A 55897-nucleotide genomic window follows, 5' to 3' on the forward strand; every position below is an offset into this window, starting at 1 on the left:
TGCCTGCGCTCACGAATGCCGCCGTCCGAGCGCAGCGCAGGTATCCTGCCCCCGATAGACCCGCCGCAAGGCAGCGTTGCGTGCGCATGCGCAACGCTCGACGCACGCCGAATGAACCTACCCGCCATCCGAAACGACATCGCCGTGACTCAAGATTTCTGGTCCTTCTGCCTGTCGCGCCTTGAACAGGAGCTGCCCCAGCAGCAGTTCAACACCTGGATCAAGACCTTGCGGGCCGAAGCCGGCGAAACCGGCGCGTGGGTGCTGCTCGCGCCCAACCGTTTCGTGCTGCAGTGGGTGCGCGAGCGCTACCTGCGCCGCATCCTCGAACTGGGAGAAGAATTCGCCGGTGTGCCGCTGCCGGTCGACCTGCAGCTGCCCGCCGCCGGCACGGCACGGAGCGCGCGCCCCGCAGCTGCGGCCGGGCCGGCGCCCTCGCAGGCGTCGTCACCGTCGTCCTCGCCCGCCCCCCGGCCGGCGCCGGCCGACCCGATTCAGGCCGTGCCCGCCCGCAGCGACGAGGCCAGCATGGCCGCGGGGGCGGCGCTCGATGGCCCCGCGGCCGCGCGCAGCCGGCGCAGCGCCGCACCGATGGCCGGCGGCAAGGACGCCGAACCGTCGACCGGCCTCGAACTGGCCTACGAGAAAACCCGCCTCAACCCCGACTTCACCTTCGACACCCTGGTCACCGGCCGCGCCAACGACCTCGCCCGCGCCGCGGCGATGCAGGTGGCGCAGAATCCCGGCACCTCCTACAACCCGTTGTTCGTCTATGGCGGCGTCGGCCTGGGCAAGACCCACCTCGTGCACGCCATCGGCAACGCGGTGTTCCGCCACAACCCGCGCGCAGTGATCCGCTACGTGCACGTCGAGGACTACTACGCCGACGTCGTGCGCGCCTATCAGCAGAAGAGCTTCGATGCGTTCAAGCGCTACTACCGCTCGCTCGACATGCTGATCATCGACGACATCCAGTTCTTCAACAACAAGAACCGGACCCAGGAAGAGTTCTTCCACGCCTTCAACGCGCTCACCGAGGCGCGCAAGCAGATCGTCATCACCTGCGACACCTACCCGAAGGACATCCAGGGCCTCGAAGACCGCCTCATTTCCCGCTTCGACTGGGGCCTCACGGTGCAGATCGAGCCGCCCGAGCTCGAGATGCGCGTCGCCATCCTCAAGAAAAAAGCCGAAGCGCTGCGCGTGCTGGTCGACGACGACGTCGCCTTCCTCATCGCCAAGAACCTGCGCTCGAACGTGCGCGAGCTCGAAGGCGCGCTCAACAAGGTGGTCGCCTACGCCCGCTTCCACGGCCGCCAGATCGGCCTCGAGGTCGCCAAGGAAGCGCTCAAGGATCTGCTCCACGCGCACAACCGCCAGCTCTCGATCGAGCACATCCAGAAGACCGTCGCCGACTACTACAAGATCAAGGTCGCCGACATGCACTCCAAGAAGCGCACCCGGGTGATCGCGCGCCCGCGCCAGGTGGCGATGTGGCTGGCCAAGGAACTCACCCCGATGTCGCTGCCGGCGATCGGCGAAGCCTTCGGCGGGCGCGACCACACCACCGTGCTCCACGCCTGCCGCACGATCACCGAACTGCGCCTCGGCGACCACCAGTTGAACCACGACGTTCACGTGCTCACCCAGGTCCTGCGCGGCTGAACCCACAGCGATGTTCCGTCCTTCACGCTTTCCCGATCAACCTACTGACCCGGTCTGACGCCATGCTCCTGCTCACCACCACCCGCGATGCGCTCCTCGCTCCGCTGCAGTCGGTTGCCGGCATCGTCGAAAAACGCCACACCCTGCCGATCCTGTCCAACGTGCTGATCGAAAAGCACGGCGACCAGCTGACGATGCTCGCCACCGACATCGAGATCCAGATCCGCACCACCACCGGCGGCCACATCGGCGGCGAGGACGTGGCGATCACCGTCGGTGCGCGCAAGCTGCAGGACATCCTGCGTGCGCTGCCCGACAGCGCCGACGTCAGCCTCGCCCTCGACGACAAGCGCCTCACGGTGAAGGCCGGCCGCAGCCGCTTCCAGCTCCAGACCCTGCCCGCCGCAGATTACCCGCAGCTGTCCCCACCCGACAGCGACGCCGCCCGCCTCACCATCGGCCAGCGCGCGTTCAAGCGCCAGCTCGCCCAGGTGTCCTACGCGATGGCGCAGCAGGACATCCGCTACTACCTCAACGGCCTGCTGCTGATCGCCGACGGCGGCGAGCTGCGCATGGTCGCCACCGACGGCCACCGCCTGGCCTACGCCGCCGCCGCGCTCGAAGCGCCCTTCGACGCGCAGGCCGGCACGCGCACCGAAGCGATCCTGCCGCGCAAGACCGTGCTCGAACTCGCCCGCCAGCTCGCCGACAGCGACGACCCGCTCGAAATCCTGCTCGCCGGCAACCAGGCGGTGTTCCGCTTCGGCCCGATCGAACTGGTCACCAAGCTCATCGACGGCAAGTTCCCCGACTACGAGCGCGTGATCCCGCAGGCCCATCCCAATCTGGTCAGCTTCGCCCGCCAGCCGCTCCTGGCCGCGCTGCAGCGCGCCGCGATCCTGACCACCGACAAGTTCCGCGGCGTGCGCATGGTGCTCGAAGACGGCGTGCTGAAGATCGTCAGCACCAACGCCGAGCAGGAAGAAGCCCATGACGAACTGGAAATCGACTACCACGGCGACAAGCTCGACATCGGCTTCAACGTCACCTACCTGCTCGACGTGCTCAACAACCTCAGCTCCGACACCATCGACTGGCACTTCAACGACGGCAACTCGAGCGTGCTGATCACGCTGCCGGGCAACGACCAGTTCAAGTACGTCGTGATGCCGATGCGGATCTGAGTAGCAGCCTCAGCGCAGCACCCGTTCTTTACGAATCACCGAGATGACCATGTCCGAACCGCAAGACCAGCCCACCGCGTCCGCCAAGGCCCACGAAGACTACGACGAAACCAGCATCCAGCAGCTCGAAGGGCTGGAAGCGGTACGCAAGCGTCCCGGCATGTACATCGGCGACACCTCCGACGGCACCGGCCTCCACCACATGGTGTTCGAGGTCGTGGACAACTCCATCGACGAAGCCCTGGCCGGCCACTGCGACGACATCGTCATCACCATCCACGCCGACAACTCGATCTCGGTGGCCGACAACGGTCGCGGCATCCCGGTCGGGGTGAAGATGGACGACAAGCACGAACCGAAGCGCAGCGCCGCCGAAATCGTCATGTGCGTGCTCCACGCCGGCGGCAAGTTCAACCAGAACAGCTACAAGGTGTCGGGCGGCCTGCACGGCGTCGGCGTGTCCTGCGTCAATGCGCTGTCGAAGTGGATGCACGTCACCGTCGCCCGCGACGGCAAGCGCCACCTGCTCGAATTCGAGCGCGGCAAGCCGCAGAACCGCGTCATCGACGTGGTCGACGGCGTCGAGGTCAGCCCGGCGCGCGTCATCGGCGACACCACCAAGCGCGGCACCAAGGTGCACTACCTCGCCGACGACGACATCTTCGGCACCGTCGAATACCACTACGACATCCTCGCCAAGCGCCTGCGCGAACTCTCCTTCCTCAACAACGGGGTCAAGATCCGCCTCGTCGACCAGCGCACCGGCAAGGAAGAGGACTTCGCCTTCGCCGGCGGCGTCAAAGGCTTCGTCGAATACATCAACCGCACCAAGACCGTGCTCCACCCCACCGTCTTCTACGCCACCGGCACCACCCGCATCCCCACCGGCCACGGCCACGACGCCGAACTGGCGGTCGAAGTGGCGATGCAGTGGAACGACTCCTACGCCGAGCAGGTGCTGTGCTACACCAACAACATCCCCCAGGCCGACGGCGGCACCCACCTCACCGGCCTGCGCGCGGCGATGACGCGCGTCATCAACAAGTACATCGAAGAAAACGAGATCGCCAAGAAGGCCAAGGTCGACATCACCGGTGACGACATGCGCGAAGGCCTCGCCTGCGTGCTGTCGGTGAAGATGCCCGACCCCAAGTTCGCCAGCCAGACCAAGATGAAGCTGGTGTCCTCGGAAGCCCGCCCGGCGGTGGAAGAAGTCGTCGCCAGCAAGCTCGGCGACTTCCTCCTCGAAAATCCGCTCGACGCCCGCACCATCTGCAACAAGATCGTCGAGGCCGCGCGCGCCCGCGACGCCGCGCGCAAGGCGCGCGAGATGACCCGCCGCAAGGGCGTGCTCGACGGCGTCGGCCTGCCCGGCAAGCTCGCCGACTGCCAGGAGAAGGACCCCGCGCTGTGCGAGCTCTACCTCGTCGAGGGCGACTCCGCCGGCGGCTCCGCCAAGCAGGGCCGCGACCGCAAGTTCCAGGCCATCCTGCCCTTGAAGGGCAAGATCCTCAACGTCGAGAAGGCGCGCTTCGACAAGCTGCTGCAGAGCCAGGAGATCGCCACCCTGATCACCGCGCTGGGAACGAGCATCGGCAAGGACGACTACAAGCCCGAGAAGCTGCGCTACCACCGCATCATCCTGATGACCGACGCCGACGTCGACGGCGCCCACATCCGCACCCTGCTGCTCACCTTCTTCTACCGTCAGATGCCCGAGCTCGTCGAGCGCGGCCACATCTACATCGCCCAGCCGCCGCTGTACAAGATCAAGCACGGCAAGACCGAGCTCTACATCAAGGACGACCACGAGCTCAACGGCCACCTCCTCAAGCTCGCCCTCGACGGCGCCAGCCTGACTCCGCGCGAAGGCGTCGAAGCGATCGCCGACGAAGCCCTCGGCGGGCTGGCGCGCAGCTACCTGCTCGCCGAGGCCGTTGTCCGCCGCCTGGCCAGCTACATCGACCCCGAAGTGCTCCAGGTCATGCTCGCCCACGACCTCGAAGTCAGCCTCGACGACGAAGCCGCCGCCCGCGCCTCGGCCGAGCGCATCCGCCCCCACCTCCCCGACGGCCTGCAGATCTACGCCGAATACCACGACGAATCCGAAGCCTGGCGCCTCACCATCGAGCGCCTGCACCACGGCAACCGCAAGTTCGGCTGGGTCGAGCACGACTTCCTCGTCTCCGGCGACTACCGCAGCATCCGCAACGCCGCCGAAGCCATCTCCGGCCTGATCGGCCCCGGCGCCGAAATCCGCCGCGGCGAAAAGCGCCAGCCGGTCACCCGCTTCGCCGACGCCATCAAGTGGCTGCTGGCCGAAGTCGAACGCGGCCTCACCAAGCAGCGCTACAAGGGCCTCGGCGAGATGAACCCCGAGCAGCTGTGGGAAACCACCATGGACCCCGCCGTGCGCCGCCTGCTGCGCGTGCAGATCGACGACGCCATCGCCGCGGACGAGATCTTCACCACGCTGATGGGGGATAACGTGGAACCGCGGAGGGCGTTCATCGAAGGCAATGCGCTGTATGCGCAGAACATCGATGTGTGAGTGAGTTGACACCCCTGGACATTGACCTACAACTCAACCAAGCCTAGACTTCGCTCCAACACGGCCCCTCTCGGTGACTCCGCTTCGGCGGGTTGCTGCTGAGGGGTTTTTTACGTCCTGCGCTCACCACTCCGCCTCCCAATCCGGCGGCGCTCCCATGCCAGCCAGGTTCAGTTCCAGATGAGCGAGGTCCGGAAAGGCCAATAGGTGCGCCTTCATGCGCTCCGGCCAACTCGAGCGCGGATTGACCACAGCCAGCAGATGACGGGCGATCTTCAGCAGCAGGAAGCAACGCGCCCTGGCATGCGCGTCGGCTTCGAACGGTGCCACCCAAGGCACCTCCGACACCGGCGGTAGCTTGGGTTGATCGATGATGTTGCGGTTCCACAACCGGCTATGGTGGGCGCAGACATTGCGCAGGTAATTCAGACTGCGCAACCACCCTGCAAAGATCCGCCCATTGCTCACGCCGTACTGTCCGGCAATCGCATCCTGTTCCTCCACGCGCATGCCGCTGAACAAGGTCGACAAGGTGCCGAAGTCCCACACCTCACACGCCACCCAGATCGCCAGCGGCAAGCCGTATCTCGTCCGGTTGTGGCGGACGAACTCCTCCTTCGAGCGTCCGATCAACTGCGCATGTTTCGTCAGCCACTCATGATGCCCACTCAGACCGCTACCCTTGTCCAGCCGCCTGCTGAACTTTTCGTCAAACAGCTCGGGTGTCAGATAGGCGAAAGGATCAAGCTTCCCCAGCGCGTGGGACACATCCACCCGTAACGCGACCTCGATTCGTTCCAGTGCATCCATCGCGAGCAGACGCAGCTTCTTGTCGAACACATAGAGATCCACGGCGTTCTGGAAGGTCGCTCCGCGGCGGAAGGCATCCAATGCCATCCGCTCCACACGCACCTTCTCCGGCTTCTTCCCCTCCGTGTCCAGCATGCACGCCGGCTCGCTGCGCTCACGAAATGCAAACCAGTAACCGCTCAAGCGGTAGTAACCAATGCGTTCCAGGTAGTCGAGCGCCAGCTCCCGATCGGTAACGAACATGCCGCGTGCCATCAACTGATCGAGTTGATCGGCGTAACTCTTCCAGGGCTTGGGATAACTCATTCAGCGTTTGATCGGACCAGAACACAGACACCGGCGCGCTCCAAAGGGAAAACACCCTGGGAGGCGCGGACCCGCTTGCAGATGAATGCTCCTCCGGTCAGGAGGGGCGCCGGAATCCTAGCACGTCAATCCCTTATGCATACTCCTAAAGCATGCACACACCACTTCCAGCCCCCTGCAGGTCGTTGCACAGAACCATCAGCCCGCCGCCCTTGGCGACGGCACTGTGTCATTCAGCGAGGAATGGATCAGACCCCTTCCAGAGCGCATCCGGGCAATGACAAGTGCCTTCCGGCAGAGCCAGTACAATTGCCGCATCAATCCAAACTCTCAGCAGAAATGTCCCTCGACCTCAACCAGCTCGAAACCCGCCTGTGGGCGGCAGCAGACCAGCTCTGGGCCAACACCGGCCTGAAGCCCTCGGAGTTCTCCAACCCGGTCCTCGGCCTGATCTTCCTGCGCTACGCGGAGAAGCGGTTCCACGAGGCCGAGGCGCGGATGATCGACAGCGGGCTCGATGCCGCCGAGATCGAGAAGATCGACTACCAGGCCGAAGGCGCGCTTTTTCTGCCCGACAACGCCCGCTTCTCCTACCTGCTCGACCTCGCCGAAGGCCAGGATCTGGGCAAGGCGGTCAACGAAGCCATGGCGGCGGTCGAGGCCGAGAACGAGGAGCTCAAGGGCGTGCTGCCGCGCTCCTACGGGCGGCTCCCCAACACCGTGCTGGTCGAGCTGCTGCGGGTGCTGAACGGGCTGGGCGAAGTCGAGGGCGACGCCTTCGGCAAGATCTACGAATACTTCCTCGGCAAGTTCGCCCTGGCCGAAGGCCAGAAGGGCGGCGTGTTCTACACCCCGACCAGCATCGTCAAGCTCATCGTCGAGATCATCGAGCCCTTCCACGGCAAGATCTTCGACCCCGCCTGCGGCTCGGGCGGCATGTTCGTGCAGAGCGCCCAGTTCGTCACCCGCCACCAGAAACGGGCCGCCGAGGAGCTGACCGTGTTCGGCACCGAGAAGGCCAACGACACCGTCAAGCTCGCCAAGATGAACCTCGCGGTGCATGGCCTCTCGGGCGACATCCGCGAATCGAACACCTACTACGAAGACCCGCACAAGGCCGTCGTCGGCAACACCGGCAGGTTCGACTTCGTGATGGCGAATCCGCCGTTCAACGTCTCGGGCGTGGACAAGGAGCGGGTGAAGGACGACCCCCGCTTCCCCTTCGGCATCCCGACCACCGACAACGCCAACTACCTGTGGATCCAGCACTTCTACACCGCGCTGAACGAGCGCGGCCGTGCCGGTTTCGTGATGGCCAACTCGGCGGGCGATGCGCGGGGCACCGAGCTGGAGATCCGCAAGAAGCTGATCCAGACCGGTGGCGTGGATGTGATCGTGTCGGTCGGCTCCAACTTCTTCTACACCGTCACCCTGCCGTGCACCCTGTGGTTCTTCGACAGGGCGAAGGCCAAGGGCAAGCGCAAGGATGAGGTGCTGTTCATCGATGCGCGCGGCACCTACCGGCAGGTCAGCCGGGCGATCCGCGACTTCCTCCCCGAGCAGGTCGAGTTTCTGGCCAACATCGTGCGGCTTTGGCGCGGGGAGACGGTCGAGCTTGATGCGGGAAGCCAGGAGATGCTCCGGCAGCAGTTTCCGGAAGGGGGGTATCGGGACATCGCAGGTGTATGCAAGGTAGCGACGCTGGCCGAAATCGAGACGCAGGGGTGGAGTCTGAATCCGGGGCGGTATGTGGGGGTTGCAGATCGGGAAGCAGATGACTTCGATTTCAAGGAGCGGATGACGGCTCTCAGCGAGGAACTGGAATTACTGACCTTGGAAGCTCGAGAGCTTGAGGACTCCATTGCTGTAGGGATCTCGGCGATGTTGGAGGCGAGATGACTTGGAGGGAGCTGACGTTAGGTGATTGCGTGACTCTGCAATCCGGCGGTACCCCATCAAAGGCTAACGCTGCGTACTGGTCAGGTCCGGTGGCGTGGGTGTCTGCCAAGGACATGACCACTCTCCGTTTGCAGGACACCGAGGACCATGTGTCGGTCGAAGCCATCGGCAACGGTACTCGACTTGTTCAGAAAGGGACGCTGCTGGCAGTCGTCAGAGGTATGAGCCTCGCCAAAGAGTTTCGGATTGTCGAGGTGCAGCGGCCAATGGCATTCAATCAGGACGTCAAAGCCATCATTCCCCGGGATGGCGTTGACTCCAGATTCATTCTGTACTCGTTACTTGCTCGAAGGGAGTATGTCCTCGGTATTGCGGACGAAGCGGCTCACGGGACCAAGCGACTGCAAACGGATCGGTTTTTGGCTGTTCCCGTTTCTTTGCCCAATCTCCCCATGCAGCGCCGCATCGCCTCCATCCTGTCCGCCTACGACGACCTGATCGAAAACAACACGCGACGGATCGCCATCCTTGAGGAAATGGCGCGACGAATCTTTGAGGAGTGGTTCGTCCGATTCCGTTTTCCGGGGCATGAGCAGGTGAAGATGGTGGAGTCGGAGCTGGGGTTGATCCCGGAGGGGTGGAAAGTCCAGACGGTAGAGCAGGCCTTCCAGATCCTCGGTGGCGGCACTCCCTCGAAGGCCGAGCCCGCTTACTGGGAGGGAGGCACGATCAACTGGTATTCGCCCACCGATCTAACAAGAGCGGGAACGTCCTTCATGGAGCAATCGGCTGACAGGATCACGGCGCTTGGACTGGCGAAAAGCTCGGCGAAGCTCTTCCCTCCGATGTCGGTGATGCTGACAAGCAGGGCGACTATCGGTGTAGTAGCGGTAAATACGAACGAGGCCTGTACAAACCAAGGTTTCATCACCTGTCTTCCGAACAGCGATTACCCCCTGTGGTTGCTCTATCACTGGTTGAAAGCCAACGTCGAGACGTTCATCGGCTTGGGCACAGGCGCAACCTTCAAGGAGATCACGAAGGGCACGTTCAAGGGGATCAGACTGCTTGTGCCGCCACAAGACCTAGTCGGCGCGTTCTCTTCGACTGCCGAACAGTTGATGCTGCTGTCGCTGAACCTGCAAAGAAAGAACCGGAACCTCCGCGCCACCCGCGACCTCCTGCTCCCCAAGCTGATCTCCGGCGAGCTCGACGTCTCCAAGCTCCCCGAACCGACCGTGTGAGGAGGTATCGACATGCCCGTCATCTCGATGTTTTTCGGCCTGATCATCCGCATGTACTTCTTCGATACCGATCGTCACCACGAGCCGCATTTCCATGTCGAGTATGGTGAATTCGAGGCGGTGTTTGCGATCCAAAGTGGTGAGTTGCTTGTCGGAGACCTCCCGACCGCGAAACGCCGGCTGGTGCAGGCCTGGATCGAAATACACCGCGAAGACCTCCTGGCCGACTGGAGGCTCGCAGTCGAGGGCAAGGAGTTGTTCAGAATCGACCCGTTGAAGTGAGGAGTCTGTCCATGTCACCGCGCATCGCCACCGTCAAACCCCTTCCCCAGGCCAGGTTGCTGCTCGGCTTCAGCAACGGCGAGCAGCGGCTCTTCGACGCTTCCGCCTATCTGGACAAAGGCATTTTCACCCAGCTTCGCGACCCCGATTACTTCGACCGGGTTCGCGTCGTGGGCGGTCATGTGGAATGGCCGGGAGGCCAGGACTTCAGCCCGGATACCCTGTATCTTCGCAGCGACCCGACCGCGACACCGTGCGATCCTGCCCGGGACATGCAGGGCACAGCATGATCAAGCTCGTTCACATCGAACCCGCGAGCGACTTCCAGCTCCGGCTGCGCTTCTCCGACGGCCGCCGGGGCGTGTTCGAGGGCCGGACGCTACTGCAGCGCACCGGCCCCTTGCTGGATGTGCTGCGCGATCCGGCGTATTTTGGCCGTGCCTTCATCGACGCCGGCGCCCTGTGCTGGCCCAATGGCCTGAGCCTGTCGCCGGCGCGGGTACGCGAACAGTGCAGCATCGAAGCAGCAGAGACTTTTCGCTGACCTTCCTGCAAGGAATGCCCACTCATGAATACCGACCTCGAGCAACGCATCACCTTCAACTCCAGACAGTGCGGTGCTCAGCCCTGCATTCGTGGCATGAGAGTCCGCGTGGCGGATGTGCTCGAAATGTTGGCTCAGGGCGTCGAGGAGGAAGAGATGCTGGCCGACTTTCCTGACCTGGAGCCTGCAGACATCCGGGCGTGCCTGCACTTTGCGGCCAGACTTGCCGACAAGGCGTCGAATCACGCGCTCCGGCAAGCAAGCTGAGAGGATCTCCCCATGCCGATTATCAGTCGCTTTCTCGGCATCCTGATCTCCATGTACTGGAACGATCATGCGCCGCCTCATTTCCATGCGCGCTACGGTGAATACGAGATCACCGTCGATATCCTGACCGGAGTCGTCAGCGGGGCTTTCCCGAAGCGTGCCCTTCGGCTTGTATTGGAGTGGTATGACCAGCACCAAACCGAACTGATGGAGAACTGGGAACTCTGCCGCCGTGCCGAGATGCCAAAACCCATAGAACCGCTGGAGTGATGACGATGTTCCTGCACATTACCGATGCCCATCCGCTTCACGACTACGTCGTGGCGGTCCGTTTCGACAACGGTGAGAGCGGTCAGGCAGACTTGCTGCCTGCGCTGCAGGGGCCGATGTTCGCGCCCTTGCTCGATCAGGCGCTCTTCAAGGCGCTGTGCGTCGATCCGGAGTTGAAAACCATCGTCTGGCCGAATGGCGCGGATCTGGCGCCGGAGTATGTCTACTTCCTTGCCTTCCGCGATCGCCCGGAGTTGCAGCGGACGTTTGCGAACTGGGGTTATCTGGCGGAATCCGTGTCCCACTGAAGGGACGCCTGGCCACCCATGACCACCCTCCTCACCGCCCGCGAAGTCACCGCCACCTACGGCGAACTCGTTCTCGTCGAGTTGCCCGCGATGGACTGTTTCGCTTCCCTGGGGTGGGAGGTCGCCAACCTCTACGACGAAACTTTCGGCGTCGACGGCACCGAAGGCCGCAAGTCCTCCGCCGAGGTCATCCTGGTGCCGCGCTTGCGACGGGCACTGGAGCGCATCAACCCCGGCTACCCGGCCACCGCCTACGAACAGGCCATAGAGCAGCTCACCGAGGACCGCTCCAAGCAGATCCCGGTGAACGCCAACCAGGTTTTCTACACGCTGCTGCGCGAGCGGGTGAAGGTGGAGATCGCCGACGAGGACGGCAACCCGCAGACGGTCGAACTGTCGGTCATCGACTGGAACACCCCGGACAACAACGACTTCTTCCTCGCCCAGCAGATGTGGGTGTCGGGGGAGATGTACAAGCGTCGCTGTGACCTGCTCGGCTTCGTCAATGGCATCCCGCTGGTCTTCGTCGAGCTGAAGGGGCCGCATGTGCCGCTGAAGTCGGCCTACGACGACAACCTGAAGGACTACAAGGGCCAGAGCATCCCGCAGCTCTTCCACCCCAACGCCTTCATCCTGCTGTCGAACGGCTCGCAGACCCGCGTCGGCACGCTGACCAGCCCGTGGGAACACTTCTTCGAGTGGCGGCGGATCGACGACGAGACCGAGGCGGGTTCGACCTCGCTGGAGACCGCGATCCGGGGCCTGTGCGACAAGCGGCGGCTGCTCGACCTCGTCGAGAACTTTACCGTGTTCGAGACGGCGCGGGGCGGGCTGATCAAGAAGGTGGCCAAGAACCACCAGTACCTCGGGGTGAACAAGGCCATCGCCCAGATGGTGAAGCTGCGTGAGTCCGGCGACCGCGAGGCGGCGAAGAAGCTCGGCGTGTTCTGGCACACCCAGGGCAGCGGCAAGAGCCTGTCGATGGTGTTCTTCACCCAGAAGGTGCTGCGCAAGCTCCCCGGCAAGTGGACCTTCGTGATGGTCACCGACCGGGCCGAACTCGACGACCAGATCTACAAGACCTTCACCGCCACCGGGGCGATCACCGGGGCCGAGGTGCAGGCGACCAGCGCCGAGAACCTCAAGGCATTGCTGCGCGAGGACCACCGCTACGTCTTCAGCCTGATCCAGAAATTCCGCACCGACAAGGGCGAGGCCTACCCGAAGATTTCTGAGCGGGACGACATCATCGTCATCACCGACGAGGCGCACCGCAGCCAGTACGACGTGTTCGCGCTCAACATGCGCAACGCCCTGCCCAATGCCGCCTTCCTCGGCTTCACCGGCACCCCGCTGATTGCCGGGGAGGAAGAGCGCACCCGCGAGGTGTTCGGCGACTATGTGTCGGTGTATGACTTCGCCCGCTCCATCGAGGACGGCGCCACGGTGCCGCTGTACTACGAGAACCGCAGCCCCGAGCTGCAGATCATCAACGACCACCTCAACCGCGACATCGAGCGCCTGCTGGAAGAGGCGGAACTCGACGAGGCGCAGGAGAAGAAGCTGGAGCGGGAGTTTGCCCGCGAATACCACCTGATCACCCGCGACGACCGCCTGGAGACCATCGCCGCCGATCTGGTGAAGCACTTCCTCGGTCGCGGCTACCGGGGCAAGGCCATGATGGTCTGCATCGACAAGGCCACGGCGGTGCGGATGTACGACAAGGTGCAGACGCACTGGAAGAAGCACCTGGCCGAGCTGGAAGCGCAACGCAAGACCGCCAGCGGAGACGCCCGGGAGACGCTCGCCGACAAGATCATGGTGATGCAAACCACCGACATGGCCGTGGTGGTGTCGCAGTCGCAGAACGAGATCGAGGAGCTGAAGGAAAAGGGCCTCGACATCGTCCCGCACCGCCAGCGCATGGTCGGCGAGAACCTGGACGAGCAGTTCAAGGACCCCGATGGCCAACTGCGGCTGGTCTTCGTCTGCGCGATGTGGATCACCGGCTTCGACGTGCCGACCTGCTCCACGCTCTATCTCGACAAACCGATGCGCAACCACACCCTGATGCAGACCATCGCCAGGGCGAACCGGGTCGCACCGGGCAAGACCGCCGGCCTCATCGTCGATTACGTGGGCATCTTCCGTAACCTCCAGGACGCCCTGCGCATCTACGCCAAGCCCAACCAGCCGGGGCAGCTGCCGATCAAGGACAAGGCGGCGCTGGTCGAGCAACTCGAAGGGCTGCTGCGCGACGCGCAATCGTTGTGCACCGGCCTCGGCATCGACCTGACGGGCATCGTGAGCACCCCTCCCGCACAGCGCCTGGAAGCCCTGCAGAAGGCCATGGACGTGATCCTCGAAGCCGGGGAAGACAAGACCAAGGCCTACCTGCTGCTCGCCGGTCAGGTGGCGCGCACCTTCAAGGCCATCCTCCCCGACGCGGAAGCCAACGCCCATGCGCCGACCTCGGTGCTGGTCGCCTATCTCGGGGCGATGATCAAGGCCCTGCGTCCGCCACCGGACATCGCCGGGGTGATGAACGACCTCGATGCCCTGCTCGACGACTCCATCGCCACCGAGGGCTACCGCATCGGCGCGCGACCGGAAGCCGAGGCCCTGATCGACCTGTCGCAGATCGACTTCGCCGCCCTGCAGCAGAAGTTCGAGGAAGGCAGGAAGGCCACCGAGACCGAGAAGCTGAAGGGGCAGATCGAGAAGAAGCTCGACACGATGGTCCGCGAGAACAAGGGCCGGATCGACTTCCTGGAGAAGTTCCAGAAGCTCATCGAGTCCTACAACTCATCCAGCCACAACCTGGAGGCCTTCTTCAAGGAGCTGATGCACTTCGCCCAGAACCTCACCCAGGAGGAACAGCGGGCCACCCGCGAGAACCTGAGCGAGGAAGAGCTGGCCATCTTCGATCTCCTGACCCAGCCCGAACCCGAGCTGACCGAGAAGGAGAAGGACGAGGTGAAGAAGGTGGCGAAGGATATGCTCGCCAAGCTGAAGGCCGAGAAGCTGGTGCTGGACTGGAAGCTGAAGACCCGGACCAAGGCGGATGTCGAGCGGACGATTCGGGATTTTTACATCAGGCTGCCCGGGGCTTACACGCCAGAGCTGAAGAAGGAGAAGCGGGCGAAGACCTACGCGCACATTTACGAGAATTACTTTGGGGCGGGGCTGAGTGTGTATCAGGGGGTGGGGGTTGCGGCGCATTAAGGTGCATCTGTGCTTCGGGTTTCGTTGATCGCGGATGCTCGGCCTGACCTGACGCTCACCATCTGCCTCGACTCGCGATCAACGACAGCTATGCGGATGTGGTTTCCAATAGCGGCATGCGGCCACGAGCAGCCACTGGAACGGAGCGCCGGTAAGCGAAGGTGATGACTGGCCCTTGGCGTGCCGGGCGATTGCGTCAGGCGAGAGCGTCAGGGTCCTGCATCCAGGCTGGAATGTCGCGCTGGCCGTGCAGTACGCGCCAGACATCAATGTAGTCCGCTCGTTCGACGTAGAAGACGAGGTAGGGGTAGGGCGACAGCGTCCAGGCGCGTAGGCCGGGAAGATCCAACTCATGCCCATAGCGCGGCGAACCCGTGCCAGGCTGGCGGGCGATGTGGGCATAACTCTTTTCCAGTGCATCGATGAAGGCGAGCGCAACAGATGATGAAGCCTCTTCAAGATAGTAGGCTATCGCGTCGTCGACGTCCTGGTTGGCCTGCTCACGCGGAACGACGGGTTTGACCTTCACCCCTGAGAAACCGACTTGACAGCCCTGCGTACTCGGTCACGCAGACCTTCGAAGTAAGCGGAATCAGCAGGCGATGCCGGCGTAGTGGCTGCGCCGGCCAGCAGCACGCTACGCAAACGCTGACGATCCTGATCCTTCCGGATCAGTTCGCGCACGTACTCGCTACTGGTACTGTAGCCCCGTTCGCCCACCTGCTCATCCACGAAAGATTTCAGACTGTCGGGCAAGGAAATATTCATCGTGCTCATGGACGCAGATTAGGTTTTTTGACAAACTTTGGCAAGATCGTACCCCCGGTCCGCGTCCCGCCAGTCACGCTGAACGACCGCTTTCCAGCACTGCCGATGACCGCAATGGGTCGTCAGCACTCAGCGACGAATGGCTGTTTCCGGGAAGTGAAACGTTAACAACCGCTTTCCGTCGATGAACTCGATGAGACGTCAGTCGCACCCCGACACAGTGCCACCCGATGCAGCCCAAGCAACCAGATGACAGTTGTGAGCGCCTCTGCGGCCGGTGCTCGTCGAACTCGTCAGGCCGCAGCGGCCATGTGCATGTCGACATGGATGTCGACGAACGGACAGCGCAGCGCACCGGCTTCGTTTCGCTCGACAAGGCCCAACGCCACCAGCTCGGTCGCGTCTTCATGTACACGCTTCACATCGCGTCCGAGACGGCGCGCGAGTTCGCGCAGGCCGACGGTTCCTCCGTCCTGCTGCAGGGCCTGGACAATCGCCCAGCGACGCTCCGTGAGGCGGCCAAAAAAGGCGCCGGACGTCTCGAAATTCAGGGTTTCGCCCTGATACGTCGTGGCGGTCGCGGACCTGCCGGCTTTGCGCAATGCGCTGCGCCAATCCGGCCCCAGGGTAATGGTCAGGCAACGTGTATTCATGGCGCCCTCCGTTTCTCCACTTCGGCGATGAAATCTTCAATGAGTTGGTCAACAGTCGAAAAAGAATAGGGACGCTCTTCACCGTGCAACTGCCCGGCAGGGATAGGTCGCCATCGGCCGCTTTGGATCGTCCGCGCCACCAACGCCCCCACGATCCCGCTGGTATGCTCACGCGCTCGGACTAGCATGCCCCCAAGCCACCGGGACCGGAGCGACCTGCATGAAAAAATTCATCCGCGACAACCCGACCATCGTCTTCGGGCTCGGCCTGCCGCTGCTGCTCGTCGCGGTATTCCTCGCCATCTCGGGCATTCCCACGTTGCTGGTCGCACCGCCGCAGTACGAGGTGTTGTACGCGACCAACTACAACTTCTACAACAACGCGCACAACGCGATCCAGATCGCGGTCGTCGGCGATCGCGTGCAGGTCAGCTACGTCGGCAACACGCAGCCCTACCAGACCCCGCGGCTGTGGCGCTTCAACCCGAAAACCGGCGCGGTCAGGGAGATCGCGCTGCCGTTGCCGCCCGGCCTCGCCCCCAACAGCGGGCGCCCGGTCGAGGCGGAAAAGACTCCGAGCGTGACCCCCATCGACGTCCCCGACCTCACCGGGCTCGAGGTCGATTCGTCGAGCCTGGCGCCGGACGGCTACACGTTCCGCAGCGGCGCCGACAGCTACCGCGGCAACGTCTTCGACGGCCTGTTCTTCGGTTCTTCGCGCTACCGGATCCAGGCCGAGCTCGTCAAGGACGGGCGCAGCATCCGGCTGCCCAACACCGACGGCGCCTACTACGGCAACACGGTCCGCTTCGTCGGCTGGGTGCTGCCGTGATCTGGCTCCTGCTGCTGATCGTGCTGATCGTCCTCGCCGGCGGCTGGTGGGGCTGGCCGCTGGCCGCGGCGCTGTTCGGCAGCCGCGCGATCCATGACAAGACCAGCGCGCTCGGCAAGATCACCGAGTTGATGCGTGCCCATGACATCTCGCCGGCTGAAGTCGCTGCGGTATACCGCGATCCGACCCTGATCTCGACCGCGGCCCCCAAACGCAGCAGCGGCGAGATTGCACGGACGCTCTTCATCTACCTCGGCGCGATCTTCATCCTCGCCGGCATCGGCACCTACATCGGCATGTTCTGGAACCGCATGGGCAGCGTCATGCGCATCGTCGTCACCCTCGGCGTCGCTTATGCGCTGCTGGTCGTGCTGGTCTCGGCGCTGCACGAGAAGAAGTTTCCCAGGCTCGTCCTGCCGCTGACGCTGGCGACGGCGTTCATGCTGACGAGCGGCTGGTTCGTCTTCATCCACGAGGTCTTTCCGCGCGGCGACGACTGGCGGCTGGCTGCGCTCGCCGTCTTCGGCACGATGGCGATTCATCAGGGCCTGCTGTTTCGCCAGTACGCGCTGAGCGTGCTCGCCTTCACCGCCCTGTGCTTCGTCTACGCCTTTCTGTCGGTCGGCCTCGACCTGCTTGACGTGCCGGCGGGCTTCAGCGCGATCCTGCTCGGCGCCTCGCTGTGGCTGGTCGCCAGCGGGCTCGAGAAGTCGCCGCAGCGCAGCCTCGCCGAGTTTGCCTACCTGATCGCGCTGTGCTGGCTCAACGCCGGCTTGTTCGACCGCGTCGCCATCGCCGCCGCGGCCGACTGGGCCGCGCTGCTGACCGGCGCCTCGGTCATGTCGGCCGCCTACGGCCTGCACAAGGACGGGCGCCAGCTCCGGCTAGCCGGCCTCGGCTACCTGATCGGCTCGGCGCTCGCCTACAGCGGCCTCTTCGACCTGCTGCGCCAGACCCCGGTCGAGCTGCTCTATTTCGCCGTCACCGCGGCGATGCTCTACGCCTGCGTGCGGCTGCAGAGTCGCGCGCTGCTCCTGACCACGGTGCTCGCGATGCTCGGCTTCATCGGCTACTTCACCGCCGAACACTTCGTGGATTCGCTCGGCTGGCCGATCTCGCTGGTCCTCATGGGCGTCGCCTTCATCGGCGTCGGCACGCTGGCGATGCGGATCAAGCGGCAGATGTGAGGGCGCTGGCCTGGAAGGGGCAGTACCGGTCGGCCGCTTCCTCGCTGTACTGGCAGAGGATCCCTTCCACAAGCGCCCGCCCGACGAGAGACTCGTGGGCGATCTTGCCGGGCCACGACGCCGCGCCCTTGATTGATTCACTTTCAATCACTATGATTTTTTCAGCATCGCATTGATTACACGAAGCGGCTCGGCAGGGGGTCGCTTCCCGACACCCGCTCCCGACCGACGAGTCTCCAGATGACGCAAGCCGCAACCAAAGTGCTCACCGCCCATGTGCCGCTCCCGCTCGCCGAGAAGGTCGATCAGATGGCCGCGAGGCTGGAGCGCTCGCGCGGCTGGATCATGAAGCAGGCGCTCTCCGCCTGGATCGCCCAGGAGGAAGAGCGCGACCGCCTGACCCAGGAGGCGCTCGCCGACGTGGACGCCGGTCTCGTCATCGACCCTCTCGCGGTGCAGGCCTGGGCCGACAGCCTGGGCACCGACCAGCCCCTGCCGCTGCCACGCTGATGGAGCTGAAGTGGACCCGCAAGGCGCTTGCCGATCTGGCGCGCCTGCATGAGTTCCTGGCGCCGGTGAACAGGCAGGCCGCCGCGAAGGCGGTACAGGCGCTGGCCAAGGCCCCGACCATCCTGCTGAGCAACCCGCGCATCGGCGAACAGCTCTTCCAGTTCGCGCCGCGCGAGGTGCGGCGTATCCTGGTCGCGCAGTACGAGGTGCGCTACGAAATCCGCGACTCGGTCATCTACGTCCTGCGGCTGTGGCACACCCGAGAGGACCGCACCTGACCCATGCCCCTCGACTTCGCCACCCTCGACACCCTGCGCAGCCACCACCCCGCCTGGCGCCTGCTGCGCTCCGGGGGTGAAGGCCAACGTGGAGTTCTTCGACGCCGCCCGTCCCGCTCAAGCACGCTTCCGTATCGCGTCGTTGGCCGCGTCGGCCGGTGGATGGAGCAAGCCTTGCGCGTGCAGGCGGGCGACGCTCCAGCCTGCGCCGAGCAGGATCATGCGGGTGTCGAGTTCGGCCGCGCGTGCGGGCGGAATGGAGACGCCGAGATCGTGCATGCGCCTGGCACGCAGGGCGATCCAGCGCAGCGGGCGGCGGCGGGCGAGGGCGCGCCACAGCGCATGCGCCCCCTCCGACTGGCGTGCCCCGCTGACCAGGCAGAAGCCGCGGTCGAGCCCCCAGCCGTACACCGCGCTGGCGATGCCGCGCCCCTGGTAGGCCGGCGCGTATTTGGAGTGCGGCGAGCGCACGTGGCGATTGGTGCGACGATCGACCTCGATCAGGCGATTGAACACGGTATAGCCCGCGAGCCGCGCGCGGGCCGGGTCTTCGACGTAAACATAGTGTTCACCGTCGGCCTCTCGATGGTGAAAGACCAGGCCGGGGAGCAGCGCAGGCAGGCGGGTGCAGCGGTGGATCGGGTCGCCCGGGGTGTGCAGCCGGCCGTACAGGGTGTCGAGTTCGGCTTCGATGCCGGCGTCGGGCCGATTGACGTCGATACGCAATTCCATCCGCGGCGGCAGCACGCGGCGGAGGGCGGCGGCGATTGCAGTGCCGAGCGCGGAGTGAACGGCCGCGGGCCAGGCGGCACGCCCCACCGCCCGTGCGGCACCACTCGGCGGCGGCTGCGGGAAAGCGAGCGCCGAGCGCGGGGAGAAGCTGGAACGGTGGGACCGCAGGGTAGGGCGGGCGGGCAGGCCGCGCCGGTGCAGGGCGAAGGTGTTCATGGCGCGACCTCCGCTCAGTACGCCGCCGGGCCGGCCCACCAGCCGCTCATCAGGCCTGCGGGGCGCTGCGGCGCGCTCACTCGCGCACTCGCTTCCCAGGCCGCCATCTGCACGTCGAGACCGGCGAACACGCCATAGCCCGCACCGGCGCGGATCGCCTCCCCGGCGACCAGGCTCTCGCCGGCGCGAATCGCGCCCGCAGCGGCGATCACGCCGCCGGCCTTGATCCCCCAGCCGGCTTCGAGGTGCAGGCCGGCATGGATCGAGCCGCCCGCGGCGATCCCCTGCCCGGCACGCAGCGTGTCCGCCACCCGAATGTCAGCACCCGCCTGCAGCCCCCTGGCGCAGCGCACGCCTTCGTCGGCGAGCAGATCGAGACCGACGAAGGCGTTGCCGGCCACAACCAGACGGGCGCCGCAGCGCAGGTCCCAGCCGGTGCGCAGATCGCCGTCGCAGCGCAGCTCGCCCACACAGTCCACACCCCAGTCCGCGCGCAGGTCACCGCCGACGTGCACGCCGGCTTCGGCACGCACGCCGCCGGCCACCCGCAGGTCGGCGCCGATCCGGACTTCACCGCCCGCGCGCACCCCACCTCCGGCCTGCAGCGAACGGCCGACGCGGAGCACGCCATCGACGTCCACCCCGCCGCGCACTTCGAGCGTGCCGGCGAACACGATCGCGTCGGCCTCGATCGCATCGACCACACGCAGCTCGTCGGTGGGGCCGAACTGCTCGAGCAGCCAGCAGGCGTCGCCGACGCGGCCGGCGGCGACCATCTCGTCGAGCATGGCCTGGTAGTTGCCGCCTTCGCCGAACTGGCGGACGAACCAGCGGAATCCATCGGTGCAGGGCCGCTTCGCCCTGACGAAACTTCTGGTGAGAACCATCGCATTCCCCTCGTGCATTGCGCCGCCACACATCGGGCGTGGCGTTCCGGGTGCAGCCCTGCGGGGCAATGCCGATGGCCAGGAAGGTCGGAATGGACCGGGGCCGGACCGCCTCGACGGTCGATGGGCGGGAAGCTGGAGAAAGACCCGCGGCAGCTGCACGTTGAACGGGAAGCGCGGCGTGCGCGTCCCGGGCAAGGTGCCGTGCGGGGGGTGGGGCTCAGCCCCTGTGGTCTCCCCGCACGGCCTGGAAAAGCACGGCGGGAGACCCTGTGACCTTGAATGCGAGCTGGGTCGCGAGATCGCGCAGCGGCGACAGGATGCCACGCGCGCGCAAGCCGGCACCCGCGCGCAGCGAAGCGCGGCACAGGGCGGGGCGGAGGCGGGCGGGCAGGGTCACGCGGTGCTCAATCGATGGGAAAGGGCGGATTGTAGGCCAGGATGGCCGATCTGTACGAGGACCTGGGCGAGCCCCGCACCCAGCCCACACAGCGGCTGGAGCAGAAGTACAGTTGCAGCGCAGCACGATCTGGATTGCAATTCATCCATTACGTGGATGATTTTCAACCACTTGCCGGTTGATTTTCGGCATCTCTCGACCGTAAAGTGGTGCTCATGTACGACCGCCACATCGCCCCGCTGCTCATCCAAGCCCTGGCCGACACGCCCGTCGTACTGCTCAACGGCGCTCGCCAGACCGGCAAAAGCACGCTTGCGCAGTCGCTGCCCGAAGCCACGCCGCGGCGCTACCTGACGCTGGACGATCACACCACGCTCGCTGCCGCGCACGCCGACCCGGCCGGTTTCATCGCGGGACTGTCGGGGCCGGTCGTGATCGACGAGATCCAGCGCGCGCCCGGGCTCTTCCTCGCCATCAAGGCCGCGGTGGATCGCGATCGCAGCCGCGGCCAGGCCGCCGGCCGCTTCCTGCTCACCGGGTCGGCCAACGTGATGCTCCTGCCCGCCCTGGCGGACTCGCTCGCCGGCCGCATGGAGATCGCGCCGCTCACGCCCTTGTCCTGCGCCGAGCGGGCCGGCGACCCCGGGTTCAATCGGGCCGACTGGCTCTTCGACGGCGAGCTCTCCACCCTGCCGTTGCCACCCTGCGAGCGCGCCGACTTCATCGACACCCTGCTCGCCGGCGGCTTCCCCGAGGCGGTCGCGCGCAGCAGCCCGCGCCGCCGCGAGGCCTGGTTCGACAGCTACCTGCAGGCCGTGCTGCAGCGCGACGTGCGCGAACTGGCCAGGCTCGAGCAACTCGCCGAACTGCCCAATCTCGTGCAACTACTCGCCCATCGCAGCGCCAGCCTGCTCAATTTTGCCGAGCTCGCACGCAGCACCGGCCTCGCACAGACCACGCTCAAGCGCTACTTCACCCTGCTCGAGACCCTCTTCCTGATCCACCGCGTGCCCGCCTGGGAGCGCAACCCGGCCAAGCGCCTGGTCAAGACCGCAAAGCTCTTCCTGCCCGATTCCGGCCTGCTCGCCCACCTCGCCGGCCACCGCGCAGACACGCTCGGCAGGGCCGCCGGCCTGCCCGGCGAGCTGGTCGAGACCTTCGTCTGCGCCGAACTGTTGAAGCACCTCGCCTTCTCGGCGCGCGGCCTGTCGCTGTGGCACTACCGCACCCAGACCGGTATCGAGGTCGATTTCGTGCTCGAGGACCGCCACGGCAAGCTGACCGGCATCGAGGTCAAGGCCGCCGCCACGGTGGCCGGCAAGGACTTCAAGGGACTGCGGCATCTGCAGGAGACCGAAGCCGGACGTTTCCAGCGCGGCATCGTGCTCCATACCGGGCGCGAATGCGTCGCCTTCGGCGAGCAGCTGTTCGCGGTACCGATGTCGGTGTGGTGGGCCAGGCTCGCCACCGGCGCCCGCTCGCACGGCCCGTCCGCCTCCCTTCCCTGACCGCGAAACCTCTTGAAAAGCGCCCTCTTCATCGACTTCGACAACGTCCTTGCTCCGGCCTGCGCAAGCTGCAGCGCGGGGACGGTCGCCGCGGCGCAGCTGCCCACGTCGTCAGCGGCCCGGCGCTGCAGCATCAACGCCCGCCCCTCATCCGAGCACCGACCATGTCCACCCACGCACACCGCCGCCCCCCCGACTCCCTCGCCGGCTACCCGCCGGCGCTGGTGCATCAGGTCACAACGCTGATCGAACAGGGCGGCTTCGCCGACGCGCTGCGCCGGCGCTATCCGCAGGCGCACGACGTGCGTTCCGACCGTGCGCTCCACGACTACGTCCAGGCGCTCAAGGCCGCGCACCTGCGCAGCGCGCCGCCGCTCGCCAAGGTGCGCTTCGACAACACCCTGCACGTGATCCGCAACGCGCTCGGCACCCACACCGCGGTCTCGCGCGTGCAGGGCGCGCGCCTCCAGGCCAAGCGCGAGATCCGCATCGCCACCCTGTTCCGCGCGGCGCCGGAGGCCTTCCTGCGCATGATCGTGGTGCACGAGCTCGCCCACCTGCGTGTGCGCGATCACGACAAGGCCTTCTACCAGCTCTGCCTGCACCTGGAACCGGACTACCACCAGTACGAGTTCGACCTGCGCGCCTACCTCGCCTACCGCGCGGCGGGCGGCGAGGCGCTGTGGGGGGCGTAGGAAACGAAACCGCCCACCCCGCGCAGCTGCACGGGGTGGGCGGGACGGGGCTGCGACGACGGCCGGGTCAGCGCAGATCGAAGCGGTCGGCGTTCATGACCTTGGTCCACGCGGCGACGAAATCGCGCACGAACTTCTCCTGGTTGTCGTCCTGGGCATAGACCTCGGCGTAGGCGCGCAGGATCGAATTGGAGCCGAACACCAGATCGACGCGGGTCGCGGTCCACTTCTTCGCCCCGCTCTTGCGCTCGACGATGTCGTAGCTGTTGCGCCCGGTGGGCTTCCAGCTGTAGGCCATGTCGGTCAGGTTGACGAAGAAGTCGTTGCTCAGCGCGCCGACGCGCTCGGTGAATACCCCATGCCGGCTGCCACCGAAGTTGGTGCCGAGCACCCGCAGGCCGCCGACCAGCACGGTCATCTCGGGCGCGGTCAGCCCGAGCAGCTGGGCACGGTCGAGCAGCATCTCCTCGGGCTGGACCACGTAGTCCTTCTTCTGCCAGTTGCGGAAACCGTCATGCACCGGCTCCAGCACCGCGAAGGATTCGACGTCGGTGTGTGACTGGCTGGCGTCGCCGCGGCCCGGCGCAAACGGCACGTCCACGCTGAAGCCGGCGGCCTTGATCGCCTGCTCGAGGCCGACGTTGCCGCCGAGCACGATCACATCGGCGACGCTGGCGCCGGTCTCCGCGGCGATCTTCTGGTACGCCGCCAGCACCTTCGCCAGCCGCGCCGGCTCGTTGCCTTCCCAGTCCTTCTGCGGGGCGAGGCGGATGCGCGCACCGTTGGCGCCGCCGCGGTAGTCCGAGCCGCGGAAGGTGCGCGCGCTGTCCCACGCGGTGGCGACCAGCTCGCCGACCGAGAAGCCGGCGGCGGCGATCTTCGCCTTCACCGCGGCGACGTCGTAGTCGGTCCGGCCGGCGGGCACCGGGTCCTGCCAGATCAGGTCCTCGGCGGGCACGTCGGGGCCGAGGTAGCGCGCCTTCGGGCCCATGTCGCGGTGGGTCAGCTTGAACCAGGCGCGGGCGAAGGCGTCTTCGAACGCGGCCTGGTCATTTCGGAAACGCTCGGCGATCTTCCGGTATTCGGGGTCGAAGCGCATCGCCATGTCGGCGTCGGTCATGATCGGCTTCTTGCGGATGGACGGGTCTTCCACATCCACCGGCATGTCTTCTTCGGCGATGTTCACCGGCTCCCACTGCCAGGCCCCGGCGGGCGACTTCTGCAGCCACCAGTCGTGCTTGAACAGCATGTCGAAGTAGCCGTTGTCCCATCTCGTCGGCTGCGAGGTCCATGCGCCTTCGATGCCGCTGGTCACCGCGTCGCGGCCGATACCACGGGTAGCGTGGTTGATCCAGCCCAGACCTTGTTCTTCCAGCTCAGCCCCTTCCGGCGCCGGGCCGAGGTTGACCGCGCTGCCATTGCCGTGCGCCTTGCCCACGGTGTGGCCGCCGGCGGTGAGCGCCACCGTCTCCTCGTCGTTCATCGCCATGCGGGCGAAGGTCACGCGCACGTCGTGAGCGGTCTTGAGCGGATCGGGCTTGCCATCGACGCCTTCCGGGTTCACGTAGATCAGGCCCATCATCACCGCAGCGAGCGGGTTCTCGAGGTCGCGCTCGCCGGAGTAGCGCGAGCCTTCGCTGCCGCTGGGGGCGAGCCATTCGCGCTCCGAGCCCCAGTAGGTGTCCTTCTCGGGATGCCAGATGTCCTCACGGCCGAAAGCGAAGCCGAAGGTCTTGAAGCCCATCGACTCGTAGGCCATGTTGCCGGCGAGGATGATGAGGTCGGCCCAGCTCAGCTTGTTGCCGTACTTCTTCTTGATCGGCCACAGCAGGCGGCGCGCCTTGTCGAGGTTGCCGTTGTCGGGCCAGGAGTTGAGCGGGGCGAAGCGCTGGTTGCCGGTGCCCGCGCCGCCACGGCCGTCGGCGATGCGGTAGGTGCCCGCGGCGTGCCAGGCCATGCGGATCATCAGGCCGCCGTAGTGGCCCCAGTCGGCCGGCCACCAGTCCTGGCTGTCGGTCATCAGCGCCTTCAGGTCCTGCTTGAGCGCATCGACGTCGAGCTTCTTCAGCTCTTCGCGGTAATCGAAGCCGGCGCCCAGCGGGTTGGTCTTGCGGTCGTGCTGGTGGAGGATGTCCAGGTTCAGCGCCTTCGGCCACCACGCCATCACCGAATTCGCCGCGGCGGTGTTGCCGCCGTGCATCACCGGGCACTGGCCGGCGGTGTTCGTGCTGTTCTCGCTCATGTGGTTCTCCTTCTCTGGCTGCGTTGGACGGTGATCGAAAATGACGAATCCGCTGTGCGGAAAAACCCCGCCGGGGGCGACTGCTGACCCGCCACCACGGCAAGCGAGCGATCCGCCTACAGAATCAGGGTAGCAAAGATCGCTCACCGTTGAAGCAATCAGCATCATCGCGAAGGACTATGTGCCCTCTCCGCCTGCGTCCGCAGACCCTGCGGCGGGAAGACCGGGAACCGGACCGTAGCCGTCGCCGGGCGGGGCGCGGATACCTTCCCGCGGGACCTTCCATTGCGCGGAAAAAACGACGCATGAAATTCCATCGCCGATTTGAAGGAAAATACCGGCCTCGCCGGTTCTGCACCCCGCCTGCCGGACCGGCCCCGGATTTCTCCTTCAGGAAGCGACCATGCTGCAGAAATTCCCCGCCTTCGCGGGCGTCAACGGCCCCGTCGTCGTCATCGTGCTGGACGGCTACGGCATTCCGAAGCACCACGTCGGCAGCGCGATCGACGCCGCGCGCAAGCCCACCCTCGAGCGCCTGTTCGCCGAGTGTCCCAACATCACCCTGCGCGCCCACGGCACCGCGGTGGGCATGCCCTCGGACGACGACATGGGCAACTCGGAGGTCGGCCACAACGCCATCGGCGCCGGCCAGGTCTATGCGCAGGGCGCGGCGCTGGTCGCCAACGCGATCGCCGACGGCGCGATCTGGCAGGGCGAGGCCTGGCAACAGATCGTCGCCGGCGCCAAGGCCGGCGCGAACGGCAAAGCGGGCACCCTCCACTTCATCGGCCTGTTCTCCGACGGCAACGTGCACAGCCACATCGACCACCTCAGGGCGATGGTGCTGCGCGCGAAGGAAGAAGGCGTGGCGACGGTGCGCATCCATGCCCTGCTCGACGGCCGCGACGTGCCCGAGACCAGCGCGCTCGACTACGTGCTGCCCTTCGAGGCCTTCCTGCAGGACGTCAGCGGCGCCGGCTTCGACGCCCGCATCGCCTCCGGCGGCGGGCGCCAGACCATCACCATGGACCGCTACGAGGCCAACTGGGCGATGGTCGCGCGCGGCTGGCGCACCCACGTGCTCGGCGAAGGCCCGCAATTCGCCAGCGCCGGCGATGCGGTGCATGGCCTGCGCGCGCAGCACCCCGGCACCATCGACCAGGACCTGCCCGAGTTCGTCATTGCCGACGAGGGCAAGCCGGTCGGCACCATCGAGGACGGCGACGCGGTGGTGTTCTACAACTTCCGCGGCGACCGCGCGATCGAGATCACCCGCGCCTTCGTCGAAGCGGATTTCACCGCCTTCGACCGCGTCCGCACCCCCAAGGTCACCTACGCCGGCATGCTCCAGTACGACGGAGACCTGCAGCTGCCGAAGCGTTTCCTGGTCGCCCCGCCGGCGATCACCGACACCTCCGCCGAGTGGTTCAGCAAGTCGGGGCTGGCCCAGTTCGCCTGCTCCGAGACACAGAAGTTCGGCCACGTCACCTATTTCTGGAACGGCAACCGCTCGAACAAGTTCGAGGGCGAGACCTGGCAGGAAGTCCCCAGCGACGTCGTGCCTTTCGAGCAGCGGCCGTGGATGAAGGCGGCCGAGATCACCGACGCCATGATCGCCGCGCTGCGCTCCGGCCAGTACCGGGTGCTGCGCTGCAACTACGCCAACGGCGACATGGTCGGCCACACCGGCCACTTCCGCGCCGCGACGATGGCGATCGAGGCGGTGGACCTGGCGCTGGCGCGCCTGCTGCCGGCGATCGACGCCGCCGGCGGGGTGGCGCTGATCACCGCCGACCACGGCAACGCCGACGAGATGTTCGAGCTCGACAAGAAGACCAAGCAGCCGGCGCTCAACCCCGACGGCTCGTTCAAGGCCAAGACCGCGCACACCCTCAACCCGGTGCCGCTGATCCTCTACGACAAGGTCAGCGGCGGCCGGCTCGGCCTGCAGCCGACCGAGTGCGCCGGCCTGTCGAACATCGCCGCCACGGTCGCCAACCTGCTCGGCTTCGACAAGCACCCGAAGTGGGACGACAGCCTGCTCGTCGTGAGCCGGGGCGGGTAAGCTCCGGCCCCGCCCGCCGATCCGCCCCCATCCGGCTTTCCTGTCCTTACTTGCCCTGTTGCGCCCCGCCTTCCCGGAGCGGGCCGTACTCCACCGGCACCCAGGCGTAGCCGGTCGCCTCCGGGCGCACGCGGCCCAGCCCGGGAAAGGGCAGGTGCGCGCCGGCAACCCACCAGCCCTCGTTCGCCGCCCGGGCGAGGATGGCCGCGCGGGAGCGGACCGCCTGCGCCGGGTCCACATCGAATTCGATCGACACGACGGGGCGGGCGAACTGGACCCCATGGGCGTGGATGATGTCGCCCCAGATCAGCAGGCGCTCGGCCCCCGACTGCAGCAGGTACGACACGTGCCCCGGCGTGTGCCCGGGGGTCGGGACGACGCCGATCCCGCCCGGCAGGGTTTCGGTTTCGCCCTTGGCGAAGGTCCGGAACCGGCCTTGTTCCACGTACGGCGCAAGCGCCGCCCGCGCCATCCCGAAGAACGCCCGGCGCGCTTCGGGCGCCGTTGCGGCGGCGCCGGGATCGAGCCAGTAGTCCGCATCCTGTTTCGCCCCCCACACCGTCGCGCGCGAAAACACGGCCTGGCCTTCGGCCGAAACCAGGCCGCAAACATGATCGGGGTGCAGGTGGGTCAGCAGCACCGTATCGACCTCTTCGGGGCGGTAGCCCGCCGCCCGCAGGTTGTCGACGAGATGGCCCATGCTCGGGCCGAAACAGCGCGCCGCGCCGGCGTCCACCAGGATCAGGTTGTTCCCGTCATGCACCAGGTAGGCATTGACCGCGGTCTGCACACCGTCCTCGCCGGCCTGGAAGCTGCGCGCGAGCAGGGTCTGGATTTCCTTCGCCTCGAGCCCCTGCAGCAGCTGCGGCGCAAGCCTGACATAGCCGTCATAGAGGGCGGTGACCGTATGCCCGCCGAGGGCCTGGTGGAAGAATCCGGGCACCTGGACCGAAGGTGGCGGCGGCACGCCTTGGGCGCCGGCAGCCGAAGCCGCCAGTCCGAACGCAGCGACCGCCAGCAGGCGGCGAACGGGAGTGAAACGAAAATGAGCGCGCATCGGGGGATCTCCAACGGAACGAGGGGAAACGGACCTCCGGCCCGGCCCGCATCATAGCCCCGGATCGGCAACGCCGCCCGGCGTCAGCGCCCGGACGCGGTGCCGGCTCAGCGCCGCGCGCGGCACCGGGCCGGGTGCGCGCGCGTCCGCTCACGCCGCCGGGCGCGCCTGCCGGCGCCGGCGCACGCCGAGCCAGAGCAGGGCGAGGCCGGTGAGCAGGACCGGCACCAGCGAGCCGAGGTTGAGCAGCGTCCACCCCTGGGTCGTCACCAGCGCGCCGGAAGCGAACGAGGTCAGCGCCATCGTCGCGAACACGGCGAAGTTGATCGCGGCCTGGGCCTTGTCCTTTTCTTCCGGCCGGTAGGCCTGCATCGCCAGCGTCGTGCTGCCGGTGAACAGGAAGTTCCAGCCCACCCCGAGGAGGAACAGCCCGACCAGGAAGTGGTGCAGGTCCTGCCCGGAGAGCGCAACCGCGATGCACGCCGCGTTGAGCACGACGCCCGCCCCCATGATCCTCAGCACCCCGAAGCGCTTGATCAGGTGGCCGGTGAAGAAGCCCGGCGCGAACATGCCGATGACGTGCCATTCGAGGACCAGCGCGGCATCGGCGAAGGGCATCCCGCACACATCCATCGCCAGCGGCGTCGCCGCCATCAGCAGGTTCATGACGCCGTAGCCGAGCGCCGCCCCGGCGGTGGCGACGATGAACTCGGGCTGGCGCGCGATCGCCCCCAGCGCACGGCCGGACGCCGCGCTGCCGACCCGCGCCGGTTCGGGCGGGAAGCGGATCGCGGCCATCACCGCCATCGACGCCAGCGCCACCGCGGCGAGCGCGAGATACGAGCCGAGGAACGGCATTCCCAGCGTGTCGCGGGTGTGGTTGGCGAGGTTGGGGCCGACCACCGCCCCGATCAGGCCGCCCGCCAGCACCAGCGAGACCGCTTTTTCGCGGAACGCGGGCGGCGCCAGCTCGCCCGCGGCAAAGCGGTAGAGCTGGCCGTTGGCGCTGTAATAGCCGGCGACCACCGTGCCCGCGACGAGCAGCCAGAAGCTCCCGACCGAGAGCGCGAACGCGCACAGTAGCACGCTCAGGAAGGCGACCAGCAGGCCGAGCTGGAACGAGACCTTGCGCCCCCAGCGCTGCTGGCTGCGCGCCACCAGCCCGGTCGACAGCGCGCCGCCGACGACGTAGCCCATCACCGGCAGCGTCGCCATCCAGGGGACCGACGCCAGGCGCAGCCCGACCAGCCCGTTGATGGCGATGAAGACCACGTTGTTGGTCAGGAACAGGCCCTGCGCGATCGCCAGCAGCCAGAGGTTCTTTTTCACCCGTTCGCCCTCACAGCGAATGCGCCGAGGACGCCAGCTTCAGCCCCAGCGCCGCCATCACCCCACCCGCGGCGCGGTCGATCCACCTCTTGCAGCACAGGTAGGTGCGGCGCGGCTGTGCGGCCGAAAGCATCACCGCGACCAGGGCATACCAGGTCGTCTCGATGACGAACACCAGGGCGGTGATCGCGATGCCGACCGCGAGCACGGCGCCATTCGGCAGGAAGGCGGCGAAAACGCTCGCGTACACGATCGCGGCCTTGGGGTTGCTGAGCTGGGTGCCCAGCCCCAGGAGCAGCGATCGCAGCGCGCCGCCGCCGCCGTCTCCGGGCGCGGCCTGCGCCGCCAGGGGCTGCTTCGCCCCGCGCCAGATCATCACGCCGAGATAGAGCAGGTAGATTCCGCCGCCGATCTTGAGGGCGACGTACAGGGCGGGCACGGAAACCAGCACCGCCTGCAGCCCGACCAGGGCCGCGACCGCGAACACGACGCCGCCGAGGCCCATCCCGACCGCCGCCGCGAGCCCGTTCACGCGGCCGGCGCACACCGCGGTGCGCGCGATCATGACGAAGCTGGGCCCGGGACTGACCGTGCCGACGATGAGGACGCCGACGATCCCTGCAAGTGAGAATATTTCATTCATGATTTTTCCCGGCGAAAGGCGGAGGATACCGCAGCACACCCGTTCGGGCAGCGGCGCGCACGCCCCCGCACTCGGGCATACTGGCGCGCCCAGCGCCGGAGTGCCCCATGTCCTCGTCCCTCACCGACCTGCTCGCCGCCGCCCTCGCCGCCCGCGCGCCCCTGATCGAACGGCTCGCCGCCGAGCAGACCGACGCCTACCGCCTGTTCCACGGCACCGCCGAAGGCGCACCCGGCCTCACCGTCGACCGCTACGGCGCCACCCTGCTGGTCCAGACCTTCCACCGCCCGCTCGAGCCCGGGCACCTCGCCGAACTGCAGGCGTTCTACGCCGCCGCGCTGCCCGGCCTGGCGCTGGTCTGGAACGACCGCAGCGGCAGGCACTCGCGCATCGCCAATGCGCTCCCGCCCGAGCACCAGGCGCGGGCCGAAGAACCCGGCGAATTCAGCGAACTCGGCGTGCGCTACCGCTTCCAGGCGCGCCACGGCGGGCAGGACCCGTGGCTGTTCCTCGACCTGCGCGCGGCGCGCCGGCGGGTGATGGAGGAGGCAGCGGGGAAGTCGCTGCTCAACGTCTTCGCCTACACCTGCGGCGTCGGCGTCGCCGCCGCGAAGGCCGGCGCGCGCCACGTCGTCAATGTCGACTTCGCCGAATCCAGCCTCGCCGTCGGCAAGGACAACGCCCGCCTCAACGCGCTGCCGATCCGCTTGCGCTTCATCAAGTCCGACGCCTTCGCCGCCCTGCGCCAGTACGCCGGCCTCGGCCAGCCGAAGATGGTGCGCGGCAAGCACCTGCCGTCGTTTCCCGTGCTCGAGCCGCAGCGCTTCGAGCTCGTCTTCCTCGATCCGCCGCGCTACGCCAAAAGCCCGTTCGGGGTGGTCGACCTGATCAAGGACTACGCCGCCCTGTTCAAGCCCGCCCTGCTCGCCACCGCCGAAGGCGGCACCCTGATCTGCTGCAACAACGTCGCCCAGGTGCACCGCGACGCCTGGCTCGAGCAGCTCGAACGCAGCGCGCGCAAGGCCGGACGGGCGCTGCGCGAGGCACAGTGGATCGCCCCCGAAGCGGACTTCCCCAGCATCGACGGCAATCCGCCGCTGAAAGTGCTGCTGCTGCGGGTGTGAGCGGCCGCGCCGCCCTGGCCGCGGCGCCGCGCTGCGGCGATAATCGCACGCTGCGCAAGCGGATCAGGAATGCCGACCCCAACATGCCGACTCATCAGCACTAGCCATGACCCAGGCCCACCGCTGGCACCGCCTGAAGCGCCTGCTGCAGAGCGAACTGCAGCAGCTGACGGCGATCAACCCGAGCGACCGCCTCTGGCAGATGCCGGTCGCGGCGGCGCTCGCCACCGGCCTGCCGCTGCTCATCGGGGTGTATTTCGGGCACATGGATTACGGCCTGATCTCGATGCTGGGCGGGCTCGTGTTCCTGTATCTGCCCAACACCCCGCTGTCGCACCGCATGGTGTGGCTGATGGCCTGCAGCTTCGGCATGGCGGCCTGCTTCACCCTGGGGGTGATGAGCCATTTCTTTCCGCTGCTGATGACCTGGGTGCTGATCTTCATCGCCATCCTGGCCACCATGGTGTGCCGCTACTACGGCCTCGGACCGCCGGGCAGCCTGTTCTTCATCATGGCCGCGGCGATCGGCGCCTTCTCACCGGGCGAAGTGCTGGAGGTGCCGCTCAAGGTCGGCCTGCTGAGCATGGGCGCGCTGCTCGCGGTGCTGATCGCCTTCTTCTACAGCCTCTACAGCCTGCGCCTGCGGGCGGCCGAAGCGGTGCCGCCGCGCCCGCCGCCGAGCTTCGACTTCGTCGTCTTCGACGCCGTCGTGATCGGCGCCTTCGTCGGCATTTCGCTCGCGCTGGCCCAGGCGCTGCAGCTCGAACGCCCCTACTGGGTGCCGGTGAGCTGCCTCGCGGTGATCCAGGGCGTGTCCCTGCGTGCGGTGTGGGACAAGCAGCTGCACCGCGTCCTCGGCACCGCGATCGGCCTGCTGCTGTCCTGGGGCCTGCTGCTGGCGCTGGGGCCGTGGAGCATCGCCCTGCTGATGGTCGTGCTCGTCTTCGTCATCGAGACCACCGTGGTCCGCCACTACGGCTTCGCGGTGATCTTCATCACCCCGCTGACGATCTTCCTCGCCGAAGCCGCCACCCTCGGGCAGGCGGCGCCCGCGGTGCTGATCGAGGCCCGCTTCATCGACACCGTGCTCGGCTGCATCGTCGGCCTCGCCGGCGCGGCCTGCCTCCACAGCCCGCGCTTCCGCGCCGTCGTCGGCCGCCAGCTGCGCCGCCTGACGCCGTCGCGCCTCATACGCTGAACCGCCTGGCACGTCCGCCGCCCTGCACCTGTCATCACCCGCCTGTTTCCCGGAGACCGTCTTGTTCCCGAGCTCGCCAATCCGCTACGTCGAACCCCTGTTCCGCCCGCCGAGTGAGGCCGATTCGCTGATCCTGCCGCTCACCGACGGCTGCTCGTGGAACCGGTGCAGCTTCTGCGAAATGTACACCGCGCCGCAAAAGCGCTTCCGCCCCCGCGACGAGACCGAAGTACTGGACAGCATCCGCCGCAGCGCCGAACGCTACGGCAGCCGCATCCGCCGCGTGTTCCTCGCCGACGGCGACGCCCTGGTGCTGTCGACGCGGCGCCTGCTCGCCACCCTCGAGGCGATCCGCACCCATCTGCCATCGGTGCACCGGGTGTCGAGCTACTGCCTGGCACGCAACCTCAAGAACAAGTCCGTCGCCGAGCTGCGGGCGCTCGCCGAAGCCGGCCTCAAGCTCGCCTATCTGGGCGCCGAATCGGGCGACGACGAAGTCCTCGCCCGGGTGAACAAGGGCGAAACCTTCGATTCCGCGCGCGCCGCCCTCGACAAGCTCGGCGACGCCGGCATCAGCCGCTCGGTGATGATCCTCAACGGCCTCGGCGGCGAAGCGCTCAGCACCCAGCATGCCGAGCACTCCGCCCGCCTCGCCAACGCCACCCAGCCCGAATACCTGTCGACGCTGGTGCTCACCCTGCACGGCGGCGGCACCCGCTTCCGCCAGGCCTGGCCGCAATGGCAGCCCCTCGCGCAGCACGGCCTGTTCCGCGAGATGGAACGCTTCCTGTCCGCGCTGGAGCTGCGACGCACCGTGTTCCGTGCCGACCACATCTCCAATGCGCTGGTGCTCAAGGGCACCCTCGGCGCCGACAAGGCACGCCTGCTGGCCGAGATCGGCACCGCCCTCGAACACCCCAAGGCGGCGCCCCTGCGCCCGTCCTGGACACGCAGCCTGTAGCGCCCGCCACCGATCAAGGCCCGCCCCCTTACCCTTGGCACAGCCCCTGGACTAATATCGAAGTTCGGTATCGAAGCCCGATCGGCCGCCACGATCTGCCCCGAACCCACCCGCCCCTGCAACGGTGAGGACTCGAAAATGACCCGTTTATCGCTGCTCGCGCTCGTCGCCTCCCCGTTCATCCTGTCGGCGTGCGCGACCCCGCCGCCGCCCGCCGCAGCCCAGGCCCCCGCCGCCATCACCGCGCACCGCGACGGCCAGCTCGACTTCGACCTCGCCAGCGGCCGCTACGACTGCGAGCACGGGCAGCGCGTCGGTGTGCACCGTGAAGTCCAGGCCGCCGTCAACCACCGTATCCAGATCGACTGGCAGGGGCGACGCTACCGGCTCGAACGCGACCCCTCCCACTCCGGCCTGCCGCGTTTCGAAGACCATTCCAGCGGCCTGGTATGGATCGATCTGCCCTGGAAGAGCGTGCTGCTCGACGGCAGGACCCACAAACCCCTCGCCAGCGAATGCCGCATGGCGTAGCCCCACACCCGCAGGCGGACGCGCCGCCGAACGCCGGGGCGGGCAGGGGCGGCAGTGAACATTGCTTACGATCCGGTTTTACCGAAGCCCGCGGCCAAGCGGGTAAACTCCGCCCCTCTCTCCGCCCTTCCTGCCGCCCCGCCAGCCCGGAACCCGCCTTCCGCTACCCGCTTTCCGCTGCGGCTCTTCCATGCACCTTCTCCGCCTCCTCGTCCTCCTGCTGCTTCCCCTGCTGTCGCTGCAGGCCGCCGCCCAGGCGCCCGTGCCGCCTGCCGCTGCGGACGTGCGCACCCGCCTCGACACCCTCGCCGAACGCAAGCTCGCCGAAGCCGAGCACCGCAGCGCACAACAGGCGCTGGAGCAGGCGCTGGAGCACCTCACCGCCGCCGCGGAATACCGCCGGCAACTCGCCGCCCTGAAGGAAAAGCTCGGCAGCGCGCCGGCGCGCACCGCCGACGCCCGGCGCCAGCTCACCACCCTGCAGGCCGGCAACGGCCACCTCCCCGAATTCGGCGCGGACACCTCGCCTGCTCAGCTCGAACAACGCCTCGCCGAGCGCAACGCCGCACTCGCCGAATGGCAGCACCACCTGGACGAAGCCAACGCCCTGCTGGTGGGCTCGCGCACCGGCCCGGAGCGCGCCCAGACCGAGATCAGCGCCAACCAGGCGCGGATGGCGGCGATCGAGGCCGCGCTCAAGAGCGGCCGCGAGCCCGGCCGCGACGGCCGCCCGCTCGGCAGCGAGCGGCGCGACGCGCTCGCCGCGGAATGGCACGCGCTCGAGGCCCAGACCGCACTGCGCCGGGAGGAACTCGCCGGCAACAGCCTGCTGCAGGATCTCGGCCAGGCCCGCCACGACCTCGCCAGCCTGCAGGTGCAGCGCCTGGGGCAACAGATCCAGGTGCTGCAGGCGGCGGTCAACGCCCGGCGCAGCGCCAATGCGGTGGAAGCGGTGGAAACGCTGGAGGCGGCCGCCGGTGAAGGCGGACAGGCCAGCGCCGGCAGTCTGCTCGCACGCGAAACCGCCGCCAACCAGCAGCTGTCGGATTACCTGCTGCGCACCACCGAGCACCTCAACACCCTGACCCAGCGCAATCTCGCCACCCGCCAGCAACTCGACAGCCTGAACCGCAACCGCAGCCTGATCGACGAACAGATCGAAGTGCTCCAGGGCAGCCTCCTGCTGTCGCGCATCCTGCTCGAGCAAAAGCGCGCCCTGCCACGGCCCGCGCTCGATACGCAACTCGCCGCGCAGATCGCCGACATCCGCCTGTACCAGTTCGAGATCAACAAGCAGCGCGAACAGCTCGCCCAGCCCGCCACCTACGCCGAGCGCCTGTTCGCCCAGGCGCCCGCCGAACAGGCCGACGGCGCCCTGCGCGAGCAGCTCGGCGCCCTGCTCGCAGCGCGCGCGGAACTGCTCGAACGCCTCAACCGTGAACTCAGCGCCCTGCTCAACGAATCGATCACGCTGCAGCTCAACGAACGCCAGCTCCAGAGCACGGCCGACACCCTGCGCGCCACCCTCGACGAGCAGATGTTCTGGATTCCGAGCAACCGTCCGCTCGACCTCGACTGGCTGCAGGCCCTGCCCGGCGCGCTCCAGGCCCAGCTCGGCGCGATCCCCTGGCGCTCGGCCAGCACCGAGCTGTGGACCGGGCTGCAGGCGCGCCCCTTCCTGTTCCTGCCGGTGCTGCTGCTGACCCTGACCCTGCTGTGGCGGCGGCGCTGGCTGCGCGCCCGGCTCGACGGCGTGCACGCCGACATCGGCTACGTGCGCCGCGACAGCCAGCTCCACACCCCGCTGGCGATCCTGTTCAACGTGCTGCTGGCGCTGCCGGTGAGCCTGCTGCTGGCGCTGGCCGGGCTGGCGCTGCAGATGGACGCCCGCGGCCAGAACGCCAGCCTGGGTGCGGCGCTGCTGCAGATGGCCGAAGCCTGGCTGGTGTTCTACACCGCCTACCGCGTGCTCGAGCCGGGCGGCGTCGCCGAGCGCCATTTCCACGTCGCCGGGGCGCTGACCCACGAGCTCTACCTGCACATGCGCCGCCTCGGCCTGGTCGTGCTCGCCGTGGTCGCCATCGTCACCATCACCGAACGCCAGCCCGAGGGGCTCGCCGACGACGTCCTCGGCCTGCTCACCCTGCTCGCCGGCTACGCCTCGATGGCCTGGCTGATGGGCCGCCTGCTGGTGCACAAGTCGAGCGCCACCCGCCCTTCGCCGCTGCGTGCCGTGCTCGCGGTCGCCCTCGCGCTGATGCCGCTGGCGCTGATCGGCGCGCTCCTGACCGGCTACTACTACACCGCGCTGAAGCTCACCGGGCGCCTGATCGACACCCTGTTCGTGCTGATCGCCTGGCGCCTGCTCGGCGCGATGTTCCGCCGCGCGCTCGAAGTCGCTGCCCGCCGCCTGGTCTATCAGCGCGCGGTCGAGCGCCGCGAGGCCGCCGAACACGAAGGCCGGATCGGCGCCGACGGCGACGACATTGCCGACAGCCCCAGCCTCGACGTCGACAAGATCAACCAGCAGTCGCTGCGCCTGCTCCGCCTCGGCCTGCTCGGCGCCCTGCTCGTCGCCCTGTACTGGGTGTGGGCCGACCTGATCACCGTGTTCGCCTACCTCGACAACATCGTCCTCTATCAATTCACCGCCGCCGACGGCAGCAGCGGCACCCCGATCAGCCTGCGCGATGTGCTCGGCGCGCTGCTGATCGGCGGCATCGCCTTCATCCTCGCCGCCAACCTGCCCGGCCTGCTCGAAGTGCTGGTGCTGTCGCGCATGAAGCTGGCGCAGGGCAGCGCCTACGCGGCCACCACCTTGCTGTCCTACGTGATCGCCGGCGTCGGCATCGTCGCCACCTTCGGCGCCCTCGGGGTGAGCTGGGACAAGCTCCAGTGGCTGGTGGCGGCGCTGTCGGTGGGGCTGGGTTTCGGCCTCCAGGAGATCTTCGCCAACTTTGTCTCCGGCCTGATCATCCTGTTCGAGCGCCCGGTACGGATCGGCGACGTCGTCACCATCGGCAACGTGTCGGGCACGGTCAGCCGCATCCAGATCCGCGCCACCACGATCACCGACTTCGACCGCAAGGAAATCATCGTCCCCAACAAGGCCTTCATCACCGGGCAGCTGATCAACTGGTCGCTGACCGACACCGTCACCCGGGTCACGGTCAGGGTCGGCGTGGCCTACGGTTCGGATCTGGAACTGACCCGCCGGCTGCTGCTGCAGATCGCCGGAGACAACCCGCGCGTGCTCGACGAACCCGCCCCGCTGGCGCTCTTTCTCGCCTTCGGCCCCAGCACCCTGGACCATGAACTGCGCATCCACGTGCGCGAACTCGTCGACCGCAACGCCGCGATCGACGAGATCAACCGCGCCATCGACCGCCTGTTCCGGGAACACGGCATCGAGATCGCCTTCAACCAGATGGACGTCCACATCCGCAGCGTCGCCGACGGCAGGGAAGCGAAGCTGCAGACGGTGATGCCGCCACCGGCGGGCGAGGGCAGCGGCAGCGGGCAGTGAGGCCGGAAAGGAGGCTCAGGCGTCCGGCCCGGGCTGGCGCCCGCTCTCTTCCCCGGTGCGCACTTCGCGGATCACCTCGCCTTCGATGACCAGGCCGCGGGCGCTGCCATAGGCGCCCGCGGCCTGGTCCTGCGCACGCATCCGGGCCTCGCCCTGGGCGCGCATCGTCTTGCGCAGCGCGCGCGTCTTCCACCACAGGTAGCCCCACGCCGCCGCCCCGACGGTCAGCACCACGGCGAACAGCACCACCGAGAACATCAGCGCGAGGCTGAACACCGCCACCGCGACGACGGCGGCGACGAGCTTCTGCAGCAGCGAGGGAGGCGCGCCGTCGCCGCGCTGGAGCTTGTCGAAAAGGCCGGAAAATCGGGGATCCCTGTACATGAGCATTTCCTGAAATAACGTGCACCGCCGTACTGCGCCGCATCGCCGCAGTCAGAACCCGTGGCGGCGAAAAGATTCCACCCCCTGCCGGGGTCGGAACTGCGGCCGGAATGTTCCGCGGCAGGCGGCCGCGGCACCGGGCGCGGCCATTTTCGCGCAAATGCACTGCGCGCGCCGTTCCCTGTTGAAATTCCTCCCCTCGCCCGGGAAGATGGCCCCTGTCCGCGCCCACCGCCCTGCCGCCGCCGTCCGCCATGCCCGACCTGACCCTGCACCAGCTCCGCACCCGCCACGTCGGCCCGATCGACCTCCACATTGCCGCCGGCGAATGCGTGTGCATCCGCGGCGCCTCGGGCAGCGGCAAATCGCTGCTGCTGCGCGCGATCGCCGACCTCGATCCGCATCGGGGCGATGTCCGCCTCGACGCCCGGCCCTGCTCGGCGATGCCCGCCCCCGCCTGGCGGCGCCAGGTGGCGCTGGTGATGGCCGAGAGCGCGTGGTGGGCGGAGACGGTCGGCGCCCACTTCAGCGACGGCTGCGACCCCGCCTGGCTGGCCCGCCTCGGCCTGCCCGCGGCGGCGCTCGACTGGGAAGTGGCGCGCTGCTCCACCGGCGAGCGCCAGCGCCTCGCCCTGTTGCGCACGCTGATGCGCCGGCCGGCGGCGCTGCTGCTCGATGAACCCACCGGCAACCTCGACGCCGACAGCACCGCCCGCGTCGAAGCCCTGCTCGACCACTACCGTCGCACACAGGGCGCGGCGCTGCTGTGGATCAGCCACGATCCGCGCCAGGCCGGGCGCGTCGCCCGGCGCTGCTTCGTGCTCGAGGACGGCACCTTGCGTGAGGACAGGCCGGAGGAGGGCACCCGGTGGTGATCGAACTCTCGGCCCTCGACCTGTCGCTCGCCGCGCTGCTGATCCTGGCACTGGCGGGGCTGTCGCTGCGCCTGGGCCTGGGCATCGGGCAGCGCCTGCTGGTGTCGGCCGCGCGCACCACGATCCAGCTGCTGCTGATCGGGCTGGTGCTGAAGCTGCTGTTCGACAATGTCCATTTCCTCTGGGTGGCGGCGATGGCGGCGGTCATGATCACCGCTGCCGGACACGAAGTGATGGCGCGGCAGAAGCGCCGCTTCACCGGCGGATGGGGCTTCGGCCTGGGCACGCTGTCGATGTTCGTATCCTCGTTCACCGTCACCGTGCTGGCGCTGGTGGCGGTGATCGGCACCACCCCCTGGTACGCCCCGCAGTACGCCATCCCGCTGCTCGGCATGGTGCTGGGCAACACCATGAACGGCATCGCCCTCGGGCTCGACCGCCTGACCCAGGACGCCGCCGCGAAGCGCACGGTGCTCGAGACCCGGCTTGCCCTCGGCGAGGACTGGAACGCGGCCATCGCCGATACCCGGCGCGAGGCCATCCGCGTCGGCCTGATCCCGATCATCAATGCCATGGCCGCCGCCGGCATCGTCAGCCTGCCGGGGATGATGACCGGCCAGATCCTCGCCGGCGCGCCGCCGGTGGAGGCGGTCAAGTACCAGATCCTGGTGATGTTCCTGATCGCCGGCGGCACCGGCTTCGGCACCGTGGTCGCGGTCGGTCTCGCCGCCCGCCGCCTGTTCGACGAACGCCAACGCCTGCGCCTGGACCGACTGCGCGCGCCGCAGGATTGAGGCCTCGGGCAAGATCACCACCGCGCGGGTAACGCGGAAGAACGCACGCCGGGCCGCTCAGGGGCGCAACACGAACAGCAGCGCCGACAAGGTCGCCACCGACAGCACGGTGGACAGGAACACCGCCGAGGCCACCGTGGCCTGGCAGACGGCGTAGCGCTGCGCGAACAGGTAGGGCGTGATCCCCGCCGGCAGCGCCGCCAGCACCACCGCGGTCGCCACCCACAGCCGCGGCACGTCGAACACCTGGGTCGCCAGCAGCCACACCAGCAGCGGATGCACCCCCGTCTTCAGCGCCACCAGCAGCGCCGGCTCCTTCAGGTTGCCGCCCAGGCTGTAGCGCGTCAGCGAAGCGCCGAGGGCAAACAACGCGCACGGCGTGGCGGCGCTGCCCAGGCCCTTGGCCACCGCATCCAGCGGCCCGGGAATCTGCAGTCCGGCAAGAGCGAACAGCAGGCCGCACGACAGCCCCCAGATGATCGGCGTGGCGAGCACGCTCCTCGCCAGCTTCGCCAGCATCGCCCCGACCGACTCCTGCCCGCCACGGGCGCCTTCGATCAGCGCGGTGGTCGGCGGCAGCATCAGCAGGCTGTGGCAGGCGATCATCACGAACAGCGGCAGCGCGGCGGAGTCGCCGTAGGCGGTCATCACCAGCGGGATGCCGAGCATGCCGGTGTTGGAGAAGGCGCCGCCGAGGCCGAGCACCGCCTGCTCGTCGAGCCGGCGCGCGAACAGCCAGCGCCCGCCGAGCATCGCCAGCGCGAACACCGCGAACGCGCCCAGGTAGTACGACAGCAGGTAGCCCCAGGGCATCGCCGCGGGCAGCTCGGCCTGGGCGATCGCACGGAACAGCATCAGCGGCAGCGCGAAGTTGAACACGAACAGCGACAGCCCGCGATTGGCGGCCTCGTCGAACACACCGCAGCGCGCCGCGGCGTAGCCGAGGCCGAGGGTGCCGAACACCGGCAGGATGATGCCGAAGATGATGTCCACTGCGGTTTCCTTGCGCGGTGCGGCCGGCGCCGGAGGGCGGACGCCCCCGCACCGCCGGCGCTTCGTGTCGATGGGCCCGGCGGCCAGCCCGGGTCGGAGATGATGGTCCCGTCGCAAGGTCGCATCAAGTCGGAAAAACGCGGATTGCGGGCCGCGCCGGCGGCACCGCAAGCGCATGCGGCGGGGATGGCAGCGTCTGCCTCTGGCAACAGCGACGGCGCGCAGCTGTCCAACTTCGGGCACATGGCCCGGCGCCACGGGGAAGTCACCGGTTTCCCCGGCAGCGGCCTCCGGCGATCCTGGCCTGGCACCCCGATCGTGCAAGATGAACACTCTTCCGGCGCAAGGAGCTTCCATGACCCGCATCGAAACCGACAGCCTCGGCCCCGTCGACGTCCCCGCCGCCGCCTACTGGGGGGCGCAGACCCAGCGCTCGCTGGCCCATTTCGCGATCGGCGAGGAGCGCATGCCGCTCGCCCTGATCCACGGCCTGGCCCTGATCAAGAAGGCCGCCGCCCGCCTCCACGCCCGCAGCGGGGCGCTCCCCGCCGAGTTCGCCGCGCTGATCGGGCAGGCCGCCGACGAGATCCTCGCCGGCCGCCACGACGACCAGTTCCCGCTCGCGGTGTGGCAGACCGGCAGCGGCACGCAAAGCAACATGAACGTCAACGAAGTCATCGCCGGGCGTGCCAACGAGCTCGCCGGGCAGGGCCGCGGCGGCAAATCCCCGGTGCATCCGAACGATCACGTCAATCGCGGCCAGAGCTCGAACGACTGCTTTCCCAGCGCGATGCACATCGCCGCCGCCCGCGCCGTGCACGAAGACCTGCTGCCTGCGGTCACCGAACTGTCGAACGGCCTCGCGCTGCAGGCCGAGCGCCATGCCGGGGTACTCAAGACCGGGCGCACCCACCTGATGGATGCGACCCCGATCACCTTCGGCCAGGAGCTGTCGGCTTTCGTCGCCCAGCTCAACACCGCCGCCCACGCGATCCGCGCCACCCTGCCGGCAGTGTGCGAGCTCGCCCAGGGCGGCACCGCGGTCGGCACCGGGCTCAACGCCCCGCCCGGCTTCGCCGCCGCGATCGCCGCCGAGCTGGCCGCGCTCACCGGCCTGCCGCTGACAAGCGCGCCGAACAAGTTCGCCGCGCTCGCCGGCCACGAGGCGCTGGTCGCGCTCTCGGGCGCCCTGAAAACGCTTGCGGTGGCGCTGATGAAACTCGCCAACGACCTGCGCCTGCTCGGTTCCGGCCCGCGCGCGGGCTTTGCCGAAGTGAAGCTGCCGGCCAACGAGCCGGGCAGCTCGATCATGCCCGGCAAGGTCAACCCGACCCAGTGCGAGGCGCTGTCGATGCTTGCCTGCCAGGTGCTGGGCAACGACGCCACGATCGCCTTCGCCGCCAGCCAGGGGCAGCTCCAGTTGAACGTGTTCAAGCCGGTGATCGCGCACAACCTGCTGCAGTCGATCCGCCTGCTCACCGACGGTTGCCGCAGTTTCCAGCATCACTGCGTGGCCGGCCTCGAAGCGGACCCGGGGCGCATGGCCGAACATCTCGGGCGCAGCCTGATGCTGGTGACCGCGCTCAATCCGCACATCGGATACGACAAGGCGGCGCAGATCGCCAAGAAGGCGTGGGCGGAAGGCACCACGCTGCGCGCCGCGGCGCTCGCGCTCGGCTTCACCACGGCGGAAGAGTTCGACGCCTGGGTGCGCCCCGAGCACATGCTCGGCGGCTGAAAGCTGCATCCGGATGTATCCGGAGGCCGCCGCCCCACCGCCGCCCGGGCGGCAGGCCAGCACCCCGCAGCGCGGCCACGCTCGCCGGTGGGGCGGGGCGCGGCACGCAACATTTCGACACCGCACCGCAGAATCATTTGCCGGCCGGCGTACTCATACTTCCGTATGGAGCGGACACGCGGCACGCGCCGTCCTCCGCTCGGGCAACGATACGGAGGCTGTCATGAAGACCCGAACCCTGATTCCCGCCGCATTGATCGTTCTCGCCACCACCGGCTGCGCCACCTGGGACGGGATGTCCTCGCGTGAAAAAAGCGCGGCGATCGGCGCCGGCGTGGGCGGCGTGGCCGGTGCGGTCGTGACCGACGGCGGCATCCTCGGCACCGTGGGCGGCGCCGCGATCGGCGGTGTCATCGGCGACCAGGTCGGCAAGAAGAAGTAAGCCGGCGCCAGGCCTGGCGCAACCCGGTTTCCCCTGCGTTTCCTGTTCTCCTCTTTCGGGCACAGCGGCCACCCTGGCCGATGTGCCCTTTTCTCATTCGGCGTGGAGCCGGGCGAGAATCGCCTTAGTCATCCGCTGCGCCATCGGGATCGCGATATAGGCCGCCACCGCCGCCATCGGCCAGGCGATGGCGAACGCCTTCAGCCACAGTCCGATGAAGTCCGGACGCAGGCCGAGGTTGATCCAGGTGACGAGTGCGGTCATCAGGAAGGCCATGATGCCGGCCATGATCACCGGCTGGATGTGCTGAGGCTGGAGACGCATTGACGAGTTTTCCGGGGAGCGGGCAGTTCCGCATTATCTCCGATCGGGACGCTCGGACCAGGGCAGCGCCCGCGTTTTCATCACCCGGGACGAATACCGAATCACCCTGGCAAACGCCCCCCGCCTGCGGCCGCGGGCCGGCACGGTGGAAGCGCGCGCCCTCCCCGGCATCTGCCGACCACGCTCAGTGACCGACTAATTCCTTGATAGAATTGCGCTTGTCCCGCCTCGCCCGACTCCGGGCGGGCGGATTTTCTTTTTGCCGACGAAGCCTGATGACCACCACTCCCTATCCGCCCGAACTGCTGCGCGACGTCGAAAAGCGCCGCACCTTCGCCATCATCTCCCACCCCGACGCGGGCAAGACCACGCTCACCGAGAAGCTGCTGCTGTTCGGCGGCGCAATCCAGCTCGCGGGCACGGTGAAGGCGCGCAAATCCGCCCGCCACGCCACTTCCGACTGGATGGAAGTGGAAAAGCAGCGCGGCATCTCGGTGACCAGCTCGGTGATGCAGTTCGAGTACCAGGGGCACACCATCAACCTCCTCGACACCCCCGGCCACGAGGACTTCTCCGAGGACACCTACCGCGTGCTCACCGCGGTGGACGCCGCGGTGATGGTGATCGACGCCGCCAAGGGGGTGGAAGCGCAGACGATCAAGCTGCTCGAAGTCTGCCGCCTGCGCAACACGCCGATCATCACCTTCGTCAACAAGCTCGACCGCGAAGTGCGCGAGCCCTTCGAGCTCCTCGCCGAGATCGAGGACGTGCTCAAGATCGGCTGCGCCCCGGTGACCTGGCCGCTGGGGATGGGCAAGGCCTTCCGCGGCGTCTATCACCTGCTGCAGGATCAGGTGCTGACCTTCGTCCCGGGCGAGGAGCGGCGCAGCGACGCCGAAGTGCTGAAGGGCATCGGCAACGCCGCGCTGGATGAGCGCTTTCCGCTCGAAGTCGGCCAGCTGCGCGACGACGTCGAACTGCTCAACGACGCCTCGCCACCCTTCGACCTCGACGACTTCCTCGCCGGCCGCCAGAGCCCGGTGTTCTTCGGCTCGGGGATCAACAACTTCGGCGTGCAGGAGATCCTGCAGGCGCTGATCGACTGGGCACCGCCACCGCAGGCGCGCATCGCAGGGACGGGCACGACCGGCACGCGCATGGTGCAGCCTGCCGAACCGGCATTCACCGGTTTCGTGTTCAAGATCCAGGCCAACATGGACCCCAAGCACCGCGACCGCATCGCCTTCTTCCGCATCTGCTCGGGGCGCTACAGCTCGGGGATGAAGGTGCGCCACGTGCGCGCCGGGCGCGACATGAAGCTCGCCAACGCGCTGACCTTCATGGCCAACGAGCGCGTGATCATGGAGGACGGCGTCGCCGGCGACATCATCGGCATCCACAACCACGGCCAGCTGCAGATCGGCGACACCCTCACCGAAGGCGAGGCGCTCGGCTTCAAGGGCATCCCCTACTTCTCGCCGGAACTGTTCCGCGCCGCGCGCCTGCGCGACCCGCTCAAATCCAAGCAGTTGCAGAAAGGCCTGCAGGAGCTCGGCGAGGAGGGCGCGATCCAGGTCTTCGAGCTCGAAGGCGGCCAGCTCCTGCTCGGCGCCGTGGGCGTGCTGCAGTTCGAGATCGTCGCCCAGCGCCTCAAGGACGAGTACAAGGTCGATGCGATCTTCGAGTCCGCCGACATCCACACCGCGCGCTGGCTGACCTTCCCCGACGACACCACCCGGCGCAACTTCGAATACGAGCAGGCCCTGCGCCTGGGCAAGGACATCGACGGCAACCCGGTGTACCTCGCCACCAGCCGCTACAACCTGGAAGTGACGGCAGAGAAGTGGCCGAAGGTGAGCTTCCACGCCACGCGCGAGCACGGGCAGGTGCTGGGCTGAACCACAGCGGCAGGGGGCGGGCTCAGACGCCGCCCGTTCGATCCGCCGCCGTATCGCCGTCGGCGGCGGTCTCCACCCAGTAGGTCTGCTTGTGCCCGTGCGCCGCGAAGGCGCGCGCGGCCGCTTCCGCCTCGTCCCGGCGTGCGAACGCCGCCACCACGAAGCGGTTGCCGTTGTCGTCGAGCCGCCACAGCACCCAGCGCAAAGTCTCTTCCATGGCGTTCACCACCCTCCGGCCGTCCCCATGGCTGGTGATCGAAGCCTGCCGAAAGGAAAGACCCGAAGTCCGCCCGGCGGGCCGCTTCACTGCCCGCTGACGATGCCCTCGACCACTTTCTTGCCTTCGGAATAGAGCGCGACCTGGCCGTCCTCGAACTCCACGTTCATGCAGCCGGTGTTGCCCTTGAGCTTGCCGTCGAGCCATTCGCGGCAGTAGCGGGCCTGGTCGTCGACCCACCAGCGCGCCTTCGCGCCGGTGCTGTCGGTGAGCGTGCCGTCGCTGCCGAACTTCAGCGTGTACGCCGCTTCGGTGCGCAGATAGACGCCGATGAAAGTGGCGCCGGTGAGCAGCTTTTCGACCTCGGCCTTGTCGGTGATGAAGTTCTGCGCCAGGGCGCTGCCGGATGCGGCAGCGAAGGCGAGGGCGGCGAGGAGGGGGCGTGCGGTTTTCTGCATCGGTATCTTCCTGGTTACGGATCGTTTTCGGTTCGTATTTGTGCGAAAAGCCGGTGAGAGCGCTCAGCCGCGCACGCCCAGCTTGCCGACCAGGCCGCGCAGGGTTTCGTGCAGGTCGGCGGGCATCACCACCACCTTGGCGCTGCCGGACTCGCCCAGTTTTTCCAGCGCGGCGATGTATTTCTCGCCGAGCAGGTACATCATCGGGCCGGCCTCCTCGCCGATGCTGGCGGTGACGCGGCGGATCGACTCGGCCGAAGCTTCGGCCAGCATCACCTGCGCGCTGGCATCGCGCTTGGCCGATTCGAGGCGCGCCTCGGCCTCGAGGATCGCCGCCTGCTTGGCGCCTTCGGCCTTGGTCACCGCGGCCTTGCGCTCGCGCTCGGCGGCGGCCTGCAGCTCCATCGCCTTTTGCATCGACGGCGAGGGCTTGATGTCCTGGATCTCCACCGATTTCACCGTCAGCCCCCAGTCCACCGCCTCGTCGGCGATGCTCTCGCGCAGCCGGGCCTTGATCTTGTCGCGCGAGGACAAGGCCTCGTCGAGTTCCATCTCGCCGACGATCGAGCGCAAGGTCGTCATGATCAGGTTGCGGATCGCTTCGGAAAAGTCGGTCACCCCATACACCGCCTTGACCGGGTCGGTGACTTTGACGAAGGCGATCGCGTTGGTCAGGATCACCGCGTTGTCGCGGGTGATCACTTCCTGTTCCTGGACGTCGAGGATGATGTCCTTGGTCACCAGCTTGTAGGCGACGTTGTCGAGATAGGGGATCAGGATGTTGAGCCCCGGGCGCAGGGTGGCGTGGTACTTGCCGAGACGCTCGACCACCCATTCTTCGCCCTGCGCCACCAGGCGCACCCCCTTGGCGATGGTGATGACGACGAAAATCAGCACTGCAACGGCAATCGCCAGGCCTTCGGTCATGACCGCTCCCCCGCTTCGTGATTGTTCAGGCCTTCGCCACCTTGACGAAGCTGCCTTCGACGCTGACCACACGCACGCGCTCGCCGGCGGCGATCGCACTCTCGGCCACACAAACCCATTCCTCGGCGCCCAGCACCGGGCGCTGGAAGCGCACCCGGCCGCGCTCGAAGGGCGCCACCGCGCTCACCAGCAGCCCCACTTCACCGATCACCTCGCCACCCGCGGTGCCCACCAGGGTCTTGTGCTGCGAGCGCTTGAAGACCCGGAACCACAGCACCGTCATCGCCACCGAAGCGGCGACCCAGGTCGAAATCTGCGCCGTCAACGACAGGTCGGCCTGCACCAGCAGCACCAACCCGACCAGCATTGCGCCGAAACCGAACCAGAGGACGAAGAACGTCGGCACCACCAGTTCCAGCAGCACCAGCGCCAGGCCGGCGATCTCCCAGTGCCACCATTCGATGATCAGGGTGTTTTCCATGGCGGCACTGTAGCGCAGCTTTGTCCTGCCGTGGTTTCAAAAGGCATACGGCCTGCCGCCAGATGGGCCACGACCCGGTGGACAAGCTGTGACTCGGGGGAGGGCAAAATTGTGAACAAGTCGTGAAAACGCCCTGGACCCTTTTTCCATCAACAAACCATCCCGCCTTTCCCGCGCTTCTGTCCATCCTCTTGTACAGCGGACAAGATGTTGTTTATCAAAAACAAAAATGTGTTATCCACAGAAACGGGCAGTGCATTGTCTTTATAGTCTTTTAAAAGATTTAAAAACCCTATAACAAACCAGAACAGACGAAACGGCCTGTGGCATGTCCCCAGGCCGTTTCACTACCAGGCCAACGCTCAGAAAGGAGGATCGTCCGCAGTCGCCAGTGCAGGCGCGGGATCAGGCGTGGAAACGGAACTGGCTTCGCCACCGATCTCGCCGCCCAGAGCGTCCACCACGGCAGGCAACAGATGCGACAGTTCGCCGGTCATCAGGGCGAACTCGGCGTTGAACAGGGCTTCGGCGTCGTCCTTGTCGGCCTCGCCGAGCTGGTCGCGGACGATGTCGAGGAAATCCAGGCGCTTGATCTCGAGCTTTTCGGTGAGCACGAAGCTGATCCGGTCGTCGAACGTCAGCGCCAGCCGGGTCGGCAGCTTGCCGGCTTCGAGATGGCCCTTGACCTCGTCGCCTTCCAGCGGATGGCGCACGTAGCGCACCGCGGCCTTGTCCTCGGCGATCGAGCGCAGTTCGCAATCCTGGTCGATGGTGAAGCCGGCCGGTGCTTCGCCGCCGGCGAGCCAGTCGGCCATCGCCGACATCGGCGAGCGTTCGGTGCGCAGCAGGGCGAGCGGGAAGTGGTCGAGGCTGTGGCGCAGCTGCTCGATCAGATCCTCGGCCTTGCTCTGGCTGGCGGCATCGACCACCAGCCAGCCATTCACCGGGTCGATCCAGGCGAACAGGCGGCGACGGCGGGTGAACGCGCGCGGCAGCAGCTCCTGGGTGATCTGCTCGCGCAGCTCCTTCATCTGCTTGCGCCCGAGCTTGTAGCCCTGCTGCTCGGCGAGTTCCTCGGCGCGCTCGTCGGCTTCCTGCTTGACCACGGCAGACGGCAGCAAACGGTGCTCGAAGCCAAGCGTGACCAGCCACTGGCCGCCGACCGCATGGACCAGCGCTTCATTGCCCAGCGGCGACAGCCAGCCGCGGCTTTCCATGTCCTGGCTGGCGCAGGGATGGAAGGGCTTCTTCGCCAGCTGCGCCTCGAACTGCTCGAGGGTGATGCCCCAATTTGCGGGAAGGCGGTAAATCTGCAAGTTCTTGAACCACATCGGCGTGTCATTCCTGTTGGGCTGAGGGGAAGGGAAAGGAAAGCGAAACGGTGTGCGCCGGCACCGGGACCAGCCGTGCGCAGGGGGCACGCACGGCTGCGCTGCGCCCACTGCGGTGCAGGCGCGGCAGGGCGCGCGGACGGGCTTACTGCTGCAGGCCGCCGGATTCGGCGATCATGCGGATGACGCGCACGGTATCGACGTCGGACTGGTGATAGGCCGCACGCACGAACTCGGCATAGCGCCCATCCTCGCCGCCTTCGGGTAGCGTCGTGTGATAGCAAAAGCGCAGGAAAAGCGCGCCTTGCTCGGGTTCCTCGATGCTGATCGTCAGGCTGCCGCCGGCGTGTTCGGGCGTCGCTTCGGACTCGAAGCAGATCCATCGCAAGGCCTCGAAGGTGACCCGGTCGCGGATCACGGCGTGGCCGAAGTGCAGGTTGCGGACCATGGTGTTGTCGCTGCGTTCGACGATGCGGCAGTCTTCGAGACCGGGGAGGAAGGCCCGCGCATCCTCGGCCCGGCACAGCAGGCCAAACCAAAGCTCTTCGCGCGTCAGCAGGGTCTGCAGGGGATTGGCGAGGTCATTGACCTCGATCAGGTGCTCGAATTTCAAATCCATCTCCGGAATGCCCCGGGGCCACGGTGCCGTGCCATGCGCCGCTCTGCGCCGAAGGAAGCCGGCAAATCCGGGGCGGATGGCGCTTCCCCGACGACGGGCAGGGCCGCAGTTTACCCCGCGCCGGGCCAAAGCCGGGATAACATGCGCGCCATGCAACTCGAACGACTTCTCCATGCTCAGGGCTTCGGCAGCCGCAAGGAATGCCGCGCCCTGATCCGCAGCGGCTGCGTCAGCGTGGCCGGCACCGTGTGCGATACACCCCATGCCGAATTCGACCCCGGCGGCAGCGATGGTTCGCCCGGACTCGAATTCAGCGTCGATGACAAGGTCTGGCGTTTCCGCGCCCAAGCCTATATCGCGCTGCACAAGCCGGCAGGCTACGAATGCTCGCATAAGCCCACCTTCCACCCTTCGGTGTTCACCCTGCTGCCGGCGCAGCTGCTGGGACGCGGCGTGCAATGCATCGGCAGGCTGGACCAGGACACCACCGGGCTGCTGCTGCTGTCGGACGACGGTCAGTTCATCCACCAGTGGAGCTCGGGCAAGAAGCGCACCCCCAAGGTCTATGAGGTGGCGCTGAAGCATGCGGTGGACGAAGCCTTCGTCGCCACCCTGCTGGCCGGTGTCCAACTCCACGACGAACCGGCACCGATCGCCGCCGCCGCCTGTGTGCTCACCAGCCCGACGAGCTTGCGGCTGACGATCTGCGAAGGCAAGTACCATCAGGTCAAACGCATGATCGGGGCCGCCGGCAACCGCGTCGAAGCCCTCCACCGCAGCTGCGTCGGCGGCCTGGCGCTGGATCCCGAGCTCGCGCCCGGGCAATGGCGCTGGCTGGACGCAGCCGATTTGTGCCGGCTCACGGATTACGCGCGCGACGCTACCTGAAGCGCCGGTTCAGAACCGCATTTCGAGGTTGGCCCCGACCGCCCAGCGCTGCTCGCGTTCGGGGTCTTCATCGCCCTTGGGCCAGAAATGGCCGGCGATCAGTTCGCCGATCAGCCAGTCCCGATACACCGGTTGCTGCCATTTGACGCGCACGCCGTACTCCCTGAGCCTGTCCCGCATCCCGGTTTCGCCGGTTGCGATGAGCTCGCCCGAGAGCACGCGCTGATCGCCGAATTGCCTGAACAGGCCGAGGCTGCTCGACCAGGCGAAGCCGTCGGTTTCCTTGGTGATCGTGGCTGCGTTCTGCCAGTGCAACGCCAGCGCCGGAGTGAAGGCGTGCTCGTAGTTCAACGACGTGGTCGAGCCGAAGTGCTCCTTGACCGTCCAGAACACCGTTTCCCTGAACTCGATCCGGTCCTGTACCGACAGGGCCCACTGCTTGCGCAGGCGGGCCTGGGCATAGACCTTGTAGCCGCCGCGCACCCCCGCACGCAGGTCGATATTCCGGCGCAAGGCGTAGCCGAGCCCGATGAAGCCGCTCTGATCCTCTTTGCGCCGTTCTTCCAGTAGCTGCTGCTCGCGGGTGAAGGTTTCCGGCTGGTCGGTGACCAGTTCGCGCTCGTTCTGGCGGCCAAGGAAGATGTAGGCCTTCTCGCGCAGGTTGGGCAGATCGAAGCGGGCGCGCAGGCGCACGTTGGTGTCCCAGCCTTCGTCCTGGCGCCAGAGCAGGCGCAGCCCCAGCCGGCCGTGGGTCACTTCGCCGCCGTCTTCGAAGGGGCGGTCGCCGAACCAGTCATTCACCGTTTCCCCCAGCCACACCGTCAAGCCGCGCACTTTCGTCCGGGTCTGCTCGAGCACGCCGGTTTCCTGTGCGGCTTCATTTTCGCGGGGGGTCGTAGTCGCTGGGGGAGACAGGCCGAGCTGGGCGACTGCGGATCCGGTGGGAACGAGAAGCAGGAAAAGGCAAGGAATAGCGTGTCGTGGCGTCACGATGATGTCCCCAAAGCGCTGAGATTACCGACCGCCGCCGTCCGGCGCGATCCGGTACGCCAGCGCGGTCCTGCCTGTCGAAGAGCCTCTGCCGCGCATTCTACGCTTTCGGAATGAGCTCGGGTTTGCTGCGGTTGGTGTGGCTGCGCGCTTCGTTGGCTCATGTTTTGTTCTTCTGTTTTTCTATTAATTTAAATAACAAAGAAGTAAACAGTCGGCGAAAATCTGTGGATAAGTCGGCTGCGCCCTTTCCGCGACCACGTTTGAGCTATGGAACAAGAGGTTGGTAAGGCACTTCGTCCCGTGTGCGTGAAATGTCGATGCTTTTTTCCGGTTTGCGAATTTGCCCGCTTGTCCACATGCTCTCCAGCCTCTCTTCCCAGGATTGCTCACCGAAATGATGCCTTTGCCCGAAAATTCCCGGCCGCGCTGGGAAATCTTCTGCCGGGTTGTGGATAACTTTGGGGATATCGGTGTCTGCTGGCGGCTGGCCTGTGATCTGGCGCTGCGCCAGGAGAGGCCGGTCCGGCTCTGGGTTGATGACTGGTCGGTGCTCGGGCGCATCTGCCCGCCGGCGCGGGTGCTCGATCCGGAGCGTGGCGGCGTGGTCGCGGGTGTGGAGCTGCGCCACTGGGGCGAGCCTTTTCCCGTGCTCGTGCCCGGCGAAATCGTCATCGAGGCCTTCGCCTGCGAGCTGCCGGAGGCGCATCTGCAGGCGATGGCGCGCCAGGCCCGGCGGCCGGTGTGGATCAACCTCGAATACCTGTCGGCGGAGGACTGGGTGGCGGGCTGCCACGGCCTCGCTTCGCCCCATCCGCGCCTGCCCCTGGTGAAGCATTTTTTCTTTCCCGGCTTCGATACGGACAGCGGCGGACTGCTGCGCGAAGCCGGCCTGCTAGCGCGGCGCGATGCCTTCGTTGGCGATCCTGCGCGATGTTCGGCGTGGCGGGCAGGGCGCGGGCCGGTGGCGGCGGACAGCCTGTGGGTGTCGCTGTTCGCCTACGAGCAGCCCGGCCTGGCGGCGCTGATCGGCGCCTGGCAGGGCGGGAGCCGGGCGGTCGAGCTGCTGGTGCCGGAGTCGCGCGTGCTCGGCGACCTGGCGCGTGCGCTCGGTGTCGACGCGCTGCGGGCGGGCGATCGCCTGCAGCACGGCCGCCTGGGGGTGCAGGTGCTGCCATTTACCGACCAGGCCGGCTACGACCAGCTGCTGTGGGGGTGCGATCTGAATTTCGTCCGTGGCGAGGATTCCTTCGTGCGTGCGCAGTGGGCGGCGAAACCCTTCGTCTGGCAGATTTACCCGCAGTCCGGGGCGGCGCATCGCGACAAGCTCGATGCCTTCCTCGGCCGCTATCTGGCCGGCGTCGCGCCCGCGCCGGCCGCGGCCCTGGTCGCCCTGTGGCAGGCCTGGAACGGCTTCGGTGCCAGTGCTGCCGCGCTGGCGCAGGCCTGGCCGGCGTTTTCCGAGGCCTTGCCGGCGCTCGATGCGCATGCGCGCCACTGGTGCGGGCGCCTGGCGGCCGGCGAAGATCTCGTTACACGCTTGACAAGATTCTGTTCCCACATCGAGGCCGCCGCGAGGTAGAATCGCGCGCTTGAATTTTCAAGCACGTGCGGCCCGGGGGTCGCGCCGCTCATCTCAGGAAACAGCATGAAAACCGCTCAGGAACTCCGCTCGGGCAACGTCATCATGGTCGGCAGCGACCCGCTGGTGGTGCAGAAGGCCGAATACAACAAATCCGGCCGCAACTCCGCGGTCGTCAAGATGAAGCTCAAGAACCTGCTCACCGGCGCGCCGTCCGAGTCGGTGTACAAGGCCGACGACAAGTTCGAAGTCGTCGTCCTCGAGCGCAAGGAAGTCACCTACTCCTACTTCGCCGACCCGATGTACGTGTTCATGGACGCCGACTACGAGCAGTACGAAGTCGAAGCCGACAACATGACCGATGCGCTCAAGTACCTCGAAGACGGCCTGCAGTGCGAAGTGGTGTTCTACAACGGCAAGGCGATCTCGGTCGAACTGCCCAACAGCGTGGTGCGCGAAGTCGTCTATACCGAACCCGCGGTCAAGGGCGACACTTCGGGCAAGGTCTTGAAGCCGGCCAGGATCTCGACCGGTTTCGAGCTGCCGGTGCCGGCCTTCGTCGAAATCGGCGACAAGATCGAAATCGACACCCGCACCGACGAGTACAAGAACCGCGTCAAGTAAGCGCTGCCGTTCCGCCGCCAAAAGGGCCCGCGTGGCCCTTTTACTTTTGGGCGTGGCGAACCGCTCATGTCCGGCGCTGTCTTCCTGGGCACGATGCCATCGATGCCGATCAACCCTCCGAGCGTTCTGCCATGAAGCCCCTGATTCTCGCTCTTGCCGTTCCGGCCAGCATCCTCCTCGCCGCCTGCGCTCCCGACACCCCGGCGGAGAAGGCGGAACAGTCGGCGACGGAAGCGGCCGCGGCGGCGCGCGAGGCGCTCGACAAGGCCGGCGAGGCGGTGAAGAAGCTGGGTGAGGCGGGCACCGCAGCTGCCCAGGCGGTGCTCGAGTCTGCCGCGGACAGGGTGAAGGAAGGCGCGGAAGCGGCCGATCAGGCCGCGCGCGAGGACGCCGATGTCACCGCTGCGGTCTCCGATGCGGGCGCGCGCGACGCCAAGGAAGCCGCCGAAGCCGCCGCCCAGCGCATCGTCGAAGCGACCCGCGGCGCGGCGCAGAAGCTGAAGGAGGTGAGCCAGGAGGCGATCGAGAGCGTCCGCCAGCGTGGTGACCCTGCCGTGCCTGTCGAAGAGGCCGCCGCCAAACCTGTGACCGAGCCGGCCGCCGCCACTGCCAAGTGAGCCGGCCATGCCTCGAGCTGCCAGCCCGGACGTGATGCTGCGGCTGCTGATCCTGCTGTGGCTGGCGTTTCTGCCCGCGCTGCAGGCCGCCGCGGAGGAGCCGCCTGCAGCCGCCGACGCCCCGGTGCTTCAGGTGTTCGTGCGCGAGGGCTGCCCGCACTGTGCCGATGCCAAGGTTTTTCTCTCCCGGCTCGGCCAGACGCACCCCGACATCCGGATCGTCTATCGCGCGGTCGATCGCGACCCGGCGGCGCGTGACGAACTGGTCGAAATCAGCCGCGAGGCGGGCGTCTGGCCGCCGGGGGTGCCGACTTTCGTTTTCGACAAGCAGGTACGGGTCGGTTTCGATGATGGCGAACATGCCGGGCGTGAGCTTGTTGCATTGCTCGGAGCGCCAGTGAAACCGCGCGATGCGGTCGAATTCCCGATATTCGGAACGCTCCGCGCCGGCGAGCTCGGGCTGCCGGTGTTTACCCTTGCGCTCGGCCTGATCGACGGCTTCAATCCGTGCGCGATGTGGGTGCTGCTGTTCCTGCTGGCGCTGCTGGTACGGCTGCAGGACCGGCGGCGGATGGCGCTGGTGGCCGGCACCTTCGTCCTCGCGAGCGGCGCGGTCTACTACGCCTTCATGGCGGCGTGGCTCAACCTGTTCCTCTTCGTCGGCATGACCGAGGCGCTGCGCATCGGCCTTGCCATGCTGGCCTTGCTGGTCGGCGCGATCAACGTCAAGGACTTCTTCGCCTTCCGCCGCGGGGTGTCGCTGTCGATTCCCGAAGCGGCCAGGCCCGGTCTCTATGCGCGGGCAAGGGCGATCCTGAAGGCGGAATCGCTGTCCGCTTCGCTCGCTGCGGTGGCGGTGCTCGCGGTGGTGGTCAATTTCGTCGAGCTGTTGTGCACCGCCGGTCTGCCCGCGATCTATACCGCGGTGCTGGCCCGGCATGAACTGCCGCCGCTCGCGCACTACGGCTACCTCGGCCTCTACATCCTCGGCTACATCGCCGACGATGCGCTGATGGTCGGCACCGCGGTGCTGGCGCTGGGCAGCGGCAAGCTCGACGAACGCGGCGGGCGGCGGCTCAAGCTGCTGTCGGGTGCGGTGATGCTGGTACTCGGCCTGGTGATGCTGCTGCGCCCGCAGTGGCTGGTGTAGGCGGCCGACTTCGTTGCGGAAATGGCCCTGCGCCAGCCCCCGGCTTCAGGGGTTGCCCGCGTCGTTCCCTGCATCCATCTCGCGCGCGGCGCGCAGGTCCCGATACACCGCCGCACGCATGATCAGCATCGACACCACCGGCGCGGTCATCAGCACGAAGCCGCTGATCAGCAGTTCGTGGATCACGAGGCGTGACTGGGTCACGGTGAAGTACAGCATCGACGCCACCAGGATGCAGCCGGCGCCGAGCGCGATCGTGATCGCCGGGCCGTGGATGCGCTGGTAGAAGCTGTGCAGCCGCGCCAGGCCGAGCGTGCCGATGACGGTGATCAGGCCGCCCAGCACCAGCAGGAAAGCGACCGGGACTGCCGCCCACCAAGGCAGGGATTCGGCGCCGTTCACTGGTCGTCCCCCCGGTCGCTGCGCGGCCTCCTCCCCGAGGGAGGCGGACGCTTTCCTTCGGACGGCCGTGCGGATGCGCTCATTCGATCACCTCCCCGCGCATCAGGAACTTGGCGAGCGCGATCGTGGACACGAAGCCGAGCAAGGCGATGATCAGCGCCGCTTCGAAATAGATCTGGCTGCCGTGGCGGATGCCCAGCAGCAGCGCCAGCACCATCACGCACATCCACAGCGTGTCGAGCGCCAGCACGCGGTCCTGCGCGGAC

Annotated in this window: 57 protein-coding genes (1 of these 57 cut by a window edge); 35 read left to right on the forward strand and 22 right to left on the reverse strand. The window is 67.2% G+C overall.

Annotated elements, in window-relative coordinates; genetic code table 11:
* The first annotated feature begins 144 nt into the window (after positions 1-144).
* From dnaA to gyrB, 3 genes are all read left to right on the forward strand, one after another.
* Positions 145-1665, forward strand: coding sequence for a chromosomal replication initiator protein DnaA (gene dnaA / locus Tchl_RS00005; protein WP_075149501.1), 1521 nt, complete (start codon positions 145-147; stop codon positions 1663-1665).
* 62 nt (positions 1666-1727) lie between these two features.
* Complete coding sequence (gene dnaN / locus Tchl_RS00010; RefSeq protein WP_075146590.1) at positions 1728-2849, forward strand: DNA polymerase III subunit beta; 1122 nt, start codon at positions 1728-1730, stop codon at positions 2847-2849.
* Between the two features lie 49 nt (positions 2850-2898).
* Positions 2899-5400 carry a DNA topoisomerase (ATP-hydrolyzing) subunit B gene (gyrB, locus tag Tchl_RS00015; protein ID WP_075149502.1) on the forward strand — a complete coding sequence of 834 codons (2502 nt, stop codon included), beginning with the start codon at positions 2899-2901 and terminating at the stop codon, positions 5398-5400.
* Between the two features lie 123 nt (positions 5401-5523).
* Here gyrB and Tchl_RS00020 read toward each other — a convergent pair whose 3' ends face one another.
* Positions 5524-6516, reverse strand: a complete 993-nt coding sequence (locus tag Tchl_RS00020) for an Abi family protein (RefSeq protein WP_075146591.1) — start codon at positions 6514-6516, stop codon at positions 5524-5526.
* Positions 6517-6855: 339 nt separating this feature from the next.
* Between Tchl_RS00020 and Tchl_RS00025 the strand changes: the two genes are divergently transcribed.
* Genes Tchl_RS00025 through Tchl_RS00065 form a run of 9 tightly spaced genes read left to right on the forward strand, consistent with a single transcriptional unit; the run spans position 6856 to position 14555 of the window.
* A complete protein-coding gene (locus Tchl_RS00025) occupies positions 6856-8415 on the forward strand; it encodes a type I restriction-modification system subunit M (RefSeq protein ID WP_075146592.1) in 1560 nt (519 codons plus the stop codon).
* On the forward strand, positions 8412-9659 hold the full coding sequence (locus tag Tchl_RS00030) for a restriction endonuclease subunit S (RefSeq protein ID WP_075146593.1): 1248 nt from the start codon (positions 8412-8414) through the stop codon (positions 9657-9659). The genes Tchl_RS00025 and Tchl_RS00030 overlap by 4 nt, the downstream gene beginning before the upstream one ends.
* Positions 9660-9671: 12 nt before the next feature.
* Positions 9672-9941, forward strand: coding sequence for a type II toxin-antitoxin system toxin DhiT (gene dhiT, locus Tchl_RS00035; RefSeq protein ID WP_075146594.1), 270 nt, complete (start codon positions 9672-9674; stop codon positions 9939-9941).
* A gap of 11 nt (positions 9942-9952) precedes the next feature.
* The gene (locus tag Tchl_RS00040; RefSeq protein WP_075146595.1) at positions 9953-10231 is read left to right on the forward strand and encodes a DUF2442 domain-containing protein; all 279 of its coding nucleotides are present in this window, start codon (positions 9953-9955) and stop codon (positions 10229-10231) included.
* A complete protein-coding gene (locus tag Tchl_RS00045; RefSeq protein WP_075146596.1) occupies positions 10228-10485 on the forward strand; it encodes a DUF2442 domain-containing protein in 258 nt (85 codons plus the stop codon). The genes Tchl_RS00040 and Tchl_RS00045 overlap by 4 nt, the downstream gene beginning before the upstream one ends.
* Before the next feature lie 24 nt (positions 10486-10509).
* Complete coding sequence (locus Tchl_RS00050) at positions 10510-10752, forward strand: DUF433 domain-containing protein (RefSeq protein ID WP_075146597.1); 243 nt, start codon at positions 10510-10512, stop codon at positions 10750-10752.
* Between the two features lie 12 nt (positions 10753-10764).
* Positions 10765-11022 (forward strand): DUF4160 domain-containing protein, encoded by a 258-nt coding sequence (locus tag Tchl_RS00055; RefSeq protein ID WP_004360141.1) that lies wholly within the window; start codon positions 10765-10767, stop codon positions 11020-11022.
* A 5-nt stretch (positions 11023-11027) separates the two neighbouring features.
* Complete coding sequence (locus tag Tchl_RS00060; RefSeq protein ID WP_075149503.1) at positions 11028-11330, forward strand: DUF2442 domain-containing protein; 303 nt, start codon at positions 11028-11030, stop codon at positions 11328-11330.
* Positions 11331-11348: 18 nt separating this feature from the next.
* A complete protein-coding gene (locus Tchl_RS00065; RefSeq protein ID WP_075146598.1) occupies positions 11349-14555 on the forward strand; it encodes a type I restriction endonuclease subunit R in 3207 nt (1068 codons plus the stop codon).
* Between the two features lie 196 nt (positions 14556-14751).
* On the opposite strand, the gene Tchl_RS00070 is transcribed toward Tchl_RS00065, so the two are convergent.
* From Tchl_RS00070 to Tchl_RS00080, 3 genes are all read right to left on the reverse strand, one after another.
* On the reverse strand, positions 14752-15084 hold the full coding sequence (locus tag Tchl_RS00070; RefSeq protein ID WP_075146599.1) for a type II toxin-antitoxin system RelE/ParE family toxin: 333 nt from the start codon (positions 15082-15084) through the stop codon (positions 14752-14754).
* Positions 15081-15332, reverse strand: a complete 252-nt coding sequence (locus Tchl_RS00075; protein ID WP_075146600.1) for a ribbon-helix-helix domain-containing protein — start codon at positions 15330-15332, stop codon at positions 15081-15083. The genes Tchl_RS00070 and Tchl_RS00075 overlap by 4 nt, the downstream gene beginning before the upstream one ends.
* Positions 15333-15616: 284 nt before the next feature.
* Positions 15617-15976, reverse strand: a complete 360-nt coding sequence (locus Tchl_RS00080) for an HVO_A0114 family putative DNA-binding protein (RefSeq protein WP_075146601.1) — start codon at positions 15974-15976, stop codon at positions 15617-15619.
* 220 nt (positions 15977-16196) lie between these two features.
* Between Tchl_RS00080 and Tchl_RS00085 the strand changes: the two genes are divergently transcribed.
* The 4 genes from Tchl_RS00085 (at position 16197) to Tchl_RS00100 (ending at position 18783) form a co-directional block, all read left to right on the forward strand.
* The gene (locus Tchl_RS00085) at positions 16197-16808 is read left to right on the forward strand and encodes a hypothetical protein (RefSeq protein ID WP_075146602.1); all 612 of its coding nucleotides are present in this window, start codon (positions 16197-16199) and stop codon (positions 16806-16808) included.
* On the forward strand, positions 16805-17995 hold the full coding sequence (locus Tchl_RS00090; protein ID WP_075146603.1) for a DUF2157 domain-containing protein: 1191 nt from the start codon (positions 16805-16807) through the stop codon (positions 17993-17995). The genes Tchl_RS00085 and Tchl_RS00090 overlap by 4 nt, the downstream gene beginning before the upstream one ends.
* A gap of 240 nt (positions 17996-18235) precedes the next feature.
* A complete protein-coding gene (locus Tchl_RS00095; protein ID WP_075146604.1) occupies positions 18236-18505 on the forward strand; it encodes a CopG family ribbon-helix-helix protein in 270 nt (89 codons plus the stop codon).
* The gene (locus Tchl_RS00100; RefSeq protein ID WP_075146605.1) at positions 18505-18783 is read left to right on the forward strand and encodes a type II toxin-antitoxin system RelE/ParE family toxin; all 279 of its coding nucleotides are present in this window, start codon (positions 18505-18507) and stop codon (positions 18781-18783) included. Before Tchl_RS00095 ends, Tchl_RS00100 begins: the two co-directional genes overlap by 1 nt.
* Positions 18784-18900: 117 nt before the next feature.
* Here the strand turns inward: Tchl_RS00100 and Tchl_RS00105 are convergent, their stop codons facing one another.
* Together Tchl_RS00105 and Tchl_RS00110 are read right to left on the reverse strand one after the other, a co-directional pair.
* Complete coding sequence (locus tag Tchl_RS00105) at positions 18901-19731, reverse strand: hypothetical protein (RefSeq protein ID WP_075146606.1); 831 nt, start codon at positions 19729-19731, stop codon at positions 18901-18903.
* A 14-nt stretch (positions 19732-19745) separates the two neighbouring features.
* The gene (locus Tchl_RS00110; protein WP_075149504.1) at positions 19746-20618 is read right to left on the reverse strand and encodes a hypothetical protein; all 873 of its coding nucleotides are present in this window, start codon (positions 20616-20618) and stop codon (positions 19746-19748) included.
* A gap of 441 nt (positions 20619-21059) precedes the next feature.
* Between Tchl_RS00110 and Tchl_RS18050 the strand changes: the two genes are divergently transcribed.
* The 3 genes from Tchl_RS18050 (at position 21060) to Tchl_RS00125 (ending at position 23221) form a co-directional block, all read left to right on the forward strand.
* Positions 21060-21200 carry a hypothetical protein gene (locus tag Tchl_RS18050; RefSeq protein ID WP_157110106.1) on the forward strand — a complete coding sequence of 47 codons (141 nt, stop codon included), beginning with the start codon at positions 21060-21062 and terminating at the stop codon, positions 21198-21200.
* Positions 21201-21233: 33 nt separating this feature from the next.
* Positions 21234-22526 (forward strand): ATP-binding protein, encoded by a 1293-nt coding sequence (locus Tchl_RS00120; RefSeq protein WP_075146608.1) that lies wholly within the window; start codon positions 21234-21236, stop codon positions 22524-22526.
* Between the two features lie 164 nt (positions 22527-22690).
* Positions 22691-23221: a M48 metallopeptidase family protein gene (locus Tchl_RS00125; protein ID WP_075146609.1), complete on the forward strand. Its 531-nt coding sequence runs from the start codon at positions 22691-22693 to the stop codon at positions 23219-23221.
* 67 nt (positions 23222-23288) lie between these two features.
* Here Tchl_RS00125 and katG read toward each other — a convergent pair whose 3' ends face one another.
* Positions 23289-25463 (reverse strand): catalase/peroxidase HPI, encoded by a 2175-nt coding sequence (katG, locus tag Tchl_RS00130; protein WP_075146610.1) that lies wholly within the window; start codon positions 25461-25463, stop codon positions 23289-23291.
* A gap of 403 nt (positions 25464-25866) precedes the next feature.
* Between katG and gpmI the strand changes: the two genes are divergently transcribed.
* A complete protein-coding gene (gene gpmI, locus Tchl_RS00135) occupies positions 25867-27528 on the forward strand; it encodes a 2,3-bisphosphoglycerate-independent phosphoglycerate mutase (RefSeq protein WP_075146611.1) in 1662 nt (553 codons plus the stop codon).
* Between the two features lie 46 nt (positions 27529-27574).
* On the opposite strand, the gene Tchl_RS00140 is transcribed toward gpmI, so the two are convergent.
* From Tchl_RS00140 to Tchl_RS00150, 3 genes are all read right to left on the reverse strand, one after another.
* A complete protein-coding gene (locus tag Tchl_RS00140) occupies positions 27575-28585 on the reverse strand; it encodes an MBL fold metallo-hydrolase (protein ID WP_075146612.1) in 1011 nt (336 codons plus the stop codon).
* A gap of 150 nt (positions 28586-28735) precedes the next feature.
* A complete protein-coding gene (locus tag Tchl_RS00145; RefSeq protein ID WP_075146613.1) occupies positions 28736-29914 on the reverse strand; it encodes an MFS transporter in 1179 nt (392 codons plus the stop codon).
* 10 nt (positions 29915-29924) lie between these two features.
* On the reverse strand, positions 29925-30557 hold the full coding sequence (locus Tchl_RS00150; RefSeq protein ID WP_075146614.1) for a LysE family translocator: 633 nt from the start codon (positions 30555-30557) through the stop codon (positions 29925-29927).
* 107 nt (positions 30558-30664) lie between these two features.
* On the opposite strand from Tchl_RS00150, the gene Tchl_RS00155 reads away from it, so the two are divergent.
* The 5 genes from Tchl_RS00155 (at position 30665) to mscK (ending at position 37897) form a co-directional block, all read left to right on the forward strand.
* The gene (locus Tchl_RS00155) at positions 30665-31681 is read left to right on the forward strand and encodes a class I SAM-dependent rRNA methyltransferase (RefSeq protein WP_075146615.1); all 1017 of its coding nucleotides are present in this window, start codon (positions 30665-30667) and stop codon (positions 31679-31681) included.
* A gap of 106 nt (positions 31682-31787) precedes the next feature.
* Complete coding sequence (locus Tchl_RS00160; RefSeq protein WP_075146616.1) at positions 31788-32879, forward strand: FUSC family protein; 1092 nt, start codon at positions 31788-31790, stop codon at positions 32877-32879.
* A 61-nt stretch (positions 32880-32940) separates the two neighbouring features.
* Complete coding sequence (locus tag Tchl_RS00165; RefSeq protein ID WP_075146617.1) at positions 32941-33840, forward strand: radical SAM protein; 900 nt, start codon at positions 32941-32943, stop codon at positions 33838-33840.
* A gap of 138 nt (positions 33841-33978) precedes the next feature.
* Entirely contained in the window at positions 33979-34371 is a 393-nt protein-coding gene (locus Tchl_RS00170; protein WP_075146618.1) for a hypothetical protein, read from the forward strand.
* 190 nt (positions 34372-34561) lie between these two features.
* Positions 34562-37897 carry a mechanosensitive channel MscK gene (gene mscK / locus Tchl_RS00175; protein ID WP_075146619.1) on the forward strand — a complete coding sequence of 1112 codons (3336 nt, stop codon included), beginning with the start codon at positions 34562-34564 and terminating at the stop codon, positions 37895-37897.
* A 15-nt stretch (positions 37898-37912) separates the two neighbouring features.
* On the opposite strand, the gene Tchl_RS00180 is transcribed toward mscK, so the two are convergent.
* Entirely contained in the window at positions 37913-38281 is a 369-nt protein-coding gene (locus Tchl_RS00180; RefSeq protein ID WP_075146620.1) for a hypothetical protein, read from the reverse strand.
* A 254-nt stretch (positions 38282-38535) separates the two neighbouring features.
* Here Tchl_RS00180 and Tchl_RS00185 point away from each other — a divergent pair, with 254 nt between their 5' ends.
* Positions 38536-39156 (forward strand): ABC transporter ATP-binding protein, encoded by a 621-nt coding sequence (locus Tchl_RS00185; RefSeq protein ID WP_075146621.1) that lies wholly within the window; start codon positions 38536-38538, stop codon positions 39154-39156.
* Positions 39150-39950, forward strand: a complete 801-nt coding sequence (locus tag Tchl_RS00190) for an ABC transporter permease (RefSeq protein WP_075146622.1) — start codon at positions 39150-39152, stop codon at positions 39948-39950. Before Tchl_RS00185 ends, Tchl_RS00190 begins: the two co-directional genes overlap by 7 nt.
* A gap of 57 nt (positions 39951-40007) precedes the next feature.
* Here Tchl_RS00190 and Tchl_RS00195 read toward each other — a convergent pair whose 3' ends face one another.
* Complete coding sequence (locus Tchl_RS00195; RefSeq protein WP_075146623.1) at positions 40008-40943, reverse strand: AEC family transporter; 936 nt, start codon at positions 40941-40943, stop codon at positions 40008-40010.
* 355 nt (positions 40944-41298) lie between these two features.
* Here Tchl_RS00195 and Tchl_RS00200 point away from each other — a divergent pair, with 355 nt between their 5' ends.
* Both Tchl_RS00200 and Tchl_RS00205 read left to right on the forward strand, forming a co-directional pair.
* Complete coding sequence (locus Tchl_RS00200; RefSeq protein ID WP_075146624.1) at positions 41299-42681, forward strand: class II fumarate hydratase; 1383 nt, start codon at positions 41299-41301, stop codon at positions 42679-42681.
* Positions 42682-42904: 223 nt separating this feature from the next.
* Positions 42905-43123, forward strand: a complete 219-nt coding sequence (locus Tchl_RS00205; RefSeq protein WP_075146625.1) for a glycine zipper 2TM domain-containing protein — start codon at positions 42905-42907, stop codon at positions 43121-43123.
* 93 nt (positions 43124-43216) lie between these two features.
* Here Tchl_RS00205 and Tchl_RS00210 read toward each other — a convergent pair whose 3' ends face one another.
* The gene (locus tag Tchl_RS00210; protein WP_075146626.1) at positions 43217-43447 is read right to left on the reverse strand and encodes a DUF2798 domain-containing protein; all 231 of its coding nucleotides are present in this window, start codon (positions 43445-43447) and stop codon (positions 43217-43219) included.
* 275 nt (positions 43448-43722) lie between these two features.
* Between Tchl_RS00210 and Tchl_RS00215 the strand changes: the two genes are divergently transcribed.
* Positions 43723-45345 carry a peptide chain release factor 3 gene (locus Tchl_RS00215; RefSeq protein WP_075146627.1) on the forward strand — a complete coding sequence of 541 codons (1623 nt, stop codon included), beginning with the start codon at positions 43723-43725 and terminating at the stop codon, positions 45343-45345.
* A 22-nt stretch (positions 45346-45367) separates the two neighbouring features.
* On the opposite strand, the gene Tchl_RS00220 is transcribed toward Tchl_RS00215, so the two are convergent.
* The 6 genes from Tchl_RS00220 to Tchl_RS00245 all read right to left on the reverse strand — a co-directional run bounded on the left by Tchl_RS00220 (position 45368) and on the right by Tchl_RS00245 (position 49372).
* A complete protein-coding gene (locus tag Tchl_RS00220; RefSeq protein ID WP_075146628.1) occupies positions 45368-45562 on the reverse strand; it encodes a hypothetical protein in 195 nt (64 codons plus the stop codon).
* Between the two features lie 86 nt (positions 45563-45648).
* Positions 45649-46020: a hypothetical protein gene (locus tag Tchl_RS00225; RefSeq protein ID WP_075146629.1), complete on the reverse strand. Its 372-nt coding sequence runs from the start codon at positions 46018-46020 to the stop codon at positions 45649-45651.
* Between the two features lie 63 nt (positions 46021-46083).
* Positions 46084-46947, reverse strand: a complete 864-nt coding sequence (locus Tchl_RS00230; RefSeq protein WP_075146630.1) for an SPFH domain-containing protein — start codon at positions 46945-46947, stop codon at positions 46084-46086.
* A gap of 25 nt (positions 46948-46972) precedes the next feature.
* On the reverse strand, positions 46973-47428 hold the full coding sequence (locus Tchl_RS00235; protein ID WP_075146631.1) for an NfeD family protein: 456 nt from the start codon (positions 47426-47428) through the stop codon (positions 46973-46975).
* 362 nt (positions 47429-47790) lie between these two features.
* Positions 47791-48759 carry a recombination-associated protein RdgC gene (locus tag Tchl_RS00240; protein WP_075146632.1) on the reverse strand — a complete coding sequence of 323 codons (969 nt, stop codon included), beginning with the start codon at positions 48757-48759 and terminating at the stop codon, positions 47791-47793.
* A gap of 145 nt (positions 48760-48904) precedes the next feature.
* The gene (locus tag Tchl_RS00245; protein WP_075149505.1) at positions 48905-49372 is read right to left on the reverse strand and encodes an SRPBCC family protein; all 468 of its coding nucleotides are present in this window, start codon (positions 49370-49372) and stop codon (positions 48905-48907) included.
* 147 nt (positions 49373-49519) lie between these two features.
* Here Tchl_RS00245 and Tchl_RS00250 point away from each other — a divergent pair, with 147 nt between their 5' ends.
* Positions 49520-50266 (forward strand): 16S rRNA pseudouridine(516) synthase, encoded by a 747-nt coding sequence (locus tag Tchl_RS00250; protein WP_075146633.1) that lies wholly within the window; start codon positions 49520-49522, stop codon positions 50264-50266.
* Between the two features lie 9 nt (positions 50267-50275).
* Here Tchl_RS00250 and Tchl_RS00255 read toward each other — a convergent pair whose 3' ends face one another.
* Complete coding sequence (locus tag Tchl_RS00255; protein ID WP_232311626.1) at positions 50276-51124, reverse strand: hypothetical protein; 849 nt, start codon at positions 51122-51124, stop codon at positions 50276-50278.
* 529 nt (positions 51125-51653) lie between these two features.
* On the opposite strand from Tchl_RS00255, the gene earP reads away from it, so the two are divergent.
* The 4 genes from earP (at position 51654) to Tchl_RS00275 (ending at position 55229) form a co-directional block, all read left to right on the forward strand.
* Positions 51654-52838, forward strand: a complete 1185-nt coding sequence (gene earP / locus Tchl_RS00260) for an elongation factor P maturation arginine rhamnosyltransferase EarP (RefSeq protein ID WP_075146634.1) — start codon at positions 51654-51656, stop codon at positions 52836-52838.
* Positions 52839-52904: 66 nt separating this feature from the next.
* Positions 52905-53462: an elongation factor P gene (efp, locus tag Tchl_RS00265; RefSeq protein WP_075146635.1), complete on the forward strand. Its 558-nt coding sequence runs from the start codon at positions 52905-52907 to the stop codon at positions 53460-53462.
* Between the two features lie 131 nt (positions 53463-53593).
* Positions 53594-54079 (forward strand): hypothetical protein, encoded by a 486-nt coding sequence (locus Tchl_RS00270; protein ID WP_075146636.1) that lies wholly within the window; start codon positions 53594-53596, stop codon positions 54077-54079.
* Between the two features lie 7 nt (positions 54080-54086).
* Positions 54087-55229 carry a glutaredoxin family protein gene (locus tag Tchl_RS00275; RefSeq protein ID WP_083945068.1) on the forward strand — a complete coding sequence of 381 codons (1143 nt, stop codon included), beginning with the start codon at positions 54087-54089 and terminating at the stop codon, positions 55227-55229.
* A gap of 45 nt (positions 55230-55274) precedes the next feature.
* Here the strand turns inward: Tchl_RS00275 and mnhG are convergent, their stop codons facing one another.
* Together mnhG and Tchl_RS00285 are read right to left on the reverse strand one after the other, a co-directional pair.
* Positions 55275-55631: a monovalent cation/H(+) antiporter subunit G gene (gene mnhG / locus Tchl_RS00280; protein WP_075146637.1), complete on the reverse strand. Its 357-nt coding sequence runs from the start codon at positions 55629-55631 to the stop codon at positions 55275-55277.
* Positions 55632-55710: 79 nt separating this feature from the next.
* Positions 55711-55897 carry the 3' portion of a K+/H+ antiporter subunit F gene (locus tag Tchl_RS00285; protein WP_075146638.1) on the reverse strand. Its footprint extends 98 nt past the window's final position, so only the last 187 of its 285 coding nucleotides appear in the window; its start codon lies beyond the right edge, outside the window — the gene reads right to left on this strand; it ends in the stop codon at positions 55711-55713.

The organism is Thauera chlorobenzoica (assembly GCF_001922305.1).
In the GTDB taxonomy this organism is placed as follows: Bacteria; Pseudomonadota; Gammaproteobacteria; order Burkholderiales; family Rhodocyclaceae; genus Thauera; species Thauera chlorobenzoica.

Bases quoted from the DNA above. Each gene is read 5' to 3' on its own strand.
- dnaN (WP_075146590.1), top strand. From the start codon at position 1,728: ATGCTCCTGCTCACCACCACCCGCGATGCGCTCCTCGCTCCGCTGCAG.
- gyrB (WP_075149502.1), top strand. From the start codon at position 2,899: ATGTCCGAACCGCAAGACCAGCCCACCGCGTCCGCCAAGGCCCACGAA.
- Tchl_RS00020 (WP_075146591.1), bottom strand. From the start codon at position 6,516: ATGAGTTATCCCAAGCCCTGGAAGAGTTACGCCGATCAACTCGATCAG.
- Tchl_RS00025 (WP_075146592.1), top strand. From the start codon at position 6,856: ATGTCCCTCGACCTCAACCAGCTCGAAACCCGCCTGTGGGCGGCAGCA.
- Tchl_RS00030 (WP_075146593.1), top strand. From the start codon at position 8,412: ATGACTTGGAGGGAGCTGACGTTAGGTGATTGCGTGACTCTGCAATCC.
- dhiT (WP_075146594.1), top strand. From the start codon at position 9,672: ATGCCCGTCATCTCGATGTTTTTCGGCCTGATCATCCGCATGTACTTC.
- Tchl_RS00040 (WP_075146595.1), top strand. From the start codon at position 9,953: ATGTCACCGCGCATCGCCACCGTCAAACCCCTTCCCCAGGCCAGGTTG.
- Tchl_RS00045 (WP_075146596.1), top strand. From the start codon at position 10,228: ATGATCAAGCTCGTTCACATCGAACCCGCGAGCGACTTCCAGCTCCGG.
- Tchl_RS00050 (WP_075146597.1), top strand. From the start codon at position 10,510: ATGAATACCGACCTCGAGCAACGCATCACCTTCAACTCCAGACAGTGC.
- Tchl_RS00055 (WP_004360141.1), top strand. From the start codon at position 10,765: ATGCCGATTATCAGTCGCTTTCTCGGCATCCTGATCTCCATGTACTGG.
- Tchl_RS00060 (WP_075149503.1), top strand. From the start codon at position 11,028: ATGTTCCTGCACATTACCGATGCCCATCCGCTTCACGACTACGTCGTG.
- Tchl_RS00065 (WP_075146598.1), top strand. From the start codon at position 11,349: ATGACCACCCTCCTCACCGCCCGCGAAGTCACCGCCACCTACGGCGAA.
- Tchl_RS00075 (WP_075146600.1), bottom strand. From the start codon at position 15,332: ATGAGCACGATGAATATTTCCTTGCCCGACAGTCTGAAATCTTTCGTG.
- Tchl_RS00080 (WP_075146601.1), bottom strand. From the start codon at position 15,976: ATGAATACACGTTGCCTGACCATTACCCTGGGGCCGGATTGGCGCAGC.
- Tchl_RS00085 (WP_075146602.1), top strand. From the start codon at position 16,197: ATGAAAAAATTCATCCGCGACAACCCGACCATCGTCTTCGGGCTCGGC.
- Tchl_RS00095 (WP_075146604.1), top strand. From the start codon at position 18,236: ATGACGCAAGCCGCAACCAAAGTGCTCACCGCCCATGTGCCGCTCCCG.
- Tchl_RS00100 (WP_075146605.1), top strand. From the start codon at position 18,505: ATGGAGCTGAAGTGGACCCGCAAGGCGCTTGCCGATCTGGCGCGCCTG.
- Tchl_RS00105 (WP_075146606.1), bottom strand. From the start codon at position 19,731: ATGAACACCTTCGCCCTGCACCGGCGCGGCCTGCCCGCCCGCCCTACC.
- Tchl_RS00110 (WP_075149504.1), bottom strand. From the start codon at position 20,618: ATGGTTCTCACCAGAAGTTTCGTCAGGGCGAAGCGGCCCTGCACCGAT.
- Tchl_RS18050 (WP_157110106.1), top strand. From the start codon at position 21,060: ATGGCCGATCTGTACGAGGACCTGGGCGAGCCCCGCACCCAGCCCACA.
- Tchl_RS00120 (WP_075146608.1), top strand. From the start codon at position 21,234: ATGTACGACCGCCACATCGCCCCGCTGCTCATCCAAGCCCTGGCCGAC.
- Tchl_RS00125 (WP_075146609.1), top strand. From the start codon at position 22,691: ATGTCCACCCACGCACACCGCCGCCCCCCCGACTCCCTCGCCGGCTAC.
- katG (WP_075146610.1), bottom strand. From the start codon at position 25,463: ATGAGCGAGAACAGCACGAACACCGCCGGCCAGTGCCCGGTGATGCAC.
- gpmI (WP_075146611.1), top strand. From the start codon at position 25,867: ATGCTGCAGAAATTCCCCGCCTTCGCGGGCGTCAACGGCCCCGTCGTC.
- Tchl_RS00140 (WP_075146612.1), bottom strand. From the start codon at position 28,585: ATGCGCGCTCATTTTCGTTTCACTCCCGTTCGCCGCCTGCTGGCGGTC.
- Tchl_RS00150 (WP_075146614.1), bottom strand. From the start codon at position 30,557: ATGAATGAAATATTCTCACTTGCAGGGATCGTCGGCGTCCTCATCGTC.
- Tchl_RS00155 (WP_075146615.1), top strand. From the start codon at position 30,665: ATGTCCTCGTCCCTCACCGACCTGCTCGCCGCCGCCCTCGCCGCCCGC.
- Tchl_RS00160 (WP_075146616.1), top strand. From the start codon at position 31,788: ATGACCCAGGCCCACCGCTGGCACCGCCTGAAGCGCCTGCTGCAGAGC.
- Tchl_RS00170 (WP_075146618.1), top strand. From the start codon at position 33,979: ATGACCCGTTTATCGCTGCTCGCGCTCGTCGCCTCCCCGTTCATCCTG.
- mscK (WP_075146619.1), top strand. From the start codon at position 34,562: ATGCACCTTCTCCGCCTCCTCGTCCTCCTGCTGCTTCCCCTGCTGTCG.
- Tchl_RS00180 (WP_075146620.1), bottom strand. From the start codon at position 38,281: ATGTACAGGGATCCCCGATTTTCCGGCCTTTTCGACAAGCTCCAGCGC.
- Tchl_RS00185 (WP_075146621.1), top strand. From the start codon at position 38,536: ATGCCCGACCTGACCCTGCACCAGCTCCGCACCCGCCACGTCGGCCCG.
- Tchl_RS00200 (WP_075146624.1), top strand. From the start codon at position 41,299: ATGACCCGCATCGAAACCGACAGCCTCGGCCCCGTCGACGTCCCCGCC.
- Tchl_RS00205 (WP_075146625.1), top strand. From the start codon at position 42,905: ATGAAGACCCGAACCCTGATTCCCGCCGCATTGATCGTTCTCGCCACC.
- Tchl_RS00210 (WP_075146626.1), bottom strand. From the start codon at position 43,447: ATGCGTCTCCAGCCTCAGCACATCCAGCCGGTGATCATGGCCGGCATC.
- Tchl_RS00215 (WP_075146627.1), top strand. From the start codon at position 43,723: ATGACCACCACTCCCTATCCGCCCGAACTGCTGCGCGACGTCGAAAAG.
- Tchl_RS00220 (WP_075146628.1), bottom strand. From the start codon at position 45,562: ATGGAAGAGACTTTGCGCTGGGTGCTGTGGCGGCTCGACGACAACGGC.
- Tchl_RS00225 (WP_075146629.1), bottom strand. From the start codon at position 46,020: ATGCAGAAAACCGCACGCCCCCTCCTCGCCGCCCTCGCCTTCGCTGCC.
- Tchl_RS00230 (WP_075146630.1), bottom strand. From the start codon at position 46,947: ATGACCGAAGGCCTGGCGATTGCCGTTGCAGTGCTGATTTTCGTCGTC.
- Tchl_RS00235 (WP_075146631.1), bottom strand. From the start codon at position 47,428: ATGGAAAACACCCTGATCATCGAATGGTGGCACTGGGAGATCGCCGGC.
- Tchl_RS00240 (WP_075146632.1), bottom strand. From the start codon at position 48,759: ATGTGGTTCAAGAACTTGCAGATTTACCGCCTTCCCGCAAATTGGGGC.
- Tchl_RS00250 (WP_075146633.1), top strand. From the start codon at position 49,520: ATGCGCGCCATGCAACTCGAACGACTTCTCCATGCTCAGGGCTTCGGC.
- earP (WP_075146634.1), top strand. From the start codon at position 51,654: ATGATGCCTTTGCCCGAAAATTCCCGGCCGCGCTGGGAAATCTTCTGC.
- efp (WP_075146635.1), top strand. From the start codon at position 52,905: ATGAAAACCGCTCAGGAACTCCGCTCGGGCAACGTCATCATGGTCGGC.
- Tchl_RS00270 (WP_075146636.1), top strand. From the start codon at position 53,594: ATGAAGCCCCTGATTCTCGCTCTTGCCGTTCCGGCCAGCATCCTCCTC.
- Tchl_RS00275 (WP_083945068.1), top strand. From the start codon at position 54,087: ATGCCTCGAGCTGCCAGCCCGGACGTGATGCTGCGGCTGCTGATCCTG.